This window comes from Staphylococcus sp. NWU MK-U1, assembly GCF_033283505.1.
GTDB lineage: Bacteria > Bacillota > Bacilli > Staphylococcales > Staphylococcaceae > Staphylococcus > Staphylococcus haemolyticus.
The window spans coordinates 1-57,671 of record NZ_JAVSMG010000008.1; the positions used below are offsets into that span (position 1 = coordinate 1).

Annotated in this window: 55 protein-coding genes, 1 tRNA gene and 2 pseudogenes (1 of these 58 running past the window's edge); 45 read left to right on the forward strand and 13 right to left on the reverse strand. The window is 34.1% G+C overall.

Going from position 1 to position 57,671, the window contains the following annotated elements; all coding sequences use genetic code 11:
* The first annotated feature begins 270 nt into the window (after positions 1-270).
* Complete coding sequence (locus SBL16_RS10085; protein ID WP_107612263.1) at positions 271-1,338, forward strand: acyltransferase family protein; 1,068 nt, start codon at positions 271-273, stop codon at positions 1,336-1,338.
* Positions 1,339-1,352: 14 nt separating this feature from the next.
* Complete coding sequence (locus SBL16_RS10090) at positions 1,353-3,248, forward strand: DUF5776 domain-containing protein (RefSeq protein ID WP_107612262.1); 1,896 nt, start codon at positions 1,353-1,355, stop codon at positions 3,246-3,248.
* A 101-nt stretch (positions 3,249-3,349) separates the two neighbouring features.
* Here SBL16_RS10090 and mntC read toward each other — a convergent pair whose 3' ends face one another.
* Genes mntC through SBL16_RS10105 form a run of 3 tightly spaced genes read right to left on the reverse strand, consistent with a single transcriptional unit; the run spans position 3,350 to position 5,848 of the window.
* Positions 3,350-4,279 (reverse strand): manganese ABC transporter substrate-binding lipoprotein MntC, encoded by a 930-nt coding sequence (mntC, locus tag SBL16_RS10095; protein WP_107612261.1) that lies wholly within the window; start codon positions 4,277-4,279, stop codon positions 3,350-3,352.
* The gene (locus SBL16_RS10100) at positions 4,276-5,112 is read right to left on the reverse strand and encodes a metal ABC transporter permease (protein WP_107612260.1); all 837 of its coding nucleotides are present in this window, start codon (positions 5,110-5,112) and stop codon (positions 4,276-4,278) included. Before SBL16_RS10100 ends, mntC begins: the two co-directional genes overlap by 4 nt.
* Positions 5,105-5,848 (reverse strand): metal ABC transporter ATP-binding protein, encoded by a 744-nt coding sequence (locus SBL16_RS10105; RefSeq protein ID WP_107612259.1) that lies wholly within the window; start codon positions 5,846-5,848, stop codon positions 5,105-5,107. Before SBL16_RS10105 ends, SBL16_RS10100 begins: the two co-directional genes overlap by 8 nt.
* 258 nt (positions 5,849-6,106) lie before the next feature.
* On the opposite strand from SBL16_RS10105, the gene SBL16_RS10110 reads away from it, so the two are divergent.
* From SBL16_RS10110 to SBL16_RS10160, 11 genes are all read left to right on the forward strand, one after another.
* On the forward strand, positions 6,107-7,306 hold the full coding sequence (locus SBL16_RS10110; RefSeq protein WP_107612258.1) for a GTP-binding protein: 1,200 nt from the start codon (positions 6,107-6,109) through the stop codon (positions 7,304-7,306).
* A gap of 224 nt (positions 7,307-7,530) precedes the next feature.
* Positions 7,531-8,892 carry a branched-chain amino acid transport system II carrier protein gene (gene brnQ, locus SBL16_RS10115; protein ID WP_160380533.1) on the forward strand — a complete coding sequence of 454 codons (1,362 nt, stop codon included), beginning with the start codon at positions 7,531-7,533 and terminating at the stop codon, positions 8,890-8,892.
* Positions 8,893-9,139: 247 nt separating this feature from the next.
* Positions 9,140-9,832, forward strand: a complete 693-nt coding sequence (locus tag SBL16_RS10120; protein ID WP_011274475.1) for a class I SAM-dependent methyltransferase — start codon at positions 9,140-9,142, stop codon at positions 9,830-9,832.
* Positions 9,829-11,382 carry an ABC transporter substrate-binding protein gene (locus tag SBL16_RS10125; RefSeq protein ID WP_107612257.1) on the forward strand — a complete coding sequence of 518 codons (1,554 nt, stop codon included), beginning with the start codon at positions 9,829-9,831 and terminating at the stop codon, positions 11,380-11,382. Before SBL16_RS10120 ends, SBL16_RS10125 begins: the two co-directional genes overlap by 4 nt.
* Before the next feature lie 2 nt (positions 11,383-11,384).
* Positions 11,385-12,338, forward strand: a complete 954-nt coding sequence (locus SBL16_RS10130) for an ABC transporter permease (RefSeq protein WP_107612256.1) — start codon at positions 11,385-11,387, stop codon at positions 12,336-12,338.
* Complete coding sequence (locus SBL16_RS10135) at positions 12,338-13,105, forward strand: ABC transporter permease (RefSeq protein WP_107612255.1); 768 nt, start codon at positions 12,338-12,340, stop codon at positions 13,103-13,105. Before SBL16_RS10130 ends, SBL16_RS10135 begins: the two co-directional genes overlap by 1 nt.
* Positions 13,072-13,839 (forward strand): ATP-binding cassette domain-containing protein, encoded by a 768-nt coding sequence (locus SBL16_RS10140; protein ID WP_107612254.1) that lies wholly within the window; start codon positions 13,072-13,074, stop codon positions 13,837-13,839. The genes SBL16_RS10135 and SBL16_RS10140 overlap by 34 nt, the downstream gene beginning before the upstream one ends.
* Entirely contained in the window at positions 13,832-14,467 is a 636-nt protein-coding gene (locus tag SBL16_RS10145; RefSeq protein ID WP_107612253.1) for an ABC transporter ATP-binding protein, read from the forward strand. The genes SBL16_RS10140 and SBL16_RS10145 overlap by 8 nt, the downstream gene beginning before the upstream one ends.
* A 58-nt stretch (positions 14,468-14,525) precedes the next feature.
* A complete protein-coding gene (locus tag SBL16_RS10150; RefSeq protein ID WP_317953954.1) occupies positions 14,526-15,698 on the forward strand; it encodes a YbfB/YjiJ family MFS transporter in 1,173 nt (390 codons plus the stop codon).
* 154 nt (positions 15,699-15,852) lie between these two features.
* Positions 15,853-16,077, forward strand: coding sequence for a hypothetical protein (locus tag SBL16_RS10155; RefSeq protein WP_011274482.1), 225 nt, complete (start codon positions 15,853-15,855; stop codon positions 16,075-16,077).
* Between the two features lie 569 nt (positions 16,078-16,646).
* Positions 16,647-17,507, forward strand: coding sequence for a patatin-like phospholipase family protein (locus SBL16_RS10160; RefSeq protein WP_107612251.1), 861 nt, complete (start codon positions 16,647-16,649; stop codon positions 17,505-17,507).
* Between the two features lie 109 nt (positions 17,508-17,616).
* Here SBL16_RS10160 and SBL16_RS10165 read toward each other — a convergent pair whose 3' ends face one another.
* Positions 17,617-18,942 (reverse strand): MFS transporter, encoded by a 1,326-nt coding sequence (locus SBL16_RS10165; RefSeq protein ID WP_107612250.1) that lies wholly within the window; start codon positions 18,940-18,942, stop codon positions 17,617-17,619.
* Between the two features lie 142 nt (positions 18,943-19,084).
* Between SBL16_RS10165 and SBL16_RS10170 the strand changes: the two genes are divergently transcribed.
* The 5 genes from SBL16_RS10170 to SBL16_RS10190 all read left to right on the forward strand — a co-directional run bounded on the left by SBL16_RS10170 (position 19,085) and on the right by SBL16_RS10190 (position 22,504).
* Positions 19,085-19,516, forward strand: coding sequence for a MerR family transcriptional regulator (locus tag SBL16_RS10170; RefSeq protein ID WP_317953955.1), 432 nt, complete (start codon positions 19,085-19,087; stop codon positions 19,514-19,516).
* Between the two features lie 18 nt (positions 19,517-19,534).
* Entirely contained in the window at positions 19,535-19,966 is a 432-nt protein-coding gene (locus SBL16_RS10175; protein WP_107612249.1) for a 6-pyruvoyl trahydropterin synthase family protein, read from the forward strand.
* A gap of 157 nt (positions 19,967-20,123) precedes the next feature.
* Complete coding sequence (locus SBL16_RS10180; RefSeq protein ID WP_317953957.1) at positions 20,124-21,140, forward strand: hemolysin family protein; 1,017 nt, start codon at positions 20,124-20,126, stop codon at positions 21,138-21,140.
* A gap of 170 nt (positions 21,141-21,310) precedes the next feature.
* Complete coding sequence (locus SBL16_RS10185) at positions 21,311-21,739, forward strand: Rrf2 family transcriptional regulator (RefSeq protein WP_053016131.1); 429 nt, start codon at positions 21,311-21,313, stop codon at positions 21,737-21,739.
* Between the two features lie 126 nt (positions 21,740-21,865).
* Positions 21,866-22,504 (forward strand): NAD(P)-dependent oxidoreductase, encoded by a 639-nt coding sequence (locus SBL16_RS10190; RefSeq protein WP_317953959.1) that lies wholly within the window; start codon positions 21,866-21,868, stop codon positions 22,502-22,504.
* Between the two features lie 132 nt (positions 22,505-22,636).
* On the opposite strand, the gene SBL16_RS10195 is transcribed toward SBL16_RS10190, so the two are convergent.
* On the reverse strand, positions 22,637-23,563 hold the full coding sequence (locus tag SBL16_RS10195; RefSeq protein WP_107612246.1) for a LysR family transcriptional regulator: 927 nt from the start codon (positions 23,561-23,563) through the stop codon (positions 22,637-22,639).
* Positions 23,564-23,745: 182 nt separating this feature from the next.
* Here SBL16_RS10195 and SBL16_RS10200 point away from each other — a divergent pair, with 182 nt between their 5' ends.
* The 7 genes and pseudogenes from SBL16_RS10200 to SBL16_RS10230 all read left to right on the forward strand — a co-directional run bounded on the left by SBL16_RS10200 (position 23,746) and on the right by SBL16_RS10230 (position 29,694).
* A complete protein-coding gene (locus SBL16_RS10200) occupies positions 23,746-25,056 on the forward strand; it encodes a GntP family permease (RefSeq protein ID WP_223197224.1) in 1,311 nt (436 codons plus the stop codon).
* 39 nt (positions 25,057-25,095) lie between these two features.
* Complete coding sequence (locus tag SBL16_RS10205; protein WP_107612245.1) at positions 25,096-25,851, forward strand: SDR family NAD(P)-dependent oxidoreductase; 756 nt, start codon at positions 25,096-25,098, stop codon at positions 25,849-25,851.
* A gap of 40 nt (positions 25,852-25,891) precedes the next feature.
* Complete coding sequence (locus tag SBL16_RS10210) at positions 25,892-26,314, forward strand: lipocalin-like domain-containing protein (protein ID WP_107612244.1); 423 nt, start codon at positions 25,892-25,894, stop codon at positions 26,312-26,314.
* 149 nt (positions 26,315-26,463) lie between these two features.
* A pseudogene (locus SBL16_RS10215) lies at positions 26,464-27,221 on the forward strand (SDR family NAD(P)-dependent oxidoreductase).
* Positions 27,222-27,354: 133 nt separating this feature from the next.
* A complete protein-coding gene (locus tag SBL16_RS10220; RefSeq protein WP_233641214.1) occupies positions 27,355-27,882 on the forward strand; it encodes a dihydrofolate reductase family protein in 528 nt (175 codons plus the stop codon).
* Positions 27,883-27,969: 87 nt separating this feature from the next.
* Positions 27,970-29,019 (forward strand): ABC transporter permease, encoded by a 1,050-nt coding sequence (locus SBL16_RS10225; protein ID WP_107612243.1) that lies wholly within the window; start codon positions 27,970-27,972, stop codon positions 29,017-29,019.
* A 12-nt stretch (positions 29,020-29,031) separates the two neighbouring features.
* Entirely contained in the window at positions 29,032-29,694 is a 663-nt protein-coding gene (locus tag SBL16_RS10230) for an ABC transporter ATP-binding protein (protein WP_107612242.1), read from the forward strand.
* A 98-nt stretch (positions 29,695-29,792) separates the two neighbouring features.
* Here SBL16_RS10230 and SBL16_RS10235 read toward each other — a convergent pair whose 3' ends face one another.
* The gene (locus tag SBL16_RS10235) at positions 29,793-31,202 is read right to left on the reverse strand and encodes an amino acid permease (protein ID WP_107612241.1); all 1,410 of its coding nucleotides are present in this window, start codon (positions 31,200-31,202) and stop codon (positions 29,793-29,795) included.
* 364 nt (positions 31,203-31,566) lie between these two features.
* On the opposite strand from SBL16_RS10235, the gene SBL16_RS10240 reads away from it, so the two are divergent.
* The 4 genes from SBL16_RS10240 to SBL16_RS10255 all read left to right on the forward strand — a co-directional run bounded on the left by SBL16_RS10240 (position 31,567) and on the right by SBL16_RS10255 (position 34,196).
* Positions 31,567-32,190: a nitroreductase family protein gene (locus SBL16_RS10240; RefSeq protein WP_037550884.1), complete on the forward strand. Its 624-nt coding sequence runs from the start codon at positions 31,567-31,569 to the stop codon at positions 32,188-32,190.
* A gap of 227 nt (positions 32,191-32,417) precedes the next feature.
* Positions 32,418-33,083, forward strand: a complete 666-nt coding sequence (locus SBL16_RS10245) for an MBL fold metallo-hydrolase (RefSeq protein WP_107611984.1) — start codon at positions 32,418-32,420, stop codon at positions 33,081-33,083.
* Between the two features lie 38 nt (positions 33,084-33,121).
* Positions 33,122-33,658, forward strand: a complete 537-nt coding sequence (locus tag SBL16_RS10250) for a VOC family protein (protein WP_107611985.1) — start codon at positions 33,122-33,124, stop codon at positions 33,656-33,658.
* Between the two features lie 250 nt (positions 33,659-33,908).
* The gene (locus tag SBL16_RS10255) at positions 33,909-34,196 is read left to right on the forward strand and encodes a hypothetical protein (protein WP_037537441.1); all 288 of its coding nucleotides are present in this window, start codon (positions 33,909-33,911) and stop codon (positions 34,194-34,196) included.
* A gap of 232 nt (positions 34,197-34,428) precedes the next feature.
* Here the strand turns inward: SBL16_RS10255 and lip are convergent.
* Together lip and SBL16_RS10265 are read right to left on the reverse strand one after the other, a co-directional pair.
* Positions 34,429-36,678 (reverse strand): annotated as a pseudogene (gene lip, locus SBL16_RS10260) (YSIRK-targeted triacylglycerol lipase).
* Between the two features lie 370 nt (positions 36,679-37,048).
* A tRNA-Ile gene (locus SBL16_RS10265) sits at positions 37,049-37,138 on the reverse strand.
* Between the two features lie 234 nt (positions 37,139-37,372).
* Here SBL16_RS10265 and SBL16_RS10270 point away from each other — a divergent pair.
* Together SBL16_RS10270 and SBL16_RS12215 are read left to right on the forward strand one after the other, a co-directional pair.
* Complete coding sequence (locus SBL16_RS10270) at positions 37,373-38,236, forward strand: trypsin-like serine peptidase (protein WP_053041729.1); 864 nt, start codon at positions 37,373-37,375, stop codon at positions 38,234-38,236.
* A 526-nt stretch (positions 38,237-38,762) separates the two neighbouring features.
* On the forward strand, positions 38,763-39,653 hold the full coding sequence (locus SBL16_RS12215; protein WP_390894805.1) for a hypothetical protein: 891 nt from the start codon (positions 38,763-38,765) through the stop codon (positions 39,651-39,653).
* A 135-nt stretch (positions 39,654-39,788) separates the two neighbouring features.
* On the opposite strand, the gene SBL16_RS10280 is transcribed toward SBL16_RS12215, so the two are convergent.
* On the reverse strand, positions 39,789-40,652 hold the full coding sequence (locus SBL16_RS10280; RefSeq protein ID WP_107609742.1) for a hypothetical protein: 864 nt from the start codon (positions 40,650-40,652) through the stop codon (positions 39,789-39,791).
* 241 nt (positions 40,653-40,893) lie between these two features.
* Between SBL16_RS10280 and SBL16_RS10285 the strand changes: the two genes are divergently transcribed.
* From SBL16_RS10285 to SBL16_RS10310, 6 genes are read left to right on the forward strand one after another with little or no spacing between them, the layout of a single operon-like run.
* Positions 40,894-41,862, forward strand: a complete 969-nt coding sequence (locus SBL16_RS10285) for a LacI family DNA-binding transcriptional regulator (protein ID WP_107611988.1) — start codon at positions 40,894-40,896, stop codon at positions 41,860-41,862.
* Complete coding sequence (gene rbsK, locus SBL16_RS10290; RefSeq protein WP_053016146.1) at positions 41,862-42,743, forward strand: ribokinase; 882 nt, start codon at positions 41,862-41,864, stop codon at positions 42,741-42,743. Before SBL16_RS10285 ends, rbsK begins: the two co-directional genes overlap by 1 nt.
* The gene (gene rbsD, locus SBL16_RS10295; protein WP_107611989.1) at positions 42,736-43,125 is read left to right on the forward strand and encodes a D-ribose pyranase; all 390 of its coding nucleotides are present in this window, start codon (positions 42,736-42,738) and stop codon (positions 43,123-43,125) included. The genes rbsK and rbsD overlap by 8 nt, the downstream gene beginning before the upstream one ends.
* Before the next feature lie 12 nt (positions 43,126-43,137).
* Entirely contained in the window at positions 43,138-44,619 is a 1,482-nt protein-coding gene (locus SBL16_RS10300; protein WP_107611990.1) for a sugar ABC transporter ATP-binding protein, read from the forward strand.
* On the forward strand, positions 44,616-45,554 hold the full coding sequence (locus tag SBL16_RS10305) for an ABC transporter permease subunit (RefSeq protein WP_317953976.1): 939 nt from the start codon (positions 44,616-44,618) through the stop codon (positions 45,552-45,554). Before SBL16_RS10300 ends, SBL16_RS10305 begins: the two co-directional genes overlap by 4 nt.
* 19 nt (positions 45,555-45,573) lie before the next feature.
* Positions 45,574-46,491, forward strand: a complete 918-nt coding sequence (locus SBL16_RS10310) for a D-ribose ABC transporter substrate-binding protein (RefSeq protein ID WP_107611991.1) — start codon at positions 45,574-45,576, stop codon at positions 46,489-46,491.
* 53 nt (positions 46,492-46,544) lie between these two features.
* Here SBL16_RS10310 and SBL16_RS10315 read toward each other — a convergent pair whose 3' ends face one another.
* Positions 46,545-47,393 (reverse strand): oxidoreductase, encoded by an 849-nt coding sequence (locus SBL16_RS10315; protein ID WP_107611992.1) that lies wholly within the window; start codon positions 47,391-47,393, stop codon positions 46,545-46,547.
* A 269-nt stretch (positions 47,394-47,662) separates the two neighbouring features.
* Between SBL16_RS10315 and panB the strand changes: the two genes are divergently transcribed.
* The 4 genes from panB (at position 47,663) to SBL16_RS10335 (ending at position 50,792) form a co-directional block, all read left to right on the forward strand.
* Complete coding sequence (panB, locus tag SBL16_RS10320) at positions 47,663-48,481, forward strand: 3-methyl-2-oxobutanoate hydroxymethyltransferase (protein ID WP_107611993.1); 819 nt, start codon at positions 47,663-47,665, stop codon at positions 48,479-48,481.
* On the forward strand, positions 48,474-49,325 hold the full coding sequence (gene panC, locus SBL16_RS10325) for a pantoate--beta-alanine ligase (protein ID WP_107611994.1): 852 nt from the start codon (positions 48,474-48,476) through the stop codon (positions 49,323-49,325). Before panB ends, panC begins: the two co-directional genes overlap by 8 nt.
* Positions 49,326-49,331: 6 nt before the next feature.
* On the forward strand, positions 49,332-49,715 hold the full coding sequence (gene panD, locus SBL16_RS10330) for an aspartate 1-decarboxylase (RefSeq protein WP_011274512.1): 384 nt from the start codon (positions 49,332-49,334) through the stop codon (positions 49,713-49,715).
* A gap of 174 nt (positions 49,716-49,889) precedes the next feature.
* Positions 49,890-50,792 carry a hypothetical protein gene (locus SBL16_RS10335; protein WP_053041719.1) on the forward strand — a complete coding sequence of 301 codons (903 nt, stop codon included), beginning with the start codon at positions 49,890-49,892 and terminating at the stop codon, positions 50,790-50,792.
* Between the two features lie 28 nt (positions 50,793-50,820).
* Here the strand turns inward: SBL16_RS10335 and SBL16_RS10340 are convergent, their stop codons facing one another.
* Positions 50,821-51,498: a D-alanyl-D-alanine carboxypeptidase family protein gene (locus tag SBL16_RS10340; protein WP_107611995.1), complete on the reverse strand. Its 678-nt coding sequence runs from the start codon at positions 51,496-51,498 to the stop codon at positions 50,821-50,823.
* 270 nt (positions 51,499-51,768) lie between these two features.
* Between SBL16_RS10340 and SBL16_RS10345 the strand changes: the two genes are divergently transcribed.
* The 3 genes from SBL16_RS10345 (at position 51,769) to SBL16_RS10355 (ending at position 53,323) form a co-directional block, all read left to right on the forward strand.
* Positions 51,769-51,927: a hypothetical protein gene (locus tag SBL16_RS10345; protein WP_317953981.1), complete on the forward strand. Its 159-nt coding sequence runs from the start codon at positions 51,769-51,771 to the stop codon at positions 51,925-51,927.
* A gap of 41 nt (positions 51,928-51,968) precedes the next feature.
* Positions 51,969-52,634 (forward strand): hypothetical protein, encoded by a 666-nt coding sequence (locus tag SBL16_RS10350; protein WP_317953982.1) that lies wholly within the window; start codon positions 51,969-51,971, stop codon positions 52,632-52,634.
* Positions 52,635-52,771: 137 nt separating this feature from the next.
* The gene (locus tag SBL16_RS10355) at positions 52,772-53,323 is read left to right on the forward strand and encodes a DUF805 domain-containing protein (protein ID WP_107611996.1); all 552 of its coding nucleotides are present in this window, start codon (positions 52,772-52,774) and stop codon (positions 53,321-53,323) included.
* A gap of 89 nt (positions 53,324-53,412) precedes the next feature.
* On the opposite strand, the gene SBL16_RS10360 is transcribed toward SBL16_RS10355, so the two are convergent.
* Together SBL16_RS10360 and SBL16_RS10365 are read right to left on the reverse strand one after the other, a co-directional pair.
* Complete coding sequence (locus SBL16_RS10360) at positions 53,413-54,594, reverse strand: DUF418 domain-containing protein (RefSeq protein ID WP_107611997.1); 1,182 nt, start codon at positions 54,592-54,594, stop codon at positions 53,413-53,415.
* Positions 54,595-54,759: 165 nt separating this feature from the next.
* Complete coding sequence (locus SBL16_RS10365; RefSeq protein ID WP_107611998.1) at positions 54,760-56,367, reverse strand: MutS-related protein; 1,608 nt, start codon at positions 56,365-56,367, stop codon at positions 54,760-54,762.
* Between the two features lie 250 nt (positions 56,368-56,617).
* Between SBL16_RS10365 and arsB the strand changes: the two genes are divergently transcribed.
* On the forward strand, positions 56,618-57,671 hold the 5' portion of the coding sequence (arsB, locus tag SBL16_RS10370; RefSeq protein ID WP_107612013.1) for an arsenite efflux transporter membrane subunit ArsB. 236 nt of this gene lie beyond the right edge of the window; the window shows 1,054 of its 1,290 coding nt (coding positions 1-1,054); it begins with the start codon at positions 56,618-56,620; the stop codon falls past the right edge of the window.

The following is a 57,671-nucleotide window of genomic DNA, read 5'->3' on the forward strand; positions in this document are numbered from 1 at the left end:
TAGTTTATAATACGGATTTAAAATCCAAGGGAGCCTACAGTCTACTTCTCTCTACAACTATAAAAAATAGCTGTGAAGAAATCTATCGTCATAGATTTCTTCACAGCTAATCTTAGTATGTTTAACAACTTATTTGTAAAAATCAAAATAATTCATTTGTATTCTTTTGAAGTTATATAAATGACTATTGTACAATGAGGGTTGATTGCGATTTTTTTAAAAATTCAAACATAAAGCAATCTTAGTTTAGTATGTAAAAGGGAGATACAAATGAGAGTTTATACATCGATTATTTTCTGGATGAGCACAATCGCGTGTTTAAGTGTTGTAATGATACATACAATAACAACGACTTTTTATAAATTCGACATGCCTAATGAAGGCTACTTGTTAAGAATTTTTCAATTGTTATTGCTATACGCGACACCAATGTTTGTTTTTATTTCAGAGTTCTTGTTAGCTAAGCAGTATAAAACGAAAGTGAAAGATGGATTCTTTAAGCAAAAGCTACTAACGTTAGGCATTCCATATGTCATCATTAATTTAGGACTTGCGTATGTGTATGGACATCCTAAGAATTTTGAGGATTATATGGATTCTGTTGTATTTATGATGTTCCATGGTGGGACATTAACTTATTTTATTGTAATTATTTTTCAGTTCTATTTACTACATATAATATTTGCTAAACATTTGGTCAAACTTAATCCAATCAAATTAGTTATCTACTCATTAATAATTACCACTTTATTCTGGGCTATGAGAAACTTCATACCCGCACCAGAATCAATTTATTTTAATTGGTTGTGGCAAAGAGAAGGCTGGATGATATTTATTGGATGGTTGAGTTACTTCCTATTAGGTTTCTATATGGGTTATCATTATGAGAAACTAATGAACCATATTCAAAAATACACAATCCATATTGTGAGCGGAACGATAATTGTTACCATTTTTGTGGTTTGCAATTATCTATTTGGAATTTTAACTTTAGTCGACTCTAAACGTTTTGATACACCTATTTATGTGACACTGGTTATTTTATTATTCTTTTTAATTGCATCTTATTTCAAATACGTTCCAAGATTTATTATTTTCATTAGTAATTATTCATTTTCAATTTATTTAATTCATTACTTCTTTGTGCATAGATTAGGAGCGCTACACGATCATCCGTTGTTAAACATCCTATTTACGTTTACATTAACTGTGACATTCTCAATATGTATCGCTTATGTAATGAATTTAAGTAAATTTGGTAAGTATATTGTTGGCGGTATAGGGAAAATGAAGTATGAAACGTATTATCAAAGTTATAAACAAAATTTAGTGGATTAAAAGGTGGGAGAAGCATGGCTAAATTAGTTTCAATTATTGTATCTGTTTACAATAAGGAGCAGTTTTTAGAAAAGTGCATAGAGTCTTTAATTGATTTAAAGATGGACAAGAATAATATTGAAGCGATATTTGTAGATGATTGTTCAACTGATGAGTCGGTTAACATTATCAAGCATTATGAAAAGGACTATGACTTTATAAAATTAATTCAATTACCTGAAAATACAGGTAGTCCTTCTGAACCAAGAAACATTGGAATGAGACAGGCACAAGGTAAATATATTACGTTACTTGATGCGGATGATTGGTTAGATAAGGAAGGGTTCCCTCAAGTAATTGAGAAAGTGAATGCAGATGATGCCGACCTTGGTTTTGGACAAAGTTATAAACATAAGTCTAAAAACGTGAAGTATCATGCTAAGTTTACTTCTTATAAAGAAGCATCACATTTAAAACCACAAGATATTAGTAAGATTTTTAGAGCAGTAGGACCACCAGGAAAGGTATTTAAACGAAGTCTAGTCATGGATAATCATATTGAATTTGAACATATGAAATATGGCGAGGATAAGTTGTTTTTCTTTCAACTATTTGGAAAAGTGGACGATATCACAATGTCCACAATACCTATGTATCACGTAAATCGTTACGATGAAAACAAATCGCTAGTTCAGCAAACATCTATGTTAGAAAAAGCAAACTCAAATTTAGAAGTTCTGGATAGAACCTGTGATATGGATATGTCTTCAGAATTAAAGCATATGGCTTTAGCTAGAATAGTTGAAGTAGACTTTATTTCGAGATTCCTTCGTACGAAGACATTTATTAAATCTGCAGATAAAGAGAAATTTTATGCAGTAATTGAAAAGGTTGAACAAAAAATAAAAGAGCAAGGTATTGATATCAATACATTGATTACGAATCCAGTATTCAAGCAAATCTACACGTTATATCATCATGCAGATGAATCAGTATTTGTTAATTTTACAAAGGATGTCGTTAATGACCAATGGCGCTATATTATTCAAGATGGCATTGTCTTTAGAGATTTCGTTCATCAATATGACATGATTAAACCTACTGTTGTTGATTGCTACCCAGTTTACGAAGGTACGCAAATGATGGGAGAAAACAAATACGAAGTCATTCGTGTCATGAAACCAGACGATATAAGCATTCAATCAGTGAGTCTCATTGAAATCAACAATGCAGCGAATGAATATGAAGTGACGTATAAATATAGTGACGATAGAATTTATGTTCCACATGAGGAATTTGAAAAGTTAAATAAAGATATCAATATTAATTTTAATGTGAATTATGGTGAGTCAGGACGCTCATTGGTGTATGCTTCATACCCAAGTTTCAACGATGTATTTAAAATGAAACGCCAAAATTTCAAAGTTGAATTTGTGCATAAAAAGAATGAGAATAAAACACAGCAAATAACAAACCGTAAAAGTGAATATTTCACGAGAATAACGAATCCGATGATGACACTGAAAAAAATTAAAATATACAAAGATGTATCATTTAAAGAAGAAGTAGGTAGTCTAGAAGCGGGTACTAGAGTTGAAGCGTCAGATATTCAATATACATCGAAAGGCACACCTCGTCTGATATTAAAGAATGGTAGTATAATCACAGCGAATAAGGATTTTATAACCTTAATCAACACATCAGGATTAAACAAGTATATTACTGAGGTGCCTAAGAAAGTTAAAGTTATAAAAGCGTGTAAACTCTATGATTCACGTGAGTTTAAAGACAATACAGTACGTAAACTTAAAAAAGCTGATGTATTACCTATCAGAGACATCATTTATACGACTAACTCAACACCACGCTTAGTAACACAAGAAGGTTTATTCCTAACAGCAAATAAAGATTTTATTGAGATAATTAAGTAATGAAACTAAAGAAGCCAGTAAATGAAGTTGTTAAAACTCATTTACTGGCCATTTTAATAGGAGGATGATTTCCATGGACTTACTACATGAATGACTACATTCTATTCCATGCTGCCATGGATTGTTTTAATATTATGCTTCATCATTTTATAATATGAATCTCCTTTCGATCCTTTTTCTCCAATTGAATCTGTAAATACTTCTCCGTAAATACTTTTACCTGTTTCCTCAGATAGGCTATTCATAGATTTTTTATCAACACTTGTTTCAACTAATAAATGTTTGATGTGATTGTCTTTAACAAACTTGATAGCTTGTTTCATTTGTGATGGTGTACCTTGTTTTTCAGTATTAATCTCCCAAATATACCCTGGTTTAATATCGAAGGCTTTTGAGAAGTATTTGAAAGCACCCTCACTTGTAATCATGGCACGTTCTTGTTTCGGAATATCATTGAATTTATCTTTACTGTCTTTATTTAACTTTTCAAGTTGAGCAAGATAAGCATCACCTTGTTTGTGATAATCAGCTTTATGTGATGAATCTGCTTTAACGAGTTGTTCTTGAATATTCTTAACATATTGAATACCATTATCCAGACTTAACCACGCATGTGGATCAATCTTATCTTTATTACCAGTTTCCCCGTTTAAATAAATTGGCTTAACTCCTTTAGACACCGCGAAGACTGACTTGTCATCAGTAGATTTACCCGCTTGTTCTAAAGCCTTCTCAAACCAACCGTTACCAGATTCTAAATTGAAACCATTGTAGAAGATAACATCTGCGTCAGTAAGTTGTTTAATATCTTTCGGTTTAACTTCATATTCATGCGGGTCTTGTCCGACAGGCACAATGCTATGAACGTCAACCTTGTCTCCACCAACCTGTTTAACCATGTCATAAATAATAGAATTAGTTGTTACGACCTTTAATTTGTCATGACCTTTAGAGTGTTGATCACTTGAATTTGAACCACAAGCTGCGAGTACTAAGATTAATGCGATAAGTAATGGAATAAATTTTTTCATGTTGTTTGTACACCTCTATACTTTGTTTTTATTTTTGAAAAGAGAAGAGTCAAGATATAAATACTAAATGTTGCAATAACAATCGTTGCACCACTCGGTAGATTGTAAATAAAGCTAAAGTATAATCCTATGATAGAGCTTACTATGCCTATTAAACTTGCTACGATCATCATTGAATATAGATTCTTTGTGATTAAAAAGGCAGTCGACGCCGGTGTAACAAGTAATGCAACGACTAAGATAATGCCGACAGTTTGAATACTCGCGACGGTTACTAAGGCGAGTAACAGCATTACAAAATAATGAATCATTGTTGTATTCAATCCGCTCACACGACTGAATGTCGCATCAAAAGTTGAAATCATTAATGGACGATAAAGTATGACAATGAGTAGTATCACAATGACGCCAATAATGATGGTTGTCCAAAATGTTTTTCGGGTAATAGCGAGTAAATTTCCAAATAAAATATGATGCAAATCCGTCGTACTATTAATAAGACTAATAATGATGACACCCGTTGCGAGAAACGCAGTGAAACTAATACCAATAGCTGCATCAGGTTTCGTTTTACTATTATTTGAAATGTAGCCAATTAATAAACTTGCGATCATACCAGTGACTAATGCGCCGATGAACATTGGAATATTGAATAAGAATGACAACGCCACACCAGGTAAAACAGCATGACTCATCGCATCCCCCATCAACGACAATCCACGGAGGATAATCAAACTTCCTACAGTTCCACACACAATACCTACGACAATAGATGTAATTAAAGCTCGATTTAAAAATTGATAATCGAATAAATGTTGAATGAAATCAGTCATTAGATATGTCACTCCCTTCTTTAAGAGTAGAAGTCACATTAAATAGAAATGTCCGGTTTAAATATTGTGGCTGCATCGCTTGATGACTAGGACCGAAAAATCTAACTGTACGATTAAGTAAAAGAATTCGATCAAAATATTGTTCAGCTTTCGACAAATCATGATGCACAATGAGAATAAGTTTGCCCTGGTTTTTTAAATGTTGAAGCTTTTCCATAATGAGTTGTTCACTATTAAAGTCAATGCCCACAAATGGTTCGTCCAATAGATAGACGGTACTATCAGACATCAAAGCTCGTGCCACAAGTACACGTTGCAGCTGCCCACCACTAAGCTCAGAAATTTGTTTGTATTGTAATGATTCCAAGTCTAAGTCTCTTAATAATTTATGAAACTTCATTTTTGACGCGTGATCGACGCGTCTGAACCAGCCGATGGTTTGGTAACAACCAGACAAGATGACTTTTTCAACATTGATTGGAAAGTCCAAATCTAATTGTGCTTTTTGAGGAATATATGTAATATATTGCAATTGTTTATGTATGGATTTGCCATATAAATTCATCTCGCCACTCGCGTTAAACGATCCAATTAAACTTTTTAATAAAGAGGATTTACCAGCACCGTTAGGCCCCATAATACCAATAATTTCTCCAGAAATTGGAATCTTTAAAGTAATATCTTTAAGCACATGTTTATGATTTAAATGCAAATTCATGTTGCTAATGTCTATCAATCAATTACCTCCTAAATAAAAGTTTAGGTTAACCTAATTTATTTTATAATAAACACCGAAAACAGTTTGTGTCAAGTCGAGATAGTCAATAAAAATGTGGTAATAGTATAAATTTGTTTCCGAAAGTAAGGTCTAAAGTGGGCGTTAATTATTGATATTGCTGTATTTAATGAAACGTGGCTCGATTGACAATTAAATAATTAAATGTAAAATATAAAACGTAATTATTACGATTTATAAAAAGAAAGGTATGATTTTATGGGCAAGATACCTGTAACGGTATTGAGTGGTTACCTTGGATCAGGTAAAACAACATTACTTAACCACATTTTAAATAATCGGGAAGGTCGTCGAATTGCGGTTATTGTTAATGATATGAGCGAGGTCAATATTGATAAAGACTTAGTTGCAGATGGGGGTGGACTATCAAGAACGGATGAAAAACTAGTAGAACTGTCAAATGGTTGTATTTGCTGTACGTTAAGGGACGATTTATTACAAGAAGTTGAGCGCTTAGTAGAAAAGGGAAATATTGATTATATCGTGATTGAATCTACAGGTATATCTGAACCGGTACCTGTTGCTCAAACATTCTCTTATATTGACGAAGCATTAGGTATCGATTTAACGTCAATCTGTAAACTCGATACGATGGTAACTGTTGTGGATGCTAATCGATTTATTAACGACATTAATTCCGAAGATTTACTTGTGGATCGTGATCAAGGTGCAGATCAAACAGATGAGCGCTCAATTGCGGATTTACTTATTGATCAAGTGGAATTCTGTGATGTTTTAGTGCTAAATAAGACAGATTTAGTAACCGAAGCAGAATTAACAAAATTAGAAAATATCTTAAGAAAGTTACAACCAGATGCACATCTAATTAAAACAACAAATGCCGAAGTTGATATTAACGACGTATTAGATACAGGTCGCTTTGACTTTGAACAAGCGAGTAACTCTGCAGGATGGATAAAAGAATTAACTGAAGGTGGTCACGCGGAACATACACCTGAAACAGAAGAGTATGGGATCGGTTCTTTCGTTTATTCAAGACGATTACCGTTTCACGCGAAACGTTTCAACGATTGGTTAGAACAAATGCCTAATAATATTGTTCGTGCTAAAGGTATCGTCTGGTTGGCACAATATAATCAAGTTGCATGTCTACTATCACAAGCAGGTTCATCTTGTAATATTAGTCCGGTAACCTATTGGGTGGCTGCGATGTCCAAAGAACAACGAGAACAAATTTTAAATCAGCGACCTGATGTTGCGCAAAGTTGGGACATAGAATATGGTGACAGAAATACACAATTTGTGATTATAGGTACTGAATTAGATCAAGAAAAAATTGTGAAAGAATTAGACCAGTGCTTAGTCAATGGTGATGAAATTGATAGCGATTGGAAACAATTAGAAGATCCATATCATTGGCAAATTCGAAAAGCTTAAACTCACGACATAGTAAAGCAATAATTTTTTAAAAGTAAGACTTAAGATGGCTTTAACACCTTGCACATTGCGTTAAAGTAAGTTAACGCTCTGTGGCGAGGTGTCTTTTTTATGAAAGAACAACTCAAATGGTTGATGATTTAAATTTATTGAATATTTTGAACAAATCGACACTAAATTTATGTATAATAGCTAGTAAACATATAATAGGAGAGATATGACACATGATGAAACAAAAACTTTCAATCAAAGAAAATATATTTATTGGTTCGATGTTGTTTGGCTTATTCTTTGGTGCAGGAAATTTAATCTTTCCTATTCATCTTGGACAAACAGCAGGTTCAAATGTTTGGCTTGCGAATTTAGGTTTTCTAATTACAGCCATTGGACTACCTTTTCTAGGTATAGTAGCGATTGGTATCTCTAAAACAAATGGCGTCTTCGATATTTCATCTCGAGTGAGTAAAGGCTATGCGTACGCATTTACGATTGCCTTATATTTGGTCATTGGACCATTCTTTGCTTTACCAAGGCTTGCAACAACATCGTATGAAATTGCATTTTCACCATTTATTTCGGCAGGTACTGGAAAAGTTGTATTACCGATATTTAGTATTTTATTCTTTCTTATAGCATGGTTTTTCTCAAGAAAGCCATCTAAAATTTTAGATTACATAGGTAAATTCTTAAATCCAGTATTTTTAGTATTACTAGGTATCGTAGTTGTCTTAGCATTTATTAAACCAATGGGCGGTATTAGTCATGCCCCAGTAAGTGCAAATTATAGTGATAGTGTCTTATTGAAAGGGTTTATAGACGGTTATAATACGCTAGATGCACTTGCATCACTCGCTTTCGGTATTATCATTGTGACAACAATTAAGAAATTAGGTATTACTAATCCAAATGGGATCGCTAAAGAAACTTTCAAGTCAGGTTTTATAAGTATCGTAGGAATGGGCATTATTTATACGTTACTCGCTTTAATGGGTACAATGAGTTTAGGTCATTTTAAAGTGAGTGAAAATGGTGGTATCGCACTGGCTCAAATTGCGCAGCACTATCTTGGAGATTACGGTATTATCATTTTATCTCTAATTATTATTGTCGCATGTTTGAAGACGGCAATTGGTTTAATTACTGCATTTTCAGAGACATTTACAGAACTATTCCCGAAAATGAATTACCTTTGGTTAGCAACAGGTGTAGCATTACTCGCTTGTATCTTCGCTAATGTCGGGTTAACTAAAATTATTATGTATTCAACGCCAGTATTGATGTTTATCTATCCGCTAGCGATTACACTGATTTTATTAACGCTTGTCAGTCCATTATTTAATCATTCGACAATTGTTTATAAATTTACAACGTTCTTTACAATGTTTGCAGCGTTCTTTGATGGTGTAAACGCAAGCCCAGAATTCTTTGCAAAGACATCATTTGCACAAGCATTAATAAGTTTCGCTGAACGTTATTTACCGTTCTTCACAATTGGAATGGGTTGGATTGTTCCGGCAATCATAGGATTTGTAATAGGACTTATCGTTTATTTAATTCGTTCTCGTAGACAAACTCAAACACAATAAATATTAAATAATAACATGTAAGCCTGGGACATAAATCAATGTCTCAGGCTAAAAATATATATTGGCAGTCGTTGACTGAATTAAAATGCACTTGTAACAAGCATCTTTTTAATTCTAGTCAACCTTCCCCATAGCTTATTTTTTTGCATTCAATCATAACTTTTAAAATTCTTATTGTGTAATTGTACATAGTGTAGTACTATTTAAAACGTAATTATTACGATTTAAAACGAGCGAGGAGAATTAGATGACTAAGAGTTATGATGTTTGGTGGCAAAAAGGCCAAGAATCAGATGATGATATGGCGCGTGACCATCAAGAAGCTTGGGAGAGAACTATAGAAATGCTTGATACATCGGATATCAAAGGGAAGACAATTTTAGATGTGGGATGTAATCAAGGTGGCTTTTTAAGAAAATTATATGACACAACGCCATTTAAAGAAGGTGTCGGCATCGATTTAGCACGTTTATCTTTAGAAAAGGCAGAAACTTTAAAAGGCGAACGTCCACTTACATATTATTTAACCGATAAACCACAAGAGACAAATAGAACATTTGATACTGCTGTAAGTACATCTGTCCTGTACTTAATCGAAGACATTCCACAACATGCACAAGATTTAAAAGAAGTGTTGAAACCGGGAGGCGTTTACTATGCTTCATTCGCCGATTTAACCAATAATCCTAGTCGTCAATTTATGGATGACACGATTAATCAATACGGCGCAACACCTTCTCAGAACCATTCTTTAAAACATATCGTTGATAGTTTTGTTGATGCAGGGTTTGAAGTTGCAGTAATGAAAGAACCTGTGCCTGACGTGATTGATTTAACACATTATAGTGATTTTTATCTATCACCAAATGATTATCTACAAACACTTTATGAGGAATCATTTTTAATTAAAGCAAGCGTGAAAGAAGGTATCGGGAAATGAAAAAACGTGTATTAATTACAATGGCAGCAAGCGCAACGCTCTTATTAGCAGGTTGTGGGAATGACCAAAAAGAAGATAAAAATATCACAGTATCGCTACCTACTGAAGCGAAAGCAGATAAACTTGACGCACAAGGTTATGACGCCGCAATGCCAGTCTATAGTGCAATATATGATGCATTAGTTAAATATGATAAAGACAAAGGTGTGAAAGCTGGTTTAGCAGAAAAATGGAATGTTGATGACTCAGGAAAAGTTTATGAATTCCATTTGAAAAAGAACGTTAAATTCTCAGATGGCTCGGCTTTAGATGCTAAAGCAGTGAAATTCTCGATTGAGCGTGCGAAAGCGATGAACAAAGATACGACTGTAGAAACGTTAAAAAAATTGGATAAGGTCGTTGTTAAAAATGATCATGTTGTCCAAATTAGATTGAAGTCACCATCAAATCAAGTGTTGAATGAATTAACACAAGTGAGACCATTACGTATTATGAGTCCACATTCCGTTGAAAATGGTAAAGTAAATGGCAAATTTGAAAAAGCGATTGGAACAGGTGCCTTTGTCGTTGATAAAACTGGCAAAGAAAAAACGACGATGAAGCCAAATAAGTATTTCAACGACAGCCATCCAGTTAACTATAATCTTGCGTTCCAAACAATTGAAGATGGAGATTCAAGAAACTCAGCAGTTCAAAGTGGTTCTGTAGATATTTCTGGTGGCGCTTTAGGAATGCTGTCAGATCAGCAAATTAAGCAAGACAAGAAAAATAAAAACTTAACTGTTGAAGATAAACCAAGTACAGTAAGTCATTTCATGGCATTTAATCCGGATAATGATGTATTAAAACAACGTACAATCCGTGAAGCCATTAGTAAGAGCATCGATACAAAAGATATTGCGGGTAAATCTGTAAATGGTTTATTCCAGAAGAACGTAGAATTTGTAAACAAAGATAATCAACAGGCACATGACTATGATGTAAAAGAGGCTGAGAAATTACTTAAAGAAGAAGGTTATCACAAGAACAGGGACGGCATTTTTGAAAAAGACGGTAAATCATTAACATTTAATTTGGTTATTCAAACTGCAGAATTCCCAAGTTGGAAAGATAAAGCAGAAAAAGTGCAACGTCAACTTAAAAAAGCTGGCATTAAGTTAAATGTGAAAACGTTAGATTCACAATCATACTATGATACGTTATGGACGAAAAAAGATTATGACCTCATCTTCTATAGAACGTATTCAGATGCCTTAATGCCATATAATTTCATGAGTTCAGTATTTAAAAATAATGATGGCAAGTCAGGTGTATTAGCTAATGATAAAACATTGACTCAGCAACTAGATGATTTCCCAACAACTGTATCTAAAAAAGAACAACAGCGTTCATTTGATGAAATATTTAAACACTTTAATCAACAATATTATGGTGTGCCTATTGCTTATCCAAATGAAACCTTTGTCGTTAGTGATAAAGTGAAGCAATTCAAATTCTCTGGACTTACTGATGCTCCTATTGATTATAAAGCGTTGAAAGTTAATGAGTAACAATGCTTAAACGAACAATTAAATTAATACTTTACTTAATCGTGAGTTCGTTTATTATATTCGTTTTAGTCGAGAAGACATCAGGTAATCCAGCGATACTATACTTACAACGTCATGGTTATACGTCGATTACCCAGGAATATATTGAAGCAGCACAACATAAACTTGGTTTGGGCCAGCATTTTTTATTAAGATATATCGATTGGGTTGGACATGCACTTACTGGTAACTTGGGATACAGTTTTAGTACAAATGAGCCAGTAACAACTATGATTATGGAGGCCATCATTCCAACATTAATATTAATCGTTGTTTCAAGTTGTATCATGTTGCCATTTGGTTATATGGTTGGTTATTTTATTGGAACGCGCCCACATACTCGATACGCGAATGGTATTCGTGGATTCGCTCAAGTGATGACTTCTATGCCGGAATATTGGTTAGCCATTTTGTTTATATATTATTTAGGAGTACGTTGGCAGTTGCTACCTTTTGTAGGTAGCGATTCCTGGCAACATTTCGTGCTACCCATCTTCACCATTGTTGTTATAGAAGGATGTCATATCTTATTGATGACATCGCACCTTATTGCGCAAACATTAGATAACGATGCGTATCAACTTGCTCAGTTAAGACATTATTCATTAAAGGCGCGTATCATTGTCCAGATTAAAGAGATATTTGCACCACTCATGACCATTTCAATTAACAGTGTGATTCATTTAATAGGAAAAGTAGTCATACTTGAAGTAATCTTCAGCATGTCTGGTATAGGGAAATTATTAATTAATGCTATCAATCAACGAGATTATCCACTTATTCAAGGCATTGTGGTCTTTATCATCGTCTTAATTATGTTCATTAATTATTTAGGCGACATTATCATTTTAAACAATGAACCTAGACTTCGACGACATACCAAACGCCAAGCCCATGAGAAAAGAGGTGTGTCGTGATGAAAAAATATCAAACTTACATCTCCATAAGTACAATATTAAGTGTGATGTTTGTACTAATTGTATATTGCTTTATGCAAGACACACAAAACTTGGACCCACTTCAATCACCTAATAGCCAACATTGGTTAGGCACGGATCAATTAGGCAGAGATTTCTTAGTCAGACTGATTGTAGGTAGCCTAGTCACATTAAGCTTAACTAGCGTGGTAATTCTGTTAAGTGTTTGCATTGGACTGGTCTTTGGGTTAATTGCAGGTATAGAAAGAAAATGGTTAGACCAAATCATCATGTTTATTGCTGATATGCTATTGGCAATTCCTTCGTTTATTATTGCATTAGTCATCTTAAGCTTAGTAAGTAATTCAATGCTAGGTTTGATACTAGCTTTAACGATTGGATGGATAGGCCGTTATTTACGTTATTTCAGAAATTTAACACGAGATATTCAAAAACGTCCCTTTGTCAGTTATGCAAGACTAAGTGGTAACTCAACGTTTAAAACGACAGTGGCGCACGTGATTCCGCATTTACTAAGTAATATATTTGCTTTGGTCACGGCTGACTTTGGCAAAATGATGCTAAGTATATCTGGACTTGCCTTTTTAGGCCTGGGTATTAAACCACCGACGCCTGAGTTAGGAACCATTCTCTTTGACGGGAAAAGTTATTTCAATGGTGCACCTTGGCTCTTCTTCTTCCCTGGTGTACTGTTAGGAGGTTTCGCCTTATTATGTCAAATGATCAACAAAAAAATAACACAATGACGCCTGTAGTTAAAGTCAATCAATTATCCATCTTAGATCATAATCGGTCATTGTTAAACGATGTGAATTTGACAATAACTAAAGGTGCATTTCATTGCATTATAGGTGAGAGTGGTAGTGGGAAGTCATTATTGACGAGAACTATTCTTGGAATGAAGCCATCACAACTAAGCTATCAAGGAGCTATCAGGATTGATTTGAATAAGGCGGATGCCGTTTTTCAAGATGTTCAAAGTAATATGTTTCAAAACGTGACCTTGGCTAAACATTTCCAATATATTTATGAAGCTAACCATTCACAACTATCTAAACAAGATATCAAGAAAGACGTCTTAGATAAAATGCAATTACTCGGTTTAAATCAAGGTGAACAATTACTTAAACGATATCCCTTTGAACTTAGTGGAGGTATGGCACAACGTGTAGCCTTTATAATGTCATTAATTAGACGTCCGGACTACTTATTTTTAGATGAACCGACGAGTGCGCTAGATCAAGAGAATGTTAAAAAGTTTATGCACTATTTGATTAAGGCACAGGAACATTATCAAATGACAATTATCTTTATTACACATGATATTAACTTAGTTAAGGATTATGCCACTCATATTAGTATTATGCAGCAAGGTCAATTGATTGAGAGTGGTGAGGCATCATCCATTTTAGCTAACCCCACACATAGCTATACGAAAAATTTAATTGCTATCGCACATCGGAGACAGGCCTATGCTTAAAATTGAAAGATTAACTAAATACATTAATGGGAAACTTATCTTCAAAGATATATCATGTGCAATTAATGACCAACATTTACTTATAAGTGGTGAAAGTGGCTGTGGTAAGTCTACGTTAGCCAAGATTATCGCCGGATTAGATATGAATTATCAAGGTGACTTATACTTTAATGGCCAATTGCGTAAGTCATATACGGCAAAAGAATGGATGAAACACATCCAATATGTCCCTCAGTATCAACGTGACACATTAAATCAGCGTAAAACCGTATTATCTACGTTATTAGAACCACTTAAGAATTACAAATTTGATAAGCAAAGTTACACATCAAGAATAGAAGCGGTACTTAGACAATGTAAGTTACCACAAAGCATACTCAATCAAAGCATTTCAACGCTAAGTGGTGGGCAATTTCAACGTGTCTGGATAGCGAAGGCACTAATTCTAGAACCAGAGATATTGATATTAGATGAAGCAACGACAAACTTAGATGTGATTAACGAGGAAGAAATACTTCAAATGTTAATCGCATTAAAGCAAACGCAATTAATCATTATTTCACATGATGCGTACGTCTTGAGTCGCTTTAAAGGCGTTCAGTTACAACTCAAACAATTGAATAATTAGAGTCAAACCTCCTGATAAGGTATATACTTAATGGTACATACTGGACGGGAGGTTTTTTATGATACCTAAACAAGCTTATAAACAATTGGTATTAAGCATGCTAGCATTAATGATTGCAATGTCAATTAGCCGTTTTGCATATACGCCGATTTTGCCATTTATGCAACAAGATACCTCGATGAATAACCAGAATGCAGGTCTGTTAGCGACATTCAATTATTTAGGTTATCTAATCGGTGCTATCATACCTATGTTTATTACGATAAAATCTAAAGTCTTTGATTTAAAGTTGTATGTCATGATTAATGTAATTTCTGTTATTTTAATGGGATTTTCAGAGCATTTTCTTATCTGGTCAGTACTGCGAATAATTGCCGGGATAACGAGTGGTACGATCTTTGTTTTAGCATCTAACGTGGCGTTAGAAGCATTAAGAATGGCTAATAAACAAAGTATTTCGGGAATTTTATATAGTGCAGTAGGAATAGGGATATTTTCTAGTAGTATTTTTATCTTTCTTTATACACAAGGTCAGACTTGGAAAGCAACATGGATTATATTAGGTGTTGTGGCTTTAATGGCAGGTATCATTATACTAACCAGCATGAAAGACAACCCTTCAATCTCTATACATACAACGTCATCAAATCAGAATCAAGGAAAGGCATTAAATCGTGCATTTATTATTCCATTCTCGATTGCCTATTTTTTTGAGGGAGCAGGCTATATTGTTACAGGAACATTTTTAGTCGCACTTATTAAGACTATACCTGCATACGCAGATTACGCTGCATTAAGTTGGATGTTTGTAGGACTAGGCGCTATGCCGGCCACGTTAATTTGGTCATTATTTGCTGAAAAGTTTGGGTACAAAAAGGCGATATATAGTGCATTAATATTACAAATTATTAGTGTAGGATTGCCTATCTTTTCACATCATATGCTAGGATTAATCATTGCTTCGATGCTATTTGGTGCAACCTTCTTAGGTTTAACAACATTATTTATGTCGAAAAGCCAAGAACTTATTTATCATACAAATCAAAAGTTAAATCTTGTATCGTTATTAACAGTCATTTATAGTGTCGGACAAATGATAGCGCCAATGATTGCGGGAGTACTCATCGGAGACTCAAATAATTATCAGTTGGCGTTAACCTTCGCAATGATATTACTTATACTAGGTTTCATATTTAGTGTAATAAGCTATAGATTTAATGCATATAAATAAGAACATGTGGAAATACATGGTTTGGTTAAGAATTTTTTAAATCGTAAGCAATATAGAAGTTTGGAAGTCATAAAAATAGGGCATATTTTACTAATTAAACCTTTCATGAAAAATGAAACGGCATGAGGTTTTTAATTTATAGGGGGATTGTCACATGAATATTTATAAATTACGTTATCAACATTATAAAGATATTGTTGATGATAATATCTTAACAGTATTTGTATTGGCTAAAAATGAAGAAGAAGTTGAACAATTCGCGAAAAAAGTAAGTTATGCAGTTGAGAGTATTACACAAATCTCTCAAGAAGAATACGAAAAAGAAAAAGCTAAAGATGAACATTTCGGTCTTGAGCATGCTGAAAATTATTTAGATTAATATGAATTATCGGTCGGGGAGTGGGTCAGAAATAATATTTTCCAATATTAATTTTGTTGTACCCCAGCTTGCTTAGCTTGTAGAATTCCTTCAGGAAATTCTCTTTGCTGGGGCCCCGAACCCCAGCTTGCTTAGCTTGTAGAATTTCTTCAGGAAATTCTCTTTGCTAGGTCCCCAAACCCCAGCTTGCCTAGCTTGTAGAATTTCTTCAGGAAATTCTCTTTGCTGGGGGGCCTCGCTCACCAGTCAACTACTGCTAATATATATTTGTAGAGGCTGGAACATTAAGTTCTTGAATAATTATAAAAAGAGCCTGGGACATAAATAATATGATGATGCTATTTTGCAAATTCGCAGTAGCTGACTGAACTGAAAATGCGCTTAAATCAAGCTTTTTTCAGTTCTAGTCATCCTTGCGGGGGTGGGACGACGAATTTAAAAAGAATTCTGTCCCACTCCCTTATTTACTGGCTATTTATCTGGGAAATATATCCCAGCCTCCCTTCTTTTTTGTAATATGAATAAAAAGAGATTATATTCAATGTAATTGACTAAAGGAGATATGTAATATGAATAAAAAAGACAATTTAGAACATGCAATTGTACTTGGCGGTGGTGGTTCGCTAGCCATAGGTTGGGAGTTAGGCTATCTGTTAACATTATCTAATCAAGGTATAGATGTCCGTCATGCAGATTTAATGATAGGTACATCGGGTGGCGCGCAAGCTGCTACAGGTTTAACATCTGACAAGAGTTTTGATGTCATTTATGATGAGCAAATTGCACCTAAATCAAATGAAATGCCGCCAGTTAAAGATATGTCAGGGATTTTTGAAAGATATGCTCAAATACAAGAGCACTCGAATTCACCTAAAGAATGGATTGAGAATTATAGTATCTACGCACTAGAAGATCATAAATTTAATGAGAGCGTACATATTACTCGCTTAGAGCATAGAATTAAAGGTACTGAATGGCCATCTAATTTGATGATTACTGCTATTAATGCGCGTAAGTCAGAGCGTGTCGCATTAACGTCTGATAGTCAAGTGAATTTACACAGAGCTATGGCTTCAAGTGGTTCGTTACCAGGTGTTTGGCCGGCTACGACGATTGATGGTGTCAAACATTTTGATGGTGGATGTCATTCCATGGAGAATGCAGATTTAGCTAAAGGTGCTAAGAAAGTACTTATCTTTGCGACGAATCTACCTGTTTCAACACCATATAAATTAGAAGATGCCATTAAAGAACTCGAAGAAAGTGGCGCTAAAGTCAAATTAATTACACCTAGTAAAGCAGTATTTGATAAATTAAATGAACTAGGCGGTAATACAGTAGATCCATCAATTCGACCTGACATTTTCAAAGCTGGAGAAGCTCAGGCACTTGAAGATGTAGAGATAATTAGAAACTTTTGGAATGAATAAAAGTGACTTTTAAGTTTAGATCAAAGTGACATTGTTATTGAATATTGACTATAAAAAGGAGACTTGGACTATGAATTTAATAAAATTCTGTCCATCTCCTTTTTTCCATTTAAATTGACTTTGTTTGGCGTTGAGTCATCCATAACACAATGAAGCCGATAATCATATAAATAACAATTAGCCACATCACAACGTGATAATAATGAATAATATGCGTTATATTTGATGTGAAAAAGACGATAATTGATAAGCCGATTGGGCCACCTAATTGGTGCATGGTATTAGTCATTCCACTTGCAGCACCTGATAAACTAGCATCTACTTCATGAATGCCGGCACTTGTAATAGGAGCCAGTAACCAACCTTGACCAAGACCTACGAGTAACATCGGAATACCTATCGCAAGCCAATATCCATGTAATGGATTCAAACTAGCTGTAATAATTAATCCTAAAGTCAGTATAATTTGACCGAGTAATAGCACATTTGTATTGCCTAATTTTTCAGTAAAGTAAGGAAGATACAATGCCGCAACAAAATTAACAATGGTTAAAGGTAAGAAAGCCATACCAGCTTGTAACGGTGTATAATGATATAAATGTTGCATCATTTGTGGCAAGATAAACCAATAAGATAACATTGCCATCATAAATATAAAACGACCGACATAAGCGCCTGTGCGCACCTTATTCTTAAATAATGACATTGGCATTAATGCAAATGGTAATTTGCGTTCAAATATTACGAATATAATTAATAAAATGAACCCAATAATGACTGCAATGATAGATTCATTTGTCATGCCATATACAAGTGTCATTATCGCAATAACTGAAAGTATTGCACCAATAAAGTCAATTCGTACACGATGAACCTTAGTAGATTTTACAAAAAGCAACGTTAAGATAATTAAAATAATAGTGAAAGGAACATTAATCAGGAAGCCAGATCGCCAACTGATTGTACTTGTTAACCAACCACCGAGAAGTAAACCAATGCTTGAACCAATACCAGCAGTGGCGCCGTAGTAACTAATGGCTTTACTTCTTTCCTTACCTTCGAAATGGTCCATAAGTAAAGCGAGTGTTGTAGGTGCAATAATCGCCGAACCAATACCTTGTATTGCTCTAAAAGTAATAATTTGTATACTATTTTGTGCAAGCCCGATACATAAACTTGATATCCCAAATAACACTAAACCACTTAAAAATATACGTTTACGCCCTAATAAATCACCTAGTCTACCTGCTAACAATAAGAAACCACCGAATGTAATTGTATAAGCATTTGATACCCAAGATAAGGACGCTTTATCCATATGTAGGCTTTGAGCGATCTTGACAGTACTTGTAAATATAATTGAGTTATCCATTAATATTAAAAAATAACTAAATAAAATGATGAAGAGTATAATTTGATTTGTCTTTTTAAACATATTGACACGTCCCTTTAGAAGAATAGTAATAGTCTAAACTATGGAGTGAACTCCATAGCAAGTATTAATTTTTAAAAATTTCCAATGACTAAAATTTTTAAATTATGGTATAACTTAGGGAACGATAAGGAGTGAATGTGCTATGAATACGAAAGAAGTTGTAGAATTTATGGGATTATCTCAAGATACATTGAGATATTATGAGAAAGTAGGCGCTATACCACCAGTTGAACGAAATCAAAATGGCTATCGTGATTATAGAACAAACGACTTGAACTGGATATATTTAGTAAGAAACTTACGTCTTGCTGGTGTGAAAATTGAATTGCTTATAGAGTTTTGTAAACTAGGGCAATTACCTTCAAATGAAGACACGCAGCAACGTCAAAAAGAGATACTTAATGAACAATTAAGTGAACTAGATGCCAAATTAGAAGTAATGCACAAAGCTAGAAATTTATTGAAATATAAGATAGATACCTATGATAGTCATTTAGCTCAATTTAATGCAGGTGAACTATCAAAGGATAATGTGGATAAACTGTGGGAAAAACCTGAAATAGTGAATAGATAAATTAAGGAGGAAGAAATCATGTCTAATCATTTCGATCATATCCAACCACCCAATCAATTCAAATATAGAGAGGGCCGAACTGTTTTAAAACAACAATATGATTTCAAGTGTGATAATCGAATTTATTTTAGTGAAGATATATTTCGAGATTTGCATGATCATTCATATCGCTTGTATGTAGACGTACTTTCACCAATTGGTGATTATGGTCTTGGATTAGACTTTAATGAAGTAGATGCGATTTATAATAAAGTGATCGAACCTAAATTAAATCATCAACTCATTAACGAAACGTTGCCTGATATGAATACGACTGCTGAAAATATTGCAATGTGGATTTGGGATGAATTTGAACAACATCTTCCGGGTGAACATTGTATGTATGCGTTACAGCTATTTGAGACTGACCGCCATGGGGTAAGTCTAAATCGTTCCATTATGAAGTCTTAAGTCACTACTTATAAAAAAGAGGGGTTCTCAATTTTACCTTTTGAATTAAGTACTATTTATATAATTAATCAAAATTTAAATATTTTGATTATATATGTATTATTGATATAATTAGTATAGTAGCAAGTCTACAATTTTTTATTTTGGAGGAACATATTTGGGGACCACACTTAGTCTTATTACTTTTATATTATTATTAGTCCTAACGGCTTTTTTCGTGGCGACAGAGTTCGCTATTGTTAAAGTCAGAGAAACAAGAATTGCACAATTGTCTAATGCAGGTGAGAAGAAAGCGATTGCCGCAAAAAAGGTTGTCGATCATCTTGATGAATACTTAGCTGCCTGCCAATTAGGTATTACCATTACCGCACTAGGTATCGGTATGGTAGGAGAATCTACATTTGAATTTATATTACATCCTTTATTCAGCAGTATTGGTATTCCTGAAGCTTGGATACATCCATTTACAATTGGTGGCGCATTTGTTATCGCGACATTTTTACACGTTATTGTAGGTGAAATGGCACCTAAGACGATTGCTATCCAAAAGGCAGAATATATTACATTGCTTTTTGCGAAACCGATTATCTTTTTCTATAAAATAATGTATCCATTTATTTGGATATTAAATGGTGCAGCACGTTTGATATTAAAAATGTTCAATATGAAACCTGCTAAAGAAAGTGAAGTCTTCCATTCTGAGGAAGAACTGAAACAATTAATCCACGATAGCCATGAAGGTGGCGAAATTAATGATAGTGAGTTACATCATATTAACCAAGCATTTAAGTTTGATAATTTAGTCGCAAAAGATATTATGATTGATGAAAAACATGTTAAAACGCTAAACTTAAATACGAGTTTTGATGATGCAATTCAACAAATTAAAGTAGATGCGTTTACAAGATATCCAGCTGTTAAAGATGATCAAATTGTTGGTTTCATACATTCCAAATCATTGTTCAATGTGGAACAACCATCTAAACTAGAGACGTTCGTTAATCCAATTATTAACGTTAAAATGAATACACCATTGAAACACATTTTAGAAATGATGAAAAAGAGAAAAGTGCATATCGCAGCTGTTTATAATGACGCTGATTTCAAGGGAATCATTACATTAGAAAATATTCTTGAAGAAATCGTTGGCGATATCGAAGATGAATATAATTAATGTGAATTTAGTCTTATATAATTAATATTATTATGTCTTATTATGACCCTATTATTGAGATTTTAAAAATCTTGATGATAGGGTCTTTTTTAAAATCAAAATTAAGTAAATTCAAAAACATTGACTTACTAATTAACTTGTAACTATAATGGTTACATGAGGTGAGAAGATTGAAAATTAGTAGTCGTTTCACTGTGGCTGTGCATATTCTAGCATTAGTCAAAGTTGAACAGTCGCAACCACTAACGTCCTCTTGGATTGCTAGTAGTGTGAACACCAATGCTGTAGTAATTAGAAGATTAGTAGGTAAATTGAAACAAGCGAATTTAATCGAAACACAGCAAGGAAGTGGTGGCATTCAACTGAGAAAGCCTTTAACAGACATTACATTACTTGATGTGTATCAAGCGGTGGAAGTCGTTGACGAAGGTGAATTATTCCAAATGCATGAAGACACGAATATAAATTGTGTTGTAGGTGCCAATATCCAGAGTGTGCTTGAAATCATTCTCATACGTGCACAAGATGCGATGGAAGGTGTCTTGGCTAATGTCACAATGGATGATATTGTTACAGGCATCTTGCAACGAAACGGATAAGTCGTCATCCGTTATATCTTACATGTAACTATTATAGTTACAAGTACAAGTGCGATAATGAAGCTGTCTCACAACGACCTAATTGACTGACATCACCATAAATATAAAAATGTGGAGGAATAAATCATGAAAATCGGTATTATCGGAGCAACAGGTAAAGTTGGAAATAAAGTATTAACAGAAGCACAAGCACGTGGTCATGAAGTCACTGCAATTGTTAGAAATGCGAGCAAACTAAATGATCAAGATGTGAAAGTGCTTGAAAAAGATATTTTCAGTTTAACAGTAGATGACATCAAAGATCTTGGTGTTGTTGTAAATGCTTTTGGTGCGCCATTAGGTGAGGAAGAAGCCCATGTAGAAGCGGGACGCGCTCTAATTAAATTGCTTAAAGAGGTAGATACAAGAGTGATTGTAGTAGGTGGTGCAGGTAGCTTATTCGTAGATGAGGCGCATACAACACGTGTACTTGAAACACCAGATTTCCCAGATATGTTTAAACCAACTGCTAAAGGTCAAGGACGTAATCTCCAAGATCTTCAAGATAGCGAGGGCATTACTTGGACATTTGTTAGTCCATCAGCAGAGTTCGATGCAGAAGGTAAACGTACAGGTTCTTATACATTAGGTAAAGATGAATTGCTTGTAAATAGTCAAGGTAATAGCTACATTAGCTATGCAGATTACGCTATTGCAATTGTAGATGAAGCTGAAAATGCAGCTCACATTAACGAGCGATTCACAGTCGTTGGCGAACAAGCATAATATATTGAACGATAAATTTTAAGGCTAAATGATTATTGTCTGAGAATAAGCAAACGAAGGACGTGGAACAGAATTCTTTATGAATTCATTGTTCCACGTCCTTCGTCTTTTCTATGTCTAATCAAGTAGTTGTTAATTCATATCTTGCTTCATTCCGGATTTCGCCATTTGGATAAATGTCTTAGCTGCTCTAGATAGTGGTTTTTTATCATTTTCTTTGTATGCTAATACGACTCGATTGTAATAGTGGTGTGGGTTCAATTGGACAAACGCGCCATTAAAACGATGAGACGTCATATCTTTAACACTCTTAGGGACAAATGTGATCGCGATGCCTTCATTGACGAGACGAAGCGCATTCTCGACACTAACCGTTTCCATCATCACATCAGGTACAACATTATAATCATTTAAGTTTTGATTAGATAATTGGCGTAATGTCATTTCAGGCTTAAGCAAGATAAATTTCTCATTATCTAACAAATGAAATGGAAATTCACCATCGTCAGCGTGTGCTCTAGCTTGTTCGATAAGCTGATGTCCAGGAGGTAACGCTAAATATACATTTTCTGTATATAAAATATCATAAGATAAATCCTCGGTATATAACGGTAAAATCGTCACACCTATATCCACTTTTTGATCGGAAACGATTTGTTCAATTCGATGTGCCACTTCTTCTACTAATTCAATCTCCACGCCCGGGTAATGTTCTATAAACTTTGGCAAGATACTATAAAGCGTATGTGTAGCTAAAATAGGATTAACACCTATACGGATACGCCCCTTTTTCAAATTAGAAATCGTCTGCAATTCATCGCGCATTTGAGTATCAATATCCTCAATTTCATGTAAATAATCTAGAAATCGCTCAGCTGAATACGTAAGTTCTAGCGGGTTGCTGTCCCGGTTAATTAATGTCACACCTAAGTCATTCTCAACGTCTTTAATATAACGGCTTAAATAGGGTTGAGAAATATAAAGGTGTTTCGCTGCATGTGAAATACTGCCGTAACGTTGAATGGCTTCTAAATATTGAATTTTATTTTTATAGGTCATATCGATGTCCTCCTTTCAGTTGGATTTATATATAGCTATAACTATTTAGTTATATATTTGATAGTTAAATACGTCTTTTACTTTCAGGTCATATGGTCAGATAATAGATTTAGACATAAAACAGACACATTTTCCAGAATGCGTATTGTTATTTTCATACCGTTGGGGGTGACGTTATCGACATGATCGGAACGATAGGAATTGTATTAGCAATTATTTTTATTATATATATGTCCGTCAAAAACTATTCTATTTTAGTTATAGGGCCTGTGGCATCTATTATAGTCATTTTGACGAATAAATTACCATTTTTCGACTCACTAATTGGAACGAAAGCGTCTTATATGACTGGTTTAGCGGACTTCATCGTTAGCTTCTTTGGCGTTTTTATACTCGGTTCGTTATTAGCGAAATTTATGGACGAAAGTGGTGCCGCTCAATCTATCGCTGAAAAGATTGTTTCTAAGACTGGTACGAATAGTCCATATGCTATTTTAGTTGCCATATTTATTATTACAGCGATATTGACATATGGCGGTATTAGTCTATATGTCGTTGTATTCGTATTAATTCCATTAGCGAAACCACTTTTCAAAGAAATGGACTTAGCTTGGAACTTAATCGGTATACCAGTTATGCTTGGTTTGGGTACGTTTACAATGACAATGCTACCTGGTACACCTTCAGTACAGAATGTTGTACCAACTAAGTATTTAGACACAACTTTAACAGCAGCACCGTTACTAGGGATAGTTGGAACGGTCGTCGCAATTGCATTTGGACTTTGGTATATGAAACATGCATTAAACAAGAGTATCGCCAAAGGTGAATCATTTGCGGACTATGATATTGAGGATAAGAACTTGGAAACGAAAGAAAAAACACCAAACTTTTTACTCAGTATATTACCAATATTAGTGCTCATAGTAATGAACATTATTGGTAGTGCAATGGGTATCTCAAATATCATACTTATTAGTTTAACGACATCTGTGATACTTTCAGCACTGCTATTCTTTAAATACATTCCAGTACAAAAGAAAGTGATCAATGAAGGTGCATCTAATTCATTAATGCCAATGTTCCTTACTGGTTCAGCAATTGCATTTGGAACGGTTATTACATTGGCACCAGGATTCGAAACAATTCGCTCATTAATATTAAATATTCCTGGTAATCCATTAATTAGTTTAGCTGTTGCATCAGCACTATTTGGTGTGATTACAGGCTCAGCATCAGGTTCACTTGGTATTGTGTTACAAGCATTCGGTAAACACTATGTTGATATGGGCATTGATCCTGAAGTCATTCACAGAGTTGCAACGATGTCATCATCAATATTTACAGTAATGCCTCATACAGGCGTGGTATTAACATTCTTTGCAATTACAGGATTAACACATAAAAACGGCTTTAAATATTTATTTATAACAAACACAGGTGCCAATCTTTTAGCGCTAATTGTTATATTATTAGGCGTTATTATTTTTTAAGAAAATGCAGCACCAAACACTTACAGGAGGTAATTAATTATGACAAGAAATGTAATCGTAACAGGTTCAGCACAAGGAATAGGATTTGCAATCGCGCAAGCATTTGATAAAGAACAAGATCGTGTCTTTATCTTCGACATGAATCAAGAAGCGGCAGATAAAGCTGCAAGTGAATCAAACAATGGCGTTGCATACAAAGTAGACATTACAAATGAAGATGAAGTTTCACAAGCGATTGAAGATGTGAATAATAAATATGGTGCAATCGACGTGTTAGTTAACAATGCAGGTATTCAACATATTGATAAAGTAGAAGATTTCCCATTAGCTCAATGGAACAAAGTGATTGGTGTCATTCAAACAGGTACATTCCTAATGACAAAACACGTGTTACCTTCAATGAAACAACAACAAAGTGGTCGCATTGTTACGATTTCATCTGCACATGGTGAAATGGCGGATCCATTTAAATCAGCTTATGTTGCTTCTAAATTCGCACAAATTGGTTTCACGAAAACTGTTGCACTTGAAACAGTGAAAGATGGTATTACAGCTAATGCAGTATTACCTGGACCTGTACGTACGTCATTAATTGAAAACCAATTAGCACATCTTGCACAACAAGACGGTTCAACTGAACAAGAAGCAATGGAAAAATATATCACAGGTAAAATGCCTATGAACCGTTTATTAGAACCTTCAGAGATTGCAGCAACAGTTGTATTCTTAGCTTCTGAGGGTGCTACAGCAATTACTGGTGAAACAATCAGTGTTTCTGGCGGTTCAAACGCATAATAATAAATGTATTCAAAAATTAAGAAAGGATGTATTCAAAATGGCAGAACTTAAAGAACAATTAATCGGAACTTGGAAATTAGTAAGATATCAAGATGAAGATAAAGATGGCAACATCTTCTTTCCACTAGGTAAAGATGCGACAGGTTTCATTATGTATAACCCAGATGGTTATATGTCAGCACAATTAATGCAACAAGGTCGTAAAGCCTATGAATCAGGCGATTTACACACAGGTACGAAAGATGAAATGGCTGAAGCTGCACATGGTTATGTTGCATATTCAGGTCGTTTTGAATTAGATGAAGAAAATTCAACAGTTTATCACACTATGGAAGTCAGTATGAATCCAACTTGGTTAGGCGATACACAGCCACGTTTATTTGAATTAGAAGGCGATACACTTAGTATTGTAAACGGCAATGTGCCTAACCAAAAATTAGTATGGCAACGTGTGAAATAAAGTTACGCTTTAGCAAAATGATTAAAAAATACACTTTAAAGGTAGAAACGTTATGAAAGTCACTTTAACGAATAAATAGTAGGTATGGCTTTCAAAGCGATAGAATTGCACATAGCACACGGAGAAAAAATCAAAGGGAGATGTTAATCATGAGATACAATGAGTTTGAAGGGAAAACAGTTGTTATCACAGGCGCAGCATCAGGAATTGGGAAAGCTACAGCATTAAAATTCGCACAAGAAAAAGCAAATATCGTTATCGGAGACGTTGATGAACGTGCACAACAAACAGCACAAGAAATCAATGATAACGGTGGCCATGCATTATTCGTTAAAACAGACGTTTCTAATCCAGACCAAGTGCAAGCATTAATGCAAAAAGCACTTAATGAATTTGGTAGTGTTGATCACGCATTTAACAATGCAGGTATATTAAATCAACCAGCTAAATTCGCAGATATTGACCTTGAAACATTTGATAAAGTAATGAATGTTGACGTTAAAGGTGTCTTCTTATCAATGAAATATGAATTGGAAAGTATGCTTCAAAGTGGCGGTGGCACAATTGTTAATACAGCATCAGTTGCTGGATTAATTGCTGACCCTCAAATGGGACCATACATTGCTGCAAAACACGCAGTGATTGGTATGACAAAATCAGCAGGCTTCGACCATGCGACTGACGGTGTACGTATCAACGCAGTTGCACCTGGACTACTGAAACAGATATGACTAAAGCTTGGAAAGATGACGATGAAAAATGGCAACAAATGATTTCAGGTGTGCCAATGGCTAAAGCAGCACAACCTGATGATATTGCTGACATCGTATTATTCTTATCATCTGATTCAGCAAAATTCATGACTGCTCAAGTTTATCTTGTTGATGGTGGTCAAACAGCTCACTAATTTTATGACTCATTTTATTGTCTAGGCGGAATCGCGAATTCAATTTGAATTCGGTTCCGTCTTTTTCTTTATATTCTTTGTAATAATCGGTATAATAGGTTCAAATTACATTATAAAGAAATGAGAGTGGATAATGATGACAGCAAATATTTGTGCATATTTAGGTGTTTCAGTAGATGGATACATAGCGGACCGATATGAAAGCGTACAATTTTTAGAAGATGTAGAAGGTGAAGGAGATAATGGCTATGCCCAGTTCTATGACAATGTAGACGTTGTTATTATGGGTGGAAATACGTTTAGATGGTTATTAGATAATAATGTTAAAGAGAATCCATACGAAGGCAAAAAAGTAATAGTGATTACGTCGAAGAATGTTGCGATAGACTGGGATATTGAATTTTATAGTGGAGATTTAAATACTTTATTTAATAGATTTGGCAATGACGAATTTGTATGGATTGTAGGCGGTGGTGCCTTGATTTCTGAGTTAATAAATTTAAACATTTTAACATCAATGCGTTTAACATTTGCTCCTAAATTACTAGGTCAAGGCGTTAACTTATTTAATGATATTGCTGACCAAGTTCAATTGAATTTAAAAGACGTGACACAATATAACCAATTTGTAGAACTTTCTTATGATGTTCAATATGACTAATATTTAAATAGTTTAGGTCAATTCATTGTAATTTTTAATATAAGTATTGCTATACTTGTTAATAATACATATAAAGGAGGGAATTAAATGTTTCTTGCATGGAACGAAATTAAACGCAACAAGCTTAAATTCGGATTAATTATAGGCATTCTAGTATTAATTAGTTACTTACTCTTTTTACTATCCGGGTTAGCAAGTGGTTTAATTAATATGAACACTGAAGGTATCAAGAAATGGAAAGCAGATGCGATTGTTTTAAATAAAGATGCCAACCAAACGGTTCAACAATCTGTCTTTAAATCATCTGACGTTGAAGGCAAATTTAAAGAAGAGGCACCGTTAAAACAAATTGGCGTAATTGCATCGAATGGAGATAGTGAAGAGAATGCATTACTCTTTGGCGTAACATCAAACTCATTCTTGATTCCAAAGATTGAGGAAGGCAAAAAATTTAATAAAGATAATGATGTCGTAATCGATCAATCATTGAAAGATAAAGGGTTCAAGGTTGGTGACACCATCACGTTATCTCAATCTGATGAGAAACTACATATCGTTGGCGTTTCAGAAAGTGCTAAATATAATGCTTCTCCCGTTATTTTCGCAAATGACAAAACCATTGAAAAAATTAATCCAGCATTATCATCAGATAAAACCAGTGCAGTAGTTGTAAAAGACAGTAAATGGAAAGATAAAAATGTTGATAAAGATTTAGAAGTTATAGGAATAGATGACTTTGTAGAGAACCTACCAGGATACAAACCACAAAACTTAACAATGAACTTTATGATTACATTCTTATTTGTTATTTCTGCTACAGTCATTGGCGTATTCTTATATGTCATCACGTTGCAGAAAAAGAATTTATTCGGAGTACTAAAAGCTCAAGGATTTACGAATGGGTTCTTAATGAAGATGGTGTTAGCACAAACCTTTATATTAGCCTTAATCGGTACTTTGATTGGCTTAATACTGACATTACTGACAAGTTTAGTCTTACCTGAAGCGGTACCTGTCCAATTTAATATCGGTACACTCATTATCTTTGGTATCGTTTTAATACTAACATCTCTTGTTGGTAGCTTATTCTCAGTATTATCCATTAGAAAAATAGACCCACTCAAGGCGATCGGGTAAGGAGGTGCCACCATGTTAAAATTTGATGAAGTAACTAAAGAATTCCAAGATGGTAATCATACAATTGAAGCAGTAAAACCGACATCTTTATCTTTTGAAAAAGGTGAACTCATAGCTATTGTTGGCCCTTCTGGTTCCGGTAAGAGTACGTTCTTAACAATGGCTGGAGCGTTACAAACACCAACAGCCGGTGAAATATATATAAATGATAAGAAAATCTCAAAAATGAGTCAAAAGCAATTAGCTAAAATGAGAATGAAAGAAATTGGCTTTATCTTACAAGCGACGAACTTAGTTCCCTTCTTAACAATCAAACAACAATTCCATTTATTGAAGAGTTATAAAAAAGATGTGTTAAGTACTGAAGAATATGATAAATTGTTGAACGATTTAGGCTTAAAAGAAATTGAGAACAAATTACCTTCTGAAGTGTCAGGAGGACAAAAACAACGTGTTGCGATTGCTAAGGCAATTTATACACAGCCTTCTATTATTTTAGCTGATGAGCCAACTGCATCGCTCGATACTGAAAATGCGATGGCAGTTATGGAAATCTTAAAAGAACAATCTAAACAACGTCATAAAACGTGTATTATCGTTACGCATGATGAACGTTTAACTAAGTTCTGTGATAAAGTCTTCCATATGGAAGATGGACGTTTAAAAGAAAAATAAACAAATTAAAACTCCCTCCAAGTAAGCTTTGAAAATCATGGCTACTTAGAGGGAGTTAATTATATGACTTGATATTACTAGATAAAGTTAATTAATATCTATTTATCTTCTAATTCTCTTTCTAAATCTTTTTCATCTTCCATAGCGATTGTCGCTTTTTCAGATTCTTTTCGATACTTTTGATACATGATGACAAGTACGATTGCCCAAACTGGTGCGAATAGTACTGCAAAACGTGTCGTACTATTAATAAGTAAAACGATAAAGATAAATGCAAAGAAGGCAAGAATGGCATATGCCATGTATTTGCCACCAGGCATTTTAAATTTACTATCATTGTGTAATTCAGGGTTTCTCTTCACGAAACCTAGATACGCAATCATAATACATGTCCAAATCATAATATTGAGCACTGTTGAGAACGTTGTGATTTGAACGAATACCTTCGTAGCATCTTTAAATACTGCGTTTAAAATAATCGCAATACTTAATAAACCACAAGTAAGTAAGATAGCGTAATATGGAACACCATGTTTATTCGTCTTATGTAAGAATGGTGGGCCTTGCTTTCTTCCCGCTAAACCGAATAGTGTACGACTGTTAGCGAAGATACCACTATTACATGAAGATGCAGCTGCTGTTAAAACTACAAAGTTAATGATTCCCGCTGCGAATGGAATACCAACTAAACCAAATAGTTTTACATATGGACTTTCCGCAGGATCTAATTGATTCCAAGGTACAACTGACATAATAACAGCTAATGAACCAATGTAGAATATTAATATACGGAAGGGTACATTGTTAATTGCTTGAGGAATAGTTTTATATGGATTTTTAGTTTCCCCTGCAGTGATACCGATTAACTCAATACCAATAAATGAGAAGATTGCCATTTGGAATGCCATTAAGAATCCAGATATGCCATTAGGGAAGAATCCACCATGACTCCAAATATTCGCTACACTTGCTGTACCATAATCAGTCTTCATTGCGAAGATGACCATAACAATACCTACAACAATTAATGCGATAATCGTAATAACTTTAATTAGTGATAACCAGAATTCAAGTTCACCAAATAATTTGGCGCTAAATAAGTTCATACCTACAAGTACGAGAATCGTAAATGCAACTGTTAACCAGTTAGGTATTGCTGGATACCAAAATTCAACGTATTTAGCAACGGCAGTTACTTCAGCCATACCTGAAATAATCCAAGTTAGCCAGTATGTCCAACCGACCATAAAGCCTGCCATTGGACCAATATGATGATGAGCAATATCACCAAATGATTTAAATCCTAGATTAGACAATAAGATTTCTCCCATTGCTCGCATAAACATAAATAATACGAAACCAACGATAATATATGTAAGTAAAATCGATGGACCTGCTAAGTGAATGGATTCACCTGCACCTAGGAATAATCCGGTACCAATCGCACCACCAATTGCAATAAGTTGTATATGCCTATTGCTTAATTCCCTTTGCAGTTTATCTGCCATAATGTTCGTCCCCTTCATGAGTATACATGTGACTTAAAATTATGACTGACTACGAATACTCTGTATAATTAGTTAATTAATTGTATTAAATTATGTAATTAATTTTTTTGTTAAAATTAATGATACCCTATTTATTAATTTTTAATCAATGAATTATACAAATTTTCGTATTAATAATAAGTGGAAATAAGAGAGGTATATGATGTCATAATCATGCGTGAAATAGGCGTTTCTTCGGCTATAATTCCTATAATTAAGACTGCCTACTGTCTAAATATAAAGTTTTTAAAAGCATATAATTGTACATAGTTGTCAATTGCATTTAAATTATAACTATAGAAAAAAGATAGAAAGTGGGCTAATCATGCTTAATGATTTTAATGAAATATTAGAAGGTCGTAAATCAGTTAAAGGTTTCGACCCAGATTATAAAATTCCTCATGAAGAAATGAATGAAATGATTGCAAAGGCAACGAAAGCACCTTCATCAGTGAATATGCAACCTTGGCGTTTTGTTGTGGTTGAAAGTGATGAAGCGAAAGCTAAATTGCGTCCATTAATTCAATTTAATACAAACCAAAATGATACATCATCAGCAATGATTGTCATTTTTGGGGATTTACAATGCTATGAAGAAGGCGAATATATTTATGAACAAGCGGTTGTCAATGGTCACATGCCACAAGAAGTTAAAGAACAAATGTTACCGATTGTTTTAGAAAATTATAAAAATCGCACACGCCAATCAATGAATGACATTGTTAAAGTAGACAGTAGTTTAGCTGCTATGCAATTGATGTTAGTTGCTAAACAACACGGTTATGATACTAATCCAATTGGTGGATTTGAACATGAAGAAATCGGTAAAGCCTTTGGCTATGATTTAGAACGTTATGTTCCAGTGATGATTGTCGCAATAGGTAAGAAAGCTAAAGAGGCACACACATCATTTAGAATGCCAGTTGATCGTGTAATCGATTATAAATAATACTTCAATTTAATAATGAAAAACGCGTAACTGACTGAAATAATAAGACGCTTATATCAAGTTTTTTAGTTAAAGTCACTCATGCGGTGGGGCGGGACAATGTGTTCATTATGAATACTGTTCCGCTTTTTAAATGAAGAGATGTATTGAGTCAGTGCTATTCATATTTATGATGAAGAAAAAGGGTATAGCTTAAGATATCAAATTGGGAAAAGGGTGATCCATTTATGGATAATAAACAATTAAACACATTAACGCGTATTCAGAAAGGATTATATGAAACAACAAAGGCAGTCTTGCCATTTGATAAACGCTACCGTATTAAGTCATTTTTGCTAGAACGACCAAAAAGCAATATAGTCATTTATCATTCACCAGGTTTAAATGAAGCAGTGACAGATATTCAATTATTAGGTGGTGCTTCACGCGTTTTAATGAATCATGAGCATGAATCCTTAGGTGGAACGCCTAGTATAGATATACCATTTTGGATTCATCGTGATGATGTAGCAGCAATCAATCGAACGGTACCGATTGATGGACAGTTTGAACAACGTGAAATGCTTGCTGATGATTTAGAAGTCATTCCTACTCCAGGACATACGCCAGGTACGACGATGTTTCTATGGGATAACGGTGAACATCGTTTCCTTTTTACAGGCGACTTTTTATGTGTGGATGATGGGGAATGGCGTACAGTTATACTCAATTCAAGTGACCGAGAAGCATCCATTAAAAGCCTCGAATTGATTCAAGACTTAGATTTCGATGCTATTGTACCTTGGGTTGCGATTGAAGGAGAAGGTGCTGTCTTTTTTGTTGAAAATGAGGAAGATAAACGTAAGAGACTACAAAAAATTATAAATCGCGTCCGTCGTGGTGAACATACGTAACTCGCATATTAAAATATTCTTATTAGAGGTGATGGTGCATGAATATAAATCGAGGAATCAATCATATCGGACTCACAGTACCGGATATTGAAGCGGCGACAGCCTTTTTCAAAGAAGGTCTCAACGGCAAGATTGCTTATGATAGTCAACGAAAGACGGATGAACCTCGTGGTGGGGAAACAGTTGAACACATTCTTGGTTTAGAAAAAGGGGCATCCATTATTCATAAACGTATGATGGTCTTTGGTAATGGACCGAATATTGAAATGTTTGAATTTAAAGATGCGCATCAAGGTCAAGCGCAAACGTTACAAGACATTGGTTTTACGCATATTTCATTTTATATCGAGGCAGAATACTTCGATGAGGCCGTTAAACAGTTGACGCAAGCTGGAGGTCAACCTATTTCAGAGCCGCATGCGAATACGAAATATGAAGACACTGAAGGTAATCGAACTGTTTATGTAAAAAGTCCGTGGGAAAGCTTAATTGAATTACAAACGGTTCCTAATGGATTTTACTATCCGGATGATAGTGAGGCAGAAGTTTTTATGCCGAAAAAGGTCGACAATTAAAGTAATTTAAACATATTATTATTCATTAATATGACACATTTGTCATATTAAAAAAATTAAGTATTTTCTCCTTTTAAATTAATGTATAATGCCTTTAACAAGCCTTCCAAGTAGCTTGTTAAGCTAGATATTATAAGGGGTTTAGGGTTATTAGATGTATGCAATTTTGAATATCTATGCTTAAAAAGGGTATAAAATTAAAGACATAAAATTTTGTTTATGTCAACAACAATTTAAGGGAGTAATTTTCATGATTGATATTCAAATTGAAAAATCAGAATTAATCGATGTAATTGAAAGTATTGTAAAAGAAAAAGTGTATGTTGAAAGTGACGATGCATGTGAATTTTTAGCGACTGAGATTGTAAATGGTTTGGAAGAGCTTAATAGTGATGAAACACAAGCGAATAACTTGTTAGGACTTAATAGTGAGTTGCAGCACGAAGTCGATGAATCAAATGACGCAATTAAAGTGACCTTATCTGCTGCAGGCAGTGCCTCCAGTAGCTCGCAATTTGTTAATAAAGGCGCGGAATAAACGTTAGTGATTATTAAAAATGTTAGCGCAAGAACTTTTGATTTCAACAGCAATATACGAATAAAAATAAGCACCACCTATTATGAAAAGCGAATGCTTTTAATAGGTGGTGCTTATCATGTTATGACGCATTTATGAGAATAATACTTTTAAGATGTTAAATAGAGAACCTATTAATTGAAGAAAAGTACCAGACATAACGAGACCTCCTCTTGATTAAACTTGAAATGTATTAAGCGTTGCGTGTTAAATTCTCACTTTGGACTAAATCATCTGCTAAGTCATGCCAAAATTGTTGTAATTCAGCTCTAGTACGTTTTGTGTCAGTACTATCTTGGCCGACAAAATCTACATGATCCCAATCATGTTTTGTTTGTGTTACTTGTCAAATACCTTTTTGATTTGTATCCGTTGCTTGTGTATAAGCTTGATTAAATGGATGTTGTGATGAAATAACAGACACTAAGCCATCATTTTCTCGCCATTCTTTTTCAGCTGCCTTACCAATTACATTAGCAGTAAGGGTGAATGGGAAGAATAAATTTAAATCAGATTTTTGACGTCCGAACAACGATGCATGTGTTGATTCTCCTGTGTAAGTTTTATACACAATGTTAGGGTTTAATGATGTTTGACGATTAAGGTTTGTCGCACCTTCACGTGTTAAATCATAAAAGCCATTGTCTTTGGTTTGCCATAGTTTTGAATCTTTAACACGTTTGACATAGTCAACGTAAGACTCGTTAGGCTGTTGTTTTAGACCCCATTGAGACAGACCGAAGTCTACACGTGAATCTTTATTGCCAAGTACTTTTCCTGCGTCAAAGACAACTTGACGAATAAGCGCTTCGTTACCTAATAAATCTGACGCATGTGTGCCGTTATGTGGCGTTCCAAGTGTCGTAATTGATGAAATCATATTATCGTTTTGACCTTGATATAAAGGTGAAATATCGCCACCATGTACACGTTGATATTCTTGTTCTTCTGGATTACCATTTCTTAATAAGGATTCTAATTGGCGAATCGTTTGACCGCCCATACTATGTCCGACAAGATGTACTTTTTGGCCTGGTTGCCAATCTTTATATACGCCTTCATAAGTTTTACCGTAACGTTCATGACCATATTTGGCAGCGTGTGCAGCACCATAATCCACAGTTCCGCCTTTAATATAGTAATAAAGTTCGACAGCACGATCGTAGTTACTACCAAACGCACTAATACTCGCTTCATAAGATTCATAGCCGTTCTCTTCTAAATCTTGGCGTATGTTTAATTTATCGCCACCCCAATAGTGTGCTAGTACGGATGGGTTTATGTCATCAGTAAAACCATTAAATCCGTGAACTAAAATAATAGGGTCTTGATTTTTATACTGAGCTTGTTTCGCAACTTTATTGGTTTGATCTTTCGTTCCAGTTGCAGCTTGTGATTTAGATTGAGTGTTTGTCGTTGCGACTGCGTTATTTTTAAGTGTATTTAACCCAGATTGTGCATCTTTATTTTGTTTAGAAGACTTATCACTATCTAAAGTAGGGTTAGTTTGCCCATCAATTGAAATATTACTATTATCGCTATTTTGTGTATTAAGACGATTCGTTACTTCAGAAGTTGTCGCTTCCTTCTTAGTTAACGTTTGTTGCTGAGCTTGTGTTGCGGTTTTAAGTGCGTCACCTTGATTGTCGTCATTATCCTTTGGTTGTGATTGTGCTTGTTGATTGTCGACTTTTGGTTTATCTGACGTATTTGATTCTGTTGACTGTTGTTGTTCAGTTGATTTAAGTGTGTTTGGATTAATTTCATTTGAAGAAGTATTTGCATCTTCAGATTTAACAACATTTGAATGTGGTTGATTTAATGCTTCTTTTTTATTATCAGACGTTTCATCAGTTTGTGATTGCGTATGTGCAGTTGTTTTCTTAGTTGTGTCGTCTTCTTTAGAAGCTGTATCAGTTGATTGTGTTGACGGTTTTTCCTGTTTAGATGATTCAGATTGTTGCGTTGTTATGCCGTCGTTAGTAGTTGGTTTAGAAGTTTGTGTATCAGTTGAAAGTGATTGTTGAGAAGTTTGTTTAGCTTCAGTTTGTTGGTTATCGCTATTTGAAGTTGGCTTCTCAGATTTTACAGTGGTACTTTGATGCGTCTCATCTGAAGTTGAAGTAGTTTCATTCGTTGTAGATGCATCGTCTGTTTGATTATGTTCATTATGTAAGCTAGTTTGTGAATTATTTGTATTATTTTCAGTTTGAGACGCTTGCGACTTATCTTGTTCAGTTGATTGAACTTGTCCCTTTTGAGTCGCGTGTGTGTCTTTATCCCCAATAGATTGTGCTGACGCCGTTTCAGGAGTTCCCACCCCCTGTTGTTTCTCGGCTGCCTGTGCTGAGCCACCTCCCATGAATAGCAACGTTGCTACTACAACTGATGACGCGCCTACGCTCAATTTACGAATACTAAATCTGTTCTCTCTTGTTTTCATAAACAGCACCTCTATTTTATTTAATTTTTGAAAATGAAAATCTATGAATCCATATTAGATAAATAAATTAATGATTGCTCGTGGCAAGAATTCAAACAATTTGCTAAAGATCGCTTTAATAGCTTCCATAATGACCTCCCTTTCATTTTAAAAGAGAAAGCGTTTACAAAATTAGGTAAAAAAATATGTATTGCGAGGATACCTTAAGTGAAAAAACGTATCTCTTTCAAAGTAATTTAAACAAATAGTAACCTTGCTCACTAGCAAATGTCAATGACTTAGTAGGAATCGTTTTTATATGGCAACGAGTTGGGACGGTCTTTAAATCATAAAAAAGACTGAAACGATAATCGTTCCAGTCGTAAAATAGCGGAGAGGGAAGGATTTGAACCAACGCGAGCAAAAAGCTCCTACCAATCATAAATGATTGGCCTCTTTAGCCAGGCTTGAGTACCCCTCCATAAAATATTTTTTTAATATGTTTTACAGTTTACCTCTAACAATTTATTTTGTAAACAAAAAATACTTTACTTTTGTTATTAAATTAAAAAATAAGTCTAAAGTTTTATTAATTAATACGTCTAAAGACGTATATTGTCCGACTAATATTATATAATAATATTGAAAAATTATTATATTGAGCGATGTATGTCGTGACATAGCTTTATAAAAGAAAGGTATTGAGGAGAATAATATGTGGAAATCAAAATTTGGTAAAACATTTATTGCAAGTGTAGTGATTGGAACAACGATGTTTGGTTATGCCGGTCATCATGATGAAGCGCAAGCTGTTGGTAACTATTATTATGATGGCTTACATGCAGGTGAGTACTCAGGATATTTAAAAGCTAAAAAGATCAGTAACAGTTCAATTTCAAACAAATATTATCCAAATGCATCTCAAAGTAATTTGAAATCTATTGGTCGTGTTTCGAATTTAAATGGTTGGAAAGTGGGGATTCCAGAATATAAAGGTCAAGACTCAATGGGTACTGGTACGGTTATTGGTGCGCATACCTTTGTCACAAATGGACATGTTATTGATGATAAATATGGTAAAGCTGCAGCACCAAAATATATAAAATTTCAATTGAATCGTAATGGTAAATCAATACCTTATACTTTTCATGCAAATGAAGTCATTAAGGTACCGCAATATGATATTGCGATAGTCCACACTAAAGAAAATATGTCGAAGTATGCTAAACCAATGCGTATTGCGACAGATTCTGAAATTAAGAAATTGAAATTTAATACACCTCTATATTCATTAGGTTACTCAAAAATTAATGGTGACAATACGAAACCATATCTTAGTAAATTTCGCGTAACACAATTTTCTCCTAATGGTTCAGAAATTCAAACGAAAGACATTTTTAGATCAGGTGCGTCAGGTTCGCCTATGTTAAATAGCAAATATACTACAATGTACGGTATGAGAACGTATGGACACAATTTAGGTGGTACTGCGACCGATATGTATGCTAAGCAAGAAGCTTCTGGAGGAGAGTCTTTCAAAGGATATGCTGGTAAATTTGTTCGTCAACATATTAAGTAATTTGATTGAATAAATTGAATTACAAGCGTTTCGCAATTTATTTTACAAAGGGAATAAAGGGTGGAGAGAAATGAAGAGAAATTATTTAATTATTGGTGTGCTTACTGGAACAATGTTATTAGCTGGTTGTAGTTTAAGTGACTTTGGACTTGGAAATGGAACATCCGACGATAATAACAAATCATCACAAACGGATAAATCGAATAAAGATAGTAATTCGAAATCTGATAATAGTACTAATAATAAGAAAAATAATGATGCGAATTCAGTAAACAGTGTTAAAGATTTAAATCAAGCTGAGAAAGTCGCATTAGCGCTAAGTGATGACAGTGTATCTAATGTAACTATAACTGCCGATGATTTAAAGCGTCATTCATACATTGAAAATAGTAATACTGGGAAAAGGCAACAAAGTATAGATAAATACGAATTAGAAGCAACTGGAGAAGCAGTTGAAGACGCACCAGAAGGGATGACATTTTATAGTGCTTCACCTGGCAAAGGATCTTTTGCGACGTTAATCGGTGTGAGTGATGATAAAGTAGCAGTAATAGGTACGCAAAATACAGGCAAATATCGACAATTTATTCAATCTGACTTAGGACATGAACTTGATGTTAAAGATTTATATCATAAATATGGCAAAGATTCAGATTATAAAAAAGTCGCAAAACAAATTTCTATTAGTGGTGGTTCTAATAGTGCACATTCTGCTAATAGTAATGATAAAAATACGAAAGAATACTTTGCTAAAATATGGCTGACAGCACGAAATGACGCAGATGACATATTTAACGGAGACGACCATACGTATGAACCTGTAGATATGTCGGGTAAACCAATTAATTCGTATAATGAAGATGCATCAGAAGTGTACCCTGAGGGAACGATAGTATTAGCACCGTCTGTTAATGCGTTAGGTCACATTACTTTTAAAGATAATAATGATGGGACAGTCACATTTTACGATGTACCAAGTCATTTCCAAGACCATCGTTGGACCGAAGATGGCTACTCTAAACAAGAAACAGCTCGAATTTTGAAAAATGGTCAAACGAAGAAGATTAAGAATGCTTCAGATTCAAATATTGAAAAAGTAGCAAGTTACATTACATCTGATACGCCTAGACAACCTGAACATTATGATAGTTCAAATTCAGATGACAGTAGCTCAGAAGACTCTGATAGTAGTTCAAGTGACGAAACGGTGACACGTGATAATGTCATTGATAAAGTTGAAGAATACGAAGGGCATACTTTAGATACGGACACATACACATATAAAGAACCAGAAAAAAATTCTGACGGAGATTGGGGCTTCTCATTTACTGATAAAAATGGTGAATTAGCTGGATCATATATTGTAACCTCAGACGGTAGCGTTACGAAATATGATGAAAACGGCGAAGAAGAATAAACCTTTAAAATAAACGATAACAATGTATAAGGCACCTCGTTAATTTAGCTTAGTGATGTTCAATAAATTAACGAGGTGCCTAATTTTATTGTATTTTGTAGATACATAGATGAACTACTTTATCGAACACTTTCATTATTTATAAATACCTTTAATCTCATCTAATCTTTCTACAAAACTATCAATATATGATTGTGGTTTCAGAATCTTAGCATGTGGCGCTAATTGATAAGCGATATAGTACGCATCGAAACGCGTACAATTCACCCATACTGTAATATAATCCTCACTTCGTTCAACAACTTCTTTAATAGAAAATTGCTGTTGGAATTGGTTCCAAAAGTGTGTGTGTATTTGGAATAAAACAGGATTACAAGTGCCATCCTTCTTGAATTTCAAATTTAAAACTTTCACAGACAAGATATCACGAAGTAGTATCGTCTCAATTTCATGATCCTCTTCGTACGTAAACCAATAATCATAATGCATATACAAAATAGATAATGGTTTAATGACTATCTTTTTATCTTCAAGCTCGATGCGAACAATATCTTTATTCACAATCGCTTTTTGTAAAATCATAAGATTTTTCCCGGGCAATAATTCCTGTCTAATTTTAAATTGATTTAACGTACTCATTAAAACGTGTTTATCTGAAACCTTCATTGAACTAATTGAGCTAAGTAAAAATTTGTGAATATCGTGATGCAATATGGGTGTTAAACTTTGAAGTTTAATGAGTAAACTAAGAATGCCTAAACTGTGTTTACTTTGTGTTTTCTGCTTAAGTTCATATCCTGCCAATTGATGATTATAAACGACTCTAGTATTACTATGACTCCAAAACTCATTTTCATAAAAGAATGTGTTAATAGTATTAATATCACGCTGTATCGATTTCTTACTCACATCAGTAAATTGATTTAAGTCGTGTTGCGTAACAACGTGACCTTTAAGAAGCAAAGTTAAAATATTTAGTATACGAGTTGATTTATCCAAGAATTGGGTCCCCTTTGCATCAATTCTATATTTACTTTGAAAATTAATTATATAGTATCATATTCTTTTTACGATGTGTATAATTCCAAAATTAAAAAGTAGCGATATATCAATAAACATAAATATTAGGACGACGTCCATTCACAAAAGAGTTAATTTATAAATGTTTTATTTAATATTGCATTTAAAAGAAAAAAGTGATAAATTTTTATGTAAGCGGTTACACAAAAGGAGTGGCAAAGTGAGAACGATTAAAGAAGTGGCTCGACAAGCAAATGTGTCAGTAGCCACAGTCTCAAGAGTGATTAATAAAAGTGGTTATGTGAAAGAAGCAACACGTAAAAGAATTGAGCAAGTCATCAAAGAATTAGATTATTATCCTAATGAGACTGCAAGAACTTTATTTACTAAAAAATCAAAAACAATTGGACTGCTTTTACCAGATATGAGTAACCCGTTCTTTACGATTGTTGCTAAAGGTGTAGAAGACACAGCAATTCAAAAAGGGTACCACGTCATGATTGGCAATGGTGAAATGCGAGAACATAAAGAACTAAACTATCTAACCACTTTTAAAGTGAATAATTGTAGTGGCGTCATTGCTTCACAGTTATCAACTCAATTTGCCTTTGATCAGTTTAATTCATATCAATTACCCTATGTACTAATTGACCGTGTAACAGATAATCAGCAATGTATAGAAGCGGACCATTATAAAGGTGGGAAACTACAAGCTGAGACAATTATTAAAGGAAATGCACAGCGTGTACTATTGTTGCATCAAGACTTGAATTATCGCTCTTTTGAAGAACGATTTAATGGTGCAAGGACTACTCTAAAGAATCATGACATTCAATTATGGGTTGAGGATGAGCATGACATCACAATTGATAAACTGAAAGCATATGTCAACCATAACCATATCGATAGTGTGATATGTAGTAACGACGTATCTGCGCTTAAAATCATGAAATGGTTACATGATTTACACTTCCATATTCCAGATGATGTACAAGTCATTGGATATGATGATATTCCATTAGCTAAGTTATTTTATCCAAGTCTGACAACGATAGAACAACCTGCGTATGAAATTGGGAAACAAGCAGCATTAGGTTTGATAAATCAATTAGAACACAATGACGTAACAACGAAAGTCGTATTAGATGTTGATGTCATACATAGAGAATCTACAAGGAGGAAGAAATAATGACAAGTATATATGTAGTTGGAAGTTTATCTATTGATTTAGTAGTTTCTACAAATAAAGTACCAAGTAAAGGTGAAACCGTTCTAGGTGAGTCATTCTTTACAACACCTGGTGGAAAAGGGGCAAACCAAGCAGTAGCAGCTGCAAGACTCGGTGATGATGTTTACATGGTAGGACGCATCGGTGATGATGATTTCGGGAATCAAATTTTTACAAACTTAGAAGACAATCATGTTTTAACGACATTTCTGAAACCCGTTACACATTCTGCATCTGGTACGGCACATATCACTTTATCTGACAATGATAATAGTATCATCGTTGTACCTTCAGCTAATAACTATGTTACGTCAGATTACGCGTTGGAAGCTTTAAGTCAAGCTCAAGCAGGTGACATTGTTTTAATTCAACAAGAAATTCCCGCTGAAACAGTAAGAGATGTCGTATTATATTGCGATGAACACGATATGATATCAATTCTTAACCCAGCGCCATTCCGAGAAGTAGAGGCAGATGTTATTGAAAAAGCGACGTACATTACACCTAATGAAACAGAAAGCAATGCGATGTTCCAGACTGACATTGATAAAGCATTAGAGCGTTACCCTAACAAGTTAATAATTACATTAGGAGATAAAGGTGCTATGTATCATAACGGCACTGAAAAGATTCAAATTGATGGATTTAAGCGAGAAGTTAAAGATACAACAGGTGCTGGGGATACATTCAATGGTGCTTTCGCAGTAGGATTACAAAAAGGATATTCAATTGCACAAGCACTTAAACTTGCGAATTTAGCAGCAAGTCATTCAGTAACAGGTATGGGCGCTCAAGGTGGCATGCCAACCTTTTCAGAAATTGCAGGTGAATTAGATGTATAAAACAGGCATATTAAACAGCGACATTTCAAAAGTACTCAGTGATTTAGGACATACAGATCAAATTGTAATAGCTGATTGTGGGTTACCCGTTCCTAAAGACGTTAAGAAGATTGACCTTGCTTTAACATTAGGACAGCCAAGTTTTCTAGAAGTTTATGAAGTACTTAAGCAACACATGGAAATTGAACACGTAACGATAGCTAAAGAAATGGAAGTAGACAATGCACCTATCTTTGAACAAGTGACAAAGGACTTTTCAGAATTAGAACAAGTTAACCACGAAACATTTAAAGCATTAACTAAAAACGCTAAAGCAATTATTCGCACAGGGGAAGCAACGCCATATGCAAACATCATACTTCAAAGTGGTGTCATATTTTAAGGGGTGAAATTAATGATTCAAATGACTAATATCCATAAAGCCTTCGGGGACAACGAGGTTCTAAAGGGTGTTGATTTTACTCTAAAGCCAGGTACAGTGCATGCACTAATGGGAGAAAACGGGGCTGGTAAATCAACACTCATGAAAATTCTAGTCGGGATTCATAAAAAAGATCAAGGTGTTATCACTAATTCTGATATTGAGATCGACTATAACAATCCTAAAGAAGCGGAAGAAAAAGGATTAACATTTATTCACCAAGAATTGAATTTATATCCAGAATTAACAGTGCTTGATAATTTATTCGTTGGAAAAGAAATCAGAAACAAAATAGGAATACTAAATAAAAAAGAAATGAAGCAACAAGCTGAGCAAGTGTTTAAAGAATTAGATTTCTATATTCCATTAAACAAAGTGGTCAAAGATTGCTCAATTGGTGAGCAACAAATGATAGAAATAGCTAAAGCGATGATGACTAAAGCACAAATCATTATTATGGATGAACCAACAGCAACATTAACAGATAAAGAAATTCGACGTTTGTTCGACATGATTCTTAATTTAAAAGCTAAAGGTGTGGCATTTGTATACATTTCACATAGAATGGCTGAAATTTTTGAGATTTCGGATGAAATAACGGTGATGCGTGATGGCGTTTCTGTTATGTATGATGAAACGGCAAATCTAACATACAACCAAATTGTTAAAGCAATGGTTGGACGTGAATTAGATGAACAGTTCCCACATAGAACGTATGAACCACAAGATGTTGTTTTAAACGTAAAACGTCTCAATAATCCGCTACATCATATTGAGAATCAATCATTTTATCTTAAAGAAGGTGAAATATTAGGCGTGAGTGGTCTAATGGGGGCAGGTCGTACTGAGATGATGAGAAGTTTGTTCGGTGTCGATAAAGCAGATAATGAAATTGAAATTAAAGGACAAACAGTATCTATAACGTCTCCAATCGAAGCGATGAAACATGGACTTGCTTTTATAACTGAGAATCGTAAAGAAGAAGGGTTAATTTTAGACTTCTCCATTCAAGACAATATGGTATTACCTTCATTATTTAGCTTTTCAAAACATGGCATCGTAGACGATAAAAGTTCTGAGCAATTTGTTGATACGATGCGTAAAAGACTCAATATTAAATCTCCAGGTAGACTGCCGGCCGGCTCATTATCAGGTGGTAATCAACAAAAGGTCGTATTAGCAAAGTGGATTGGTACCGGCGCGCAAATCATTATTTTAGATGAGCCTACACGAGGTATTGATGTCGGAGCAAAAAGGGAAATTTATCAACTTATGAATGAACTTACGGATCGTGGTGTGTCTATTATTATGGTCTCATCTGAATTGCCTGAAGTCATTGGTATGAGCGATAGAGTGATGGTCGTTCACGAAGGTAATATCAAAGGGGATCTTACAGGAAATGAAATTACAGAAGAAAATATTATGACTTTAGCTACAGGGGGGAACTTTAAATGAAACAGTTAACAGCTAAAACATCGTTCATGGAAAAGATTATTCCATTTATTGGTCTGATTTTATTAATTATTGTAGTGAGTATTTTAAACCCATCATTTTTAGATTTATCTAATTTACTCAATTTATTAAGACAAATTTCTATCAATGGTCTGATTGCCTTTGGTATGACATTCATTATCTTAACTGGCGGTATAGACTTATCAGTTGGTTCAATTCTTGCATTATCATCGGCGTTTATTGCATTAATGATTACGAGTGGTGTTGACCCAATAATTGCATTAATTATTGGCGTACTGATTGGTTTTGTTTTAGGTGCAGTAAATGGTTTATTAGTTACTAAAGGAAATATGGCGCCATTTATTGCAACACTTGCGACAATGACGATTTTCCGTGGATTAACATTAGTTATTACTGACGGAAATCCAATAACAAATTTAGGTGATAGTTATTTATTCCAATTATTTGGTAAAGGCTACTTTATCGGTATTCCAGTACCAGCAGTAACAATGATTATCGTGTTTGTGATTTTGCTTATTATTCTTCAAAAAACAACATTTGGACGTCATACATATGCGATTGGTGGGAATGAGGTAGCTGCTAAAATTTCAGGTATTAAAGTTAATAAAATTAAAATTTTAATTTATGGAATTTCAGGGCTAATGTCAGCGTTAGCTGGAGGCATATTAACATCACGTTTAAATTCTGCACAACCAACAGCAGGTACTTCTTATGAGTTAGATGCCATTGCTGCCGTAGTACTTGGTGGTACGTCATTAACAGGTGGTAAAGGACGAATTGTTGGAACATTAATAGGTGTACTTATTATAGGTGTTTTAAATAATGGATTAAATTTACTTGGTGTTTCTGCATTTTACCAACAAGTCGTTAAAGGTGTAGTTATTTTAATTGCGGTATTAATTGATCGTAAAAAATAAGAGAAAGCAGGATAACAATATGAAAAAATTATTAGCCATTACATTAGCACTTGTCCTATTTTTAGCAGCATGTTCCTTAGAATCACCCTTGAAAAATGATAAAAATGGTAAAACAAATAAGAAAAAATCAGAAATTACAATAGGCGTAAGTATTTCAACTTTAAATAATCCATTCTTCGTTAAAATTAAAAATGGAATTGAAAAAGATGCTAAAGCACAAGGTATGAAAGTTAAAGTTGTAGATGCTCGAGATGATTCAGCTAAACAAACGAATGACATTGAAGATTTAATTCAACAACAAGTTGATTACTTAATTGTTAACCCAACAGATTCAAGTGCGATTTCAAGTGCTGTGGAGTCAGCGAACAATGAGGGTATTCCAGTAATCACGTTAGATAGATCTGTAGATAAAGGCGAAGTTGCGTCATTTATTGCATCAGATAACGTTGAAGGCGGTAAAATGGCTGGCAACTACTTAGTTGATAAAGTGGGTAAAAATGCAAAAGTTGGAGAACTTGAAGGTGTTCCAGGTGCAAGTGCAACGAGAGAAAGAGGTAAAGGGTTCCATGAAATTGCAGATAAACAGTTAAAAGTAATTGCTAAACAAAGTGCGAAGTTTGATAGAGCAGAAGGATTAAACGTGACGCAAAATATGCTTGAAGCACATCCTGACATTAAAGCCATCTTTGCTCAAAATGATGAAATGGCACTTGGTGCAATCGAAGCAATTGGGGATAAGGATATTCAAGTCATTGGATTTGATGGCAACGAAGATGCAATGAAATCAATAAAAAATGGCAAACTAGATGCGACAATAGCTCAACAACCTGAACTTATGGGTAAAGAAGCAATTAAAGTGGTCAATGGATTAATGAAAGGCGACTCTGTAAATAAACAAATCAAAGTACCATTAAAATTGAAACAAAGTAAGAACTAAATATGCTTGAAATAATAAAGATTCTGAGACGGTAAATCATCTCAGAATCTTTTTTAATTAATAAGTGATTGATGAGAACGTAACAATGCATAAACTGTATCTAGATGTGGTGTGTTCACGTTATGAGATTTTGCCTGTCTAAAGATAAATCCTTGTATTGCTTCGACTTCTAATGGCTGATGATTGATTATATCGTAATACATACTCGTGCCCATATGATCAGGATAGCCAGCATAAATTTGCATAATGTCATCGACGATTGTATTTGGAAACTGTATACCTGATGCTTCGGCTACTTGATGTCCTTCTTTTAATAGTTGACGACATAGATGTTTGACTTCGTTAATTTTTAAGATTTGAGCAGTATTGTGACCAAGTGCAGTTATAGAATTAATACCTAAATTCACTAATAATTTATACCAAATTTTTTCTTCAATATTGTCTTCTAAAACCATTTCTATTTTGGTTGTATCGAATAAGGATTTTAGATGCGTTGTGGTATCATCTTTCTGCAAATGTAAACGATAATCTCGAAAATGAACGACTTCGCTTTCGGATTTTTGGCCGCTTATGTATACGACTGCCTGATATTTGTGATTGAAAGGAAGTTGCGGCAATAAGCCATAACCATTTTGAGCTAAAATAAAGCACGTTTCATTATGTGCGAAGTGATGTAATTTTGGAATTAGTGAATTAAGTTGGTGCGTTTTAACCGCAATGATAATAACATCAAATTGCGTATTTATGTCATCAATACTTTTGACTTTGATAGTTTCATTTGCAGGTTGGAGGGTCATTATCTTATTAGAACGACCGATTAATGTAACGTTTGGCAGTGATTGTTGCAGTTCATAAGCAATCGTCGTACCAACCGCACCAGGTCCAATAACAGCAATTTTCATTTTAAACTTTCCTTTCTGATTAGAATCAAACATATATGTATAGAAGTATCTATGCACTATAAATATAATCATATAGTATAATCATTTTACTTTTATATGTAAATTAATCTTTTAATTAAAAAGATGGATAAGCAAAGATAAATATTAGAACAGAAAATGATATGATTTTATATGGAAGTTGATATATAATATTGAGTTGAAATAATGGGATAGCAACTTATAAAGTTTTGTTTAAAAATGTGGACATAAATAATAGGAGTTAATTTAAAATGAAAAATTTAGCAAAATTAGTTGAAATGAAACAAGACAAAACGAAAATTTCGATGATTACAGCATATGACTTTCCAAGTGCCAAACAAGCACAGGATGCAAATATAGATATGATTTTAGTTGGTGATTCACTTGGAATGACGGTACTAGGTTATGAAACAACAACACAAGTGACATTAGAAGACATGATTCATCACGGCAAAGCGGTACGTAGAGGTGCTAATGATACTTTTGTAGTAGTGGACTTACCAATTGGCGCAGTTGGTGTAAGTGATGAACATGATTTGAAAAATGCGATAACACTTTATCAGGAAACAAATGCCAATGCGTTAAAAGCAGAAGGTGCACATTTAGTTAATTTCATTAAGAAATCAACACAAATTGGAATTCCAATCGTAGCGCATCTAGGATTAATGCCACAAAGCGTTGGTGTTATGGGATATCGATTACAAGGTAGCACGAAAGATGCGGCTAAACAGTTAATTCAAGAGGCACATGCAGTTCAAGAAGCAGGCGCAGTTGCTTTAGTATTAGAAGCGATTCCAAGTGACTTAGCTGGTTTAATTAGTGAGCAATTAGATATACCCGTTATTGGTATTGGCGCAGGAAAAGACACAGACGGTCAAGTATTGGTTTATCACGATATGTTAAATTATGGCGTTGATCGCTATGCTAAATTTGTACAACAATTTGGCGATTTTTCAGTAGGAATTGATGCCATCAAACATTATGATGAAGAAGTTAAGGCAGGGACTTTTCCAGCTGAAGCCCACACATATAAGAAAAAGATATTGAATGAGGTAAACAGCAATGACTAAAGTGATTCAAACTGTATCTGAGATGCAACAAATTACACAGGAATTGAAGCGTACAGGTAAAACGATTGGCTTTGTTCCAACGATGGGAGCCTTACATGAAGGTCATTTGAGTATGATGCGTCGCTCAGTTGAAGAGAATGATATTACTGTAATTAGTGTATTTGTAAATCCTCTACAATTTGGTCCAAACGAAGATTTCGATGCCTATCCACGTCAAATTGATCAAGATGTAGCCTTAGTTGAGGCAATTAATGTTGATTATGTATTCCATCCAGCAGTAGAAGAAATGTACCCAAACGAGCTAAGTGTCACGTTAAAGGTAGGACGTCTAGCGGAAGTCTTAGAAGGTGCACAACGTCCAGGTCATTTCGATGGTGTAGTTACGGTCGTAAACAAGTTATTTAATATTGTGAGTCCTAATAAAGCATACTTTGGTAAGAAAGATGCACAACAGCTCGCAATTGTTGAAAAAATGGTAGAAGATTTTAATCATCCAATTGAAATTGTAGGTATTGATATTGTACGTGAAGCGGATGGACTTGCACGTAGTTCGCGAAATGTATATTTAACTGACGACGAGAGACAAGAAGCTGTTCACTTGAGTAAAAGTTTGGAAATAGCTCAAACATTGTATAAACAAGGAGAGCGACGTAGCCATATTATTGTTGGTGAGATTAAGACATATTTATCGGAACATACAAGTGGTCATATTGATGAAGTTGCAATTTATAGTTACCCTGATTTAGAAGTTGCGACAGAAATACAAGGACAAATTTTTATATCATTAGCTGTTAAGTTTTCGAAAGCACGATTGATAGATAATATAATTTTAGGAAGTGAATAGTAAGTTATGATTAGAACGATGATGAACGGTAAGATCCATAGAGCACGTGTGACTGAATCAAATTTAAATTATGTTGGAAGTATTACGATTGATGCCGATATCTTAGACGCAGTCGATATTTTACCTAATGAAAAGGTAGCCATCGTAAATAACAATAATGGTGCCCGCTTTGAAACATATGTTATTGCTGGTGAACGAGGTAGTGGCAAGATTTGTCTTAATGGTGCAGCATCTCGATTAGTTGAAGTTGACGATGTGGTGATTATTATGACCTATGTCCAATTAGATGAACGTGAATTAGTTGACCATGCGCCTAAAGTGGCTGTTATGAATGAAAAGAATGAAATTATTCAAATGATTCATGAGAAAGAAGGAACAATAATCAAATAATTAAGTGTGACGGCAGTCTAAAATAGTAAAATTGATTTTATCCGGTAGCTTAAAAGCTATCGGATTTTTGTGTGGACTGTGTATCATAGTGATATAAACATCACCTAAAATTATAACATTTGTATAGTATAATAATATTATACAAAAATTGTTATAAGATTAGAGGGATCGTTAATGAAAAAATTTCTATCACTTAGTATCACATTTATGTTAGTGTTAACAGCCTGCAGTACACATGAACCATCTAAAGAAAATAAAACGGAATCTCACACGAAACAAACGGATACTAAAACAACAAAAGACAATAAAAAGCAAAACAAGGATGATAATAAAAAGAAGGATGAAGAAAAAAACAAAGATATTATACCTAACTTTTCTGAAAAGGAAAAATTGGCTTTAGCTTTTTGTGTCGACCATGTTGACCAATATACATTAACGAAAAATGAAATTTTAACTGGATTTTATTTAGCTATAGCTCCAGCTGGAGAGGAACATTATAAATTAGTTGATTTTACGTTAGTTAAATATGATAAACCTATTGCAAATGCGCCAAAAGATATGCATTTTTACACCGTATATCCTGACAAAAGAAGTTTCGCTGCCATCATCGGTGTGAATAATGAGAAGATATTCTTAGGAGGAACGCAAGCTGCAATCATTGATTATAATGAATTAATGCAACATGGAAGAGAAGTAAATTTAAAAGATGTCTATTTAAAAAATAAAAATAATAAAGCCTTGCCAGAATTAGTAAGTAAAATGCATATTGATAATAAGTATCCTGAAATAAGTTATGACGAGAATGGAATGTCTAATAAAGAGCTAGAACGATCGGGTGTAGTAGGTTTACATCTTAGAAATCAAATCTATCAAATTATTGCAGACTTTGAAGGTATTAGCTTAAAAGATTCAGGTTATTTATGGGAAGATGTGAAGCTACTTAATTCAAATGGAGATTGGTCGGTACGATATCGCAATCAAGATGGAGAAATCGTTGGTTCTTATAGAAATATGAATGACAAAATTCAAAAGCTCGATGCTAATGGAAATGTAGTTAAAGAAAAAAAGGTTGAATAGTATATAAAAACGCTCAGAGTGCAATATATTAGCTTTCTGAGCGATCTTTATATTTAACATATTCCTCTAAGGATTGACCAGAGTGTTGTACTTTAGTCGCATTGTTTTTTCCTAGGTAACGCAAATGCCACGGTTCATATTGGTAGCCTGTGATCTGTTCTTTACCTTTTGGATAACGCACGATAAAACCATAACGATGCGCATTTCGCGCAATCCATTGTCCTTCCTTTGTTGCTCCAAAACATTCGCGTAAATTAGCATCTGATTCAATAGCACCCACATCATAACTTAACCCACTTTGATGTTCAGAAGTGCCAGGACGTGCACTATAACGGTCTGCATTTTCTTCACCATCACGCGCAACATATTGATTATATAAATTCACTTGTGTTTCGTAACTTCTAAATCCACTAATCTTATAAAGACTCACACCATCTCTTTCAGCATCAGTAAACATTTGTTGTAATGCACGTTGTGCTTTAGGCTTCTCACCAGGATTGTAATCAGATGGTAGTTTAGTTGTTTTATTAACGATTAAAATGCCGTCATAGTATGTTTTACCGTTTATGACTTCCTTCTTCTGTTGTTCATTGCCAGTAGTTTTAGTCGATGCATTACGATTATTCTTATTTTCTATGTCTTGTTCAAAGCTACATGCACATAAAATTAAGGTACTCAAAATTAAAATTGTAAGAAACTTCTTCACAATATAATTCCTTTCCAAAAATATTTTAATATCATATTATTCATTACAATGTAAGATTAGCATAAAAAACAAATGAAATAAGATGAAAAACAGTAAAATTGTTTAATAGTTTAATTAAATACATGGTTATTACAACAATCCCAATTTTATAGTGTAACTTGTAAAAATATATGAACAACATATAATTATTTTATAGTATAATAATTCGGTACGAAGGAAACATTTACATTTTTTAATAGAGATTAAATATGTGTTTAAGGGGGGTAAGATATGAAGAAACTATTATTTATGTGTGGGGTGTTTTTACTTTTACTTGCAGCTTGTGGTTCTAATGATGGTTCCAAAGAAGATAGTGCTAAAACGAAATCTAACGCGGAACAAACAAAATCTAAGAAGTCTAAAAAGACCAAAAGCTGGAAAAGGAAGTAGCAAAGCTTTCTGAAAAACAAAAATTAGCACTTGCCTTCTGTGTGGAGGATGTTGACCGATATACATTGACTAAGAATGAAATTCTAACTGGAATTTATGAATACAAACTTGCGACTGGAAATAAAAACTTTAAACTAGTTGATTTCAAACTTGTGAAGTACGATGATAGCATCAAAAATGCTCCAAAAGGTATGAATTTCTATAATGTATCACCTAATAAAGGGAACTTTGAAGCATTAATCGGAGTTAGTAACGATAAAATCTTTATCGGACGCATGCAATCTGGTTCATTAGATTACAAAGATTTATTAGGAAAAGGTAAAGAAGTAAAATTAATTGATGTCTATAAAGCGAATAAAGACAACAAAGCTTTACCAGAATTAACTGATAAGATAAATATTGTAGATAATTTATCTAAAAAAGATAAAGAAAATAACAATCCATTATCTGCAGAATACTTAGAGAAATCAGGAACAGTTAATACGCATTTCCGTAACCAAGTGTATCAAATGATTTCGGATTTCGAAGGTATTGCAGTAGGTAAGACAAACTATTTATGGGACGATGTTAAAATGGTCGGTCATAGTGGCGATTGGATTGTGAATTATCGAAATAAAGATGGCGAAATTTTAGGTACATATAAAACTAAAAATAATAAAATTATTAAGTTAGATGCTAATGGTAAAGTCATTAAGCAAGAAAATTAATAAGTTCATACTCAAGTTCTCAGGTTAATTAAATTAGCTTGAGAACTTTTTTTATAGGGTTTTATAATTATGCCAGTATGATACGATAAAGGTAAGGGAAAGACGGCAATTAAAATTACGCAAAGGAGTTTATGCTTATGAATCCAAAAGTAGGTTTTGGCGAAGCATTTAAGTTGTTTTGGAAAAATTATTTTAATTTCAAAGGTCGTTCAAGACGAAGTGAATTCTGGTTTATGCAATTATGGCATTTAATCTTTTATGGACCCGCTCTGATTCTTTATATTATGGCATTAATCATGATTATGTTCGCAGCAGGGTTTCAATCTGAAGGCTTATCAATTTTAAGCGTAGTTATGTTAGTTATCACAATCATTTATATGGTTTTATACGCAATTATTACATTCATTCCTAATTTAGCGATGACAGTCAGACGCTTCCATGACACTGATCGTACGATGTTTATTCCTATCTTATCAGTTGTATTAGGTGTGATATCTTTTATTGTGCAATTAATCTGGAATATTAATGACCCTAATGGTGAAAATGGATGGGCATTGTTATTTATTCTCCTATTTTCCCTAGTACAATTTGCTGTTTCAATCTACCAAATAGTAATCACATGCTTAAATAGTAAATTTAATAAAAATAAATATGGAGAAAGCCCTAAATTCAAAGGACATTATGAATAATTCAATGTGCTAATTCAATATGCTTAGCAACATAAATTAAGGTTCAACGTGCAGTTAATGATTAACCACGTTGAACCTTTTTAGTATGTCTATTTACGTTTACCTACATGCCATTTCCAATATGTGAACATGCGCAGGAGATATTCTAATGGACCGTATCGGAAGTATCTTTGATGCAATGTTGCTAATAACACTAAAAGAATATAGATAATTACGAATAAAATGCTTGTGTAAATGAGTATATCTTTGCCAAATAACCCTAGACCGTAACTATAGAAGACGAGTGTACCAATGATACTTTGTGTAATGTAAACGGTAAGAGATATTTTGCCAGCATTTTCCAAACCTTTAAAAATTGGATGCGTCTCATAACGTTGGTATAAATATTTAAATAAACTCATGTAACCTAAGGATAAAATCGGTCCAAATATAGCTACAAGCGTACCTGAAATAGCCTCGTTATCCAACCAGAGTAGGGTTGATTTGGCAATAATAGATACTGGAATAAGGTATATAAATAGTTTCGACGACCAAAAGTGCCTTGCATCTTTCTCGAACCAACCACATCTAGAAAGAAAGATTCCTAAAGTGAATAATGGTACTTCAAAAAGTATAGCTACCAAGAAGATTGCACCTTTATTATCGCCTAATTGATCTTCTAATTCTGCAAATTTAGGAGATGTCGCTATATCATCTACGTGATGGATATCGTTATAACTACCTTCTGTATAAATCTTTTGCACTTTATGAATATATGAAGCTGAATCATATTTGTCAGATGATGTAGACGCTTGAGAATCATCAAACATAGACCAAATACCCATCACGAGCATGAGAGAAATAATTACAACATTAAACCATTTGAAAGCTTTCGTACTTAGTGAAATAAAGGGTATCACACATAACATAGCTAAACTATAAGCTGTTAATATATCGCCTTCCCATATGTAACTTGCATGGATAAAGCCTAAGATAAGTAAGAAAATGGCACGACGTAATAATTGTAATCTAGGCCGTGGCAATCCTTTTAATTTCATAGACTGATACAGTTTATCCATCGAAAAGCCAAACAGTATTGCAAAAATAGGTAAAAAACTTTCTTCAACAAGTATGATGATAAGGTTGAATATTCCTTGGTTTACAGGACTTAAATGGAAATGTTCGATGTAGTCTTTGCCAGATAAACTAAATTGAAATATAAGTAGATTAGCAAGAAATATGCCTAATAAGCTGAAACCTCTTAAACTATCAGCAATTGTAATTCGTTTCATAATGTCACCTCAATACTCACAGTAAACAATAATGATAAAATCTATCATAATTTCGTCTTAAATCTATCTTAAATCATCAACTAAACTATAAAGAAGCGGGATGACAAAATCATAATTGGATCTCATCATCCCACTTATATTGATAATGTTTTACATGAAACAATGTTAATCCAAATCTTTAACCTGATCCTTGGCTCTTTTGTAAATTTTGTTAGGGAAGTTAGTAATTCGCAACAATTCAATTGCATTTCTCGTATTCGCTTTCCCTTTTTTAATCTTGTAATCAAAGTGGATTTCATCGTTTTCAATCGTTTCATTAAAGTGATAGTTTTGATAATTGTCCTTTAATAATTCTGAAAGTTCGATATCATGTGTTGCTGCTACAATTCTGTACTCTGGTTGATGATTCAAATATGATAATACAGATTCTGATGCTGCAATACGTTCAGTTGTATTCGTGCCTTTAAAGATTTCATCTATGAAGCAGTACACTGGCATATGCGTCTCTATATCGAATAGACGACGAATAGATTTCAACTCAGCCATGAAGTAACTATCACCCGACAGAACATCATCGGCATTAGCCATTGACGTATAAACTAAGCCGGGACGATAGCTAAACGCATCCGCCGTCGCAGTTTCTATCGTTTGTGCAAGAATAAGGTTAATTGCTACGGCTTTCATAAATGTTGATTTTCCTGATGCATTCGACCCCGTTAGTAGAATATTGTGGTTAATGTCGAGATCGTTTGGGACTGCATTTTCCAGTAAAGGATGAATCAAATTTGTGAATGTTAATGTTTGCTCATTTGAAAAGGCAGTCGGCTCACAATAAGTGTCTAATGTGCGTCGATACATGGCTAATGAATAGTGATTATCTAAGGTGCTTACATAGTCATAGCAAGCCATTACCTCGTCTTGATATCGATAATACGTATGCTGGATGATATGGAAGAGGAAATAATCCACCATGAATGCCATCTTGAGTAACATAATAAATGCGCCGCCGATATCTTGATCGCCCACTTTACCTAGTAGACCACTAAATAAACGTGCCCCTTTAAAGTGACTAAAGTTCGTATTAACTTCTGGTGTGCCTTTAATTTGGTCGAGATGATAACCTTCCTTAAGGACTTTCGCTGTATAGAATAATGACTTTAAATCTTGATCATAAGTACGTTTCAAGGTACCGGATAATACAATGTTTAGTAGAATCGAAAATAAAGTTATAAGTACTCCAGTTGATGGAGAAATGAAACAAATAATGAGTCCAATAAATGGTAGAAATGGACAAATCATAAATAAATTATTTCGCTTTATTGCTTTAAGTTGATCAGGGAAGATAGGGTACACCACTTTACCAATAGAAGCGAGATGATAAGATACATTGACCCTAAATGTTTCATCATTATTAAATTGGTCTAATAGTTGTTTGTTATTAACCTTAAACATATTGCGTAATGTGGCAAACCAACGCATCTCTCCAATAGCCGTGAAGTTAAAGTTACTACGATGGAAGATTTCTTCCATATTTAAATCCGACCATGTTTTATCATCGATGAGGTTGTTATGTTGGTCACGTTTGAGTTTGAATTGATAATCGAAGCGGGAATTTGGGCGTATGAAGTTCTCAATAGGCTTCTTATTACGCCAAAGTGTATGTATGTGGTTGATCAATTTCCTCTTGTCTACTATTGTCACAACAACATTTACAATCAAGCCTAAAATGATAATACCAATTACCAATAATGCATAAGTCTGATAAATATTCATAACTAAACTCCTTATAAAAATTAAATCATCTACACAATTATTTCATAATTTTATGCAATTAACAAAAGTAGATAAGATAAAAAAATTCACTTCATACATTGTAACTTTGCCACATAGATTTCACATCATAGCTCATGATATGCTTATTGATGACATAGGAGGATTTGACTGATATGAAAGACAAATATATATCATCTATAACTCATTTTTCACATCGTCATCAACGACATTTTGTAGGTGAACGTTTATGATGACTTTTTTAGCCATTCTCATTTTTGTTATTACTTTGATTTTTGTTGTTTGGCAACCTAAAGGACTAGATATAGGAATTACTGCTGTTGTAGGTGCAGTTTTAGCGCTTATTACTGGAGTTGTTGGTTGGTCTGACATCGTGGAAGTAACAGATATCGTTTGGAACGCGACTTTAACATTTGTAGCTGTCATCTTGATTTCACTTATTCTGGATGAAATTGGTTTCTTTGAATGGGCTGCATTACATATGGTTCGAGCATCTAAAGGTGACGGTTTCAGAATGTTTGTTTACATTATGCTCCTCGGTGCGATAGTGGCAGCATTTTTTGCGAATGATGGTGCTGCACTTATCTTGACGCCAATCGTTTTAGCGATGGTACGTCATCTTGGATTTAGTAAGAAAGTGATCTTTCCTTTCATTATCGCAAGTGGCTTTATCGCTGATACAACGTCGTTACCTTTTACGGTAAGTAACTTAGTGAATATTGTTTCTGCGGATTACTTCAACATTGGATTTGTAGAATATTTGAGTCGTATGCTAATACCAAATATATTCTCACTTCTAGCAAGTATCATTGTATTATGGATTTATTTTCGAACATCGATTCCAAAGACCATTGATATTCGAAAGGTTCAAAGTCCTGGTGCCGCGATTAAAGATCAGAAACTATTTCGCATATCTTGGCTTGTTTTAGCAATACTATTAATAGGTTATCTTGTCAGTGAGTTTATACACGTACCAGTGTCTCTGATTGCTGGAATTGTCGCTATTATCTTCCTACTCTTGGCACGCCAATCAGATGTTGTTTCTACTGGAAAAGTAATCAAAGGTGCGCCATGGAATATCGTGATTTTTTCATTAGGTATGTATTTAGTTGTATTTGGACTTAAAAATGTTGGCATTACAACCATATTAGGTCATATATTTGCATCTATATCTGCGCATGGCTTATTTACTAGTATTATGGGCGTAGGTTTTATTTCTGCAATTTTATCATCTATCATGAATAACTTACCGACCGTTTTAATTGATGCGATAGCAATACATCAAT

Coding starts and splice junctions, on each gene's coding strand:
- SBL16_RS10335 (WP_053041719.1), top strand. CDS start 49,890: ATGAAAAAATTTCTATCACTTAGTATCACATTTATGTTAGTGTTAACA.
- SBL16_RS10130 (WP_107612256.1), top strand. CDS start 11,385: ATGCTTAAACGAACAATTAAATTAATACTTTACTTAATCGTGAGTTCG.
- SBL16_RS10240 (WP_037550884.1), top strand. CDS start 31,567: ATGCTTAATGATTTTAATGAAATATTAGAAGGTCGTAAATCAGTTAAA.
- SBL16_RS10200 (WP_223197224.1), top strand. CDS start 23,746: ATGATCGGAACGATAGGAATTGTATTAGCAATTATTTTTATTATATAT.
- SBL16_RS10205 (WP_107612245.1), top strand. CDS start 25,096: ATGACAAGAAATGTAATCGTAACAGGTTCAGCACAAGGAATAGGATTT.
- SBL16_RS10135 (WP_107612255.1), top strand. CDS start 12,338: ATGAAAAAATATCAAACTTACATCTCCATAAGTACAATATTAAGTGTG.
- SBL16_RS10235 (WP_107612241.1), bottom strand. CDS start 31,202: ATGGCAGATAAACTGCAAAGGGAATTAAGCAATAGGCATATACAACTT.
- rbsD (WP_107611989.1), top strand. CDS start 42,736: ATGTATAAAACAGGCATATTAAACAGCGACATTTCAAAAGTACTCAGT.
- SBL16_RS10160 (WP_107612251.1), top strand. CDS start 16,647: ATGAATAAAAAAGACAATTTAGAACATGCAATTGTACTTGGCGGTGGT.
- SBL16_RS10210 (WP_107612244.1), top strand. CDS start 25,892: ATGGCAGAACTTAAAGAACAATTAATCGGAACTTGGAAATTAGTAAGA.
- SBL16_RS10245 (WP_107611984.1), top strand. CDS start 32,418: ATGGATAATAAACAATTAAACACATTAACGCGTATTCAGAAAGGATTA.
- SBL16_RS10220 (WP_233641214.1), top strand. CDS start 27,355: ATGATGACAGCAAATATTTGTGCATATTTAGGTGTTTCAGTAGATGGA.
- SBL16_RS10090 (WP_107612262.1), top strand. CDS start 1,353: ATGGCTAAATTAGTTTCAATTATTGTATCTGTTTACAATAAGGAGCAG.
- SBL16_RS10225 (WP_107612243.1), top strand. CDS start 27,970: ATGTTTCTTGCATGGAACGAAATTAAACGCAACAAGCTTAAATTCGGA.
- SBL16_RS10355 (WP_107611996.1), top strand. CDS start 52,772: ATGAATCCAAAAGTAGGTTTTGGCGAAGCATTTAAGTTGTTTTGGAAA.
- panD (WP_011274512.1), top strand. CDS start 49,332: ATGATTAGAACGATGATGAACGGTAAGATCCATAGAGCACGTGTGACT.
- SBL16_RS10305 (WP_317953976.1), top strand. CDS start 44,616: ATGAAACAGTTAACAGCTAAAACATCGTTCATGGAAAAGATTATTCCA.
- panC (WP_107611994.1), top strand. CDS start 48,474: ATGACTAAAGTGATTCAAACTGTATCTGAGATGCAACAAATTACACAG.
- SBL16_RS10175 (WP_107612249.1), top strand. CDS start 19,535: ATGTCTAATCATTTCGATCATATCCAACCACCCAATCAATTCAAATAT.
- SBL16_RS10190 (WP_317953959.1), top strand. CDS start 21,866: ATGAAAATCGGTATTATCGGAGCAACAGGTAAAGTTGGAAATAAAGTA.
- SBL16_RS10195 (WP_107612246.1), bottom strand. CDS start 23,563: ATGACCTATAAAAATAAAATTCAATATTTAGAAGCCATTCAACGTTAC.
- SBL16_RS10255 (WP_037537441.1), top strand. CDS start 33,909: ATGATTGATATTCAAATTGAAAAATCAGAATTAATCGATGTAATTGAA.
- SBL16_RS10310 (WP_107611991.1), top strand. CDS start 45,574: ATGAAAAAATTATTAGCCATTACATTAGCACTTGTCCTATTTTTAGCA.
- SBL16_RS10110 (WP_107612258.1), top strand. CDS start 6,107: ATGGGCAAGATACCTGTAACGGTATTGAGTGGTTACCTTGGATCAGGT.
- SBL16_RS10150 (WP_317953954.1), top strand. CDS start 14,526: ATGATACCTAAACAAGCTTATAAACAATTGGTATTAAGCATGCTAGCA.
- SBL16_RS10125 (WP_107612257.1), top strand. CDS start 9,829: ATGAAAAAACGTGTATTAATTACAATGGCAGCAAGCGCAACGCTCTTA.
- rbsK (WP_053016146.1), top strand. CDS start 41,862: ATGACAAGTATATATGTAGTTGGAAGTTTATCTATTGATTTAGTAGTT.
- SBL16_RS10300 (WP_107611990.1), top strand. CDS start 43,138: ATGATTCAAATGACTAATATCCATAAAGCCTTCGGGGACAACGAGGTT.
- SBL16_RS10250 (WP_107611985.1), top strand. CDS start 33,122: ATGAATATAAATCGAGGAATCAATCATATCGGACTCACAGTACCGGAT.
- SBL16_RS10365 (WP_107611998.1), bottom strand. CDS start 56,367: ATGAATATTTATCAGACTTATGCATTATTGGTAATTGGTATTATCATT.
- brnQ (WP_160380533.1), top strand. CDS start 7,531: ATGATGAAACAAAAACTTTCAATCAAAGAAAATATATTTATTGGTTCG.
- SBL16_RS10120 (WP_011274475.1), top strand. CDS start 9,140: ATGACTAAGAGTTATGATGTTTGGTGGCAAAAAGGCCAAGAATCAGAT.
- SBL16_RS10145 (WP_107612253.1), top strand. CDS start 13,832: ATGCTTAAAATTGAAAGATTAACTAAATACATTAATGGGAAACTTATC.
- SBL16_RS10140 (WP_107612254.1), top strand. CDS start 13,072: ATGTCAAATGATCAACAAAAAAATAACACAATGACGCCTGTAGTTAAA.
- SBL16_RS10165 (WP_107612250.1), bottom strand. CDS start 18,942: ATGTTTAAAAAGACAAATCAAATTATACTCTTCATCATTTTATTTAGT.
- SBL16_RS10270 (WP_053041729.1), top strand. CDS start 37,373: ATGTGGAAATCAAAATTTGGTAAAACATTTATTGCAAGTGTAGTGATT.
- SBL16_RS10315 (WP_107611992.1), bottom strand. CDS start 47,393: ATGAAAATTGCTGTTATTGGACCTGGTGCGGTTGGTACGACGATTGCT.
- SBL16_RS10170 (WP_317953955.1), top strand. CDS start 19,085: ATGAATACGAAAGAAGTTGTAGAATTTATGGGATTATCTCAAGATACA.
- SBL16_RS10100 (WP_107612260.1), bottom strand. CDS start 5,112: ATGACTGATTTCATTCAACATTTATTCGATTATCAATTTTTAAATCGA.
- SBL16_RS10155 (WP_011274482.1), top strand. CDS start 15,853: ATGAATATTTATAAATTACGTTATCAACATTATAAAGATATTGTTGAT.
- panB (WP_107611993.1), top strand. CDS start 47,663: ATGAAAAATTTAGCAAAATTAGTTGAAATGAAACAAGACAAAACGAAA.
- SBL16_RS10230 (WP_107612242.1), top strand. CDS start 29,032: ATGTTAAAATTTGATGAAGTAACTAAAGAATTCCAAGATGGTAATCAT.
- SBL16_RS10345 (WP_317953981.1), top strand. CDS start 51,769: ATGAAGAAACTATTATTTATGTGTGGGGTGTTTTTACTTTTACTTGCA.
- SBL16_RS10085 (WP_107612263.1), top strand. CDS start 271: ATGAGAGTTTATACATCGATTATTTTCTGGATGAGCACAATCGCGTGT.
- mntC (WP_107612261.1), bottom strand. CDS start 4,279: ATGAAAAAATTTATTCCATTACTTATCGCATTAATCTTAGTACTCGCA.
- SBL16_RS10360 (WP_107611997.1), bottom strand. CDS start 54,594: ATGAAACGAATTACAATTGCTGATAGTTTAAGAGGTTTCAGCTTATTA.